This is a genomic window from Salipiger bermudensis (genome assembly GCF_020171625.1).
Classification (GTDB): Bacteria; Pseudomonadota; Alphaproteobacteria; order Rhodobacterales; family Rhodobacteraceae; genus Salipiger; species Salipiger bermudensis_B.
Genome location: NZ_JAIUZY010000016.1, coordinates 1 through 56,143 on the forward strand (window position 1 = coordinate 1; position 56,143 = coordinate 56,143).

General features: G+C 67.6%; 50 protein-coding genes (1 of these 50 cut by a window edge). 22 read left to right on the forward strand and 28 right to left on the reverse strand.

All coding sequences use genetic code 11. The features are described 5' to 3' along the window. Positions 1–237 precede the first annotated feature (237 nt). From LCM15_RS20295 to LCM15_RS20335, 9 genes are all read right to left on the reverse strand, one after another. Entirely contained in the window at positions 238–1,458 is a 1,221-nt protein-coding gene (locus tag LCM15_RS20295; protein WP_224859651.1) for a phenylacetate--CoA ligase family protein, read from the reverse strand. 13 nt (positions 1,459–1,471) lie between these two features. Then, positions 1,472–2,032 carry an RNA 2',3'-cyclic phosphodiesterase gene (gene thpR, locus LCM15_RS20300; protein ID WP_224859652.1) on the reverse strand — a complete coding sequence of 187 codons (561 nt, stop codon included), beginning with the start codon at positions 2,030–2,032 and terminating at the stop codon, positions 1,472–1,474. A 41-nt stretch (positions 2,033–2,073) separates the two neighbouring features. Continuing rightward, complete coding sequence (locus LCM15_RS20305) at positions 2,074–2,898, reverse strand: ABC transporter ATP-binding protein (RefSeq protein WP_224859653.1); 825 nt, start codon at positions 2,896–2,898, stop codon at positions 2,074–2,076. Positions 2,899–3,006: 108 nt separating this feature from the next. Continuing rightward, the gene (locus LCM15_RS20310; protein WP_224859654.1) at positions 3,007–4,299 is read right to left on the reverse strand and encodes an ABC transporter substrate-binding protein; all 1,293 of its coding nucleotides are present in this window, start codon (positions 4,297–4,299) and stop codon (positions 3,007–3,009) included. 50 nt (positions 4,300–4,349) lie between these two features. Beyond that, positions 4,350–5,426, reverse strand: a complete 1,077-nt coding sequence (locus LCM15_RS20315) for a branched-chain amino acid ABC transporter permease (protein WP_224859655.1) — start codon at positions 5,424–5,426, stop codon at positions 4,350–4,352. 95 nt (positions 5,427–5,521) lie between these two features. After that, the gene (locus LCM15_RS20320) at positions 5,522–5,776 is read right to left on the reverse strand and encodes a hypothetical protein (RefSeq protein ID WP_224859656.1); all 255 of its coding nucleotides are present in this window, start codon (positions 5,774–5,776) and stop codon (positions 5,522–5,524) included. A gap of 233 nt (positions 5,777–6,009) precedes the next feature. Next, positions 6,010–6,963 (reverse strand): branched-chain amino acid ABC transporter permease, encoded by a 954-nt coding sequence (locus tag LCM15_RS20325; RefSeq protein ID WP_224859657.1) that lies wholly within the window; start codon positions 6,961–6,963, stop codon positions 6,010–6,012. Positions 6,964–6,976: 13 nt separating this feature from the next. Next, on the reverse strand, positions 6,977–7,840 hold the full coding sequence (locus tag LCM15_RS20330) for an ABC transporter ATP-binding protein (RefSeq protein WP_224859715.1): 864 nt from the start codon (positions 7,838–7,840) through the stop codon (positions 6,977–6,979). A gap of 88 nt (positions 7,841–7,928) precedes the next feature. Then, complete coding sequence (locus LCM15_RS20335; protein ID WP_224859716.1) at positions 7,929–9,893, reverse strand: AMP-binding protein; 1,965 nt, start codon at positions 9,891–9,893, stop codon at positions 7,929–7,931. Between the two features lie 391 nt (positions 9,894–10,284). Between LCM15_RS20335 and LCM15_RS20340 the strand changes: the two genes are divergently transcribed. Together LCM15_RS20340 and LCM15_RS20345 are read left to right on the forward strand one after the other, a co-directional pair. Beyond that, positions 10,285–12,165: a PAS-domain containing protein gene (locus tag LCM15_RS20340; protein ID WP_224859658.1), complete on the forward strand. Its 1,881-nt coding sequence runs from the start codon at positions 10,285–10,287 to the stop codon at positions 12,163–12,165. After that, the gene (locus LCM15_RS20345) at positions 12,162–12,863 is read left to right on the forward strand and encodes a response regulator transcription factor (RefSeq protein ID WP_224859659.1); all 702 of its coding nucleotides are present in this window, start codon (positions 12,162–12,164) and stop codon (positions 12,861–12,863) included. Before LCM15_RS20340 ends, LCM15_RS20345 begins: the two co-directional genes overlap by 4 nt. Positions 12,864–13,232: 369 nt before the next feature. On the opposite strand, the gene LCM15_RS20350 is transcribed toward LCM15_RS20345, so the two are convergent. From LCM15_RS20350 to LCM15_RS20375, 6 genes are all read right to left on the reverse strand, one after another. Continuing rightward, complete coding sequence (locus tag LCM15_RS20350) at positions 13,233–13,679, reverse strand: DUF2383 domain-containing protein (RefSeq protein WP_224859660.1); 447 nt, start codon at positions 13,677–13,679, stop codon at positions 13,233–13,235. Positions 13,680–13,738: 59 nt separating this feature from the next. Then, positions 13,739–14,938: a hydantoinase/carbamoylase family amidase gene (locus LCM15_RS20355; RefSeq protein ID WP_224859661.1), complete on the reverse strand. Its 1,200-nt coding sequence runs from the start codon at positions 14,936–14,938 to the stop codon at positions 13,739–13,741. Between the two features lie 75 nt (positions 14,939–15,013). Continuing rightward, complete coding sequence (locus tag LCM15_RS20360) at positions 15,014–15,445, reverse strand: acyl-CoA thioesterase (RefSeq protein ID WP_224859662.1); 432 nt, start codon at positions 15,443–15,445, stop codon at positions 15,014–15,016. After that, complete coding sequence (locus LCM15_RS20365) at positions 15,442–16,203, reverse strand: TIGR02186 family protein (protein WP_224859663.1); 762 nt, start codon at positions 16,201–16,203, stop codon at positions 15,442–15,444. The genes LCM15_RS20360 and LCM15_RS20365 overlap by 4 nt, the downstream gene beginning before the upstream one ends. Next, positions 16,200–17,105, reverse strand: coding sequence for a sulfite exporter TauE/SafE family protein (locus LCM15_RS20370; RefSeq protein ID WP_224859664.1), 906 nt, complete (start codon positions 17,103–17,105; stop codon positions 16,200–16,202). The genes LCM15_RS20365 and LCM15_RS20370 overlap by 4 nt, the downstream gene beginning before the upstream one ends. Before the next feature lie 236 nt (positions 17,106–17,341). Then, positions 17,342–18,019 carry a TetR/AcrR family transcriptional regulator gene (locus LCM15_RS20375; protein ID WP_224859665.1) on the reverse strand — a complete coding sequence of 226 codons (678 nt, stop codon included), beginning with the start codon at positions 18,017–18,019 and terminating at the stop codon, positions 17,342–17,344. Positions 18,020–18,159: 140 nt separating this feature from the next. On the opposite strand from LCM15_RS20375, the gene LCM15_RS20380 reads away from it, so the two are divergent. From LCM15_RS20380 to pheT, 3 genes are all read left to right on the forward strand, one after another. Continuing rightward, positions 18,160–19,530 carry an efflux RND transporter periplasmic adaptor subunit gene (locus LCM15_RS20380; protein WP_224859666.1) on the forward strand — a complete coding sequence of 457 codons (1,371 nt, stop codon included), beginning with the start codon at positions 18,160–18,162 and terminating at the stop codon, positions 19,528–19,530. Between the two features lie 28 nt (positions 19,531–19,558). Then, positions 19,559–22,693 carry an efflux RND transporter permease subunit gene (locus LCM15_RS20385; RefSeq protein WP_224859667.1) on the forward strand — a complete coding sequence of 1,045 codons (3,135 nt, stop codon included), beginning with the start codon at positions 19,559–19,561 and terminating at the stop codon, positions 22,691–22,693. 466 nt (positions 22,694–23,159) lie between these two features. Continuing rightward, a complete protein-coding gene (gene pheT / locus LCM15_RS20390; protein WP_224859668.1) occupies positions 23,160–25,556 on the forward strand; it encodes a phenylalanine--tRNA ligase subunit beta in 2,397 nt (798 codons plus the stop codon). Positions 25,557–25,780: 224 nt separating this feature from the next. Here pheT and LCM15_RS20395 read toward each other — a convergent pair whose 3' ends face one another. Continuing rightward, entirely contained in the window at positions 25,781–26,551 is a 771-nt protein-coding gene (locus tag LCM15_RS20395) for a sulfite exporter TauE/SafE family protein (RefSeq protein WP_224859669.1), read from the reverse strand. A 147-nt stretch (positions 26,552–26,698) separates the two neighbouring features. Between LCM15_RS20395 and LCM15_RS20400 the strand changes: the two genes are divergently transcribed. Next, complete coding sequence (locus LCM15_RS20400) at positions 26,699–28,387, forward strand: acyl-CoA dehydrogenase family protein (protein WP_224859670.1); 1,689 nt, start codon at positions 26,699–26,701, stop codon at positions 28,385–28,387. Between the two features lie 197 nt (positions 28,388–28,584). Here LCM15_RS20400 and glpK read toward each other — a convergent pair whose 3' ends face one another. Both glpK and glpD read right to left on the reverse strand, forming a co-directional pair. Beyond that, the gene (gene glpK / locus LCM15_RS20405) at positions 28,585–30,069 is read right to left on the reverse strand and encodes a glycerol kinase GlpK (RefSeq protein ID WP_224859671.1); all 1,485 of its coding nucleotides are present in this window, start codon (positions 30,067–30,069) and stop codon (positions 28,585–28,587) included. 72 nt (positions 30,070–30,141) lie between these two features. Beyond that, entirely contained in the window at positions 30,142–31,740 is a 1,599-nt protein-coding gene (gene glpD / locus LCM15_RS20410; protein ID WP_224859672.1) for a glycerol-3-phosphate dehydrogenase, read from the reverse strand. A gap of 277 nt (positions 31,741–32,017) precedes the next feature. Here glpD and LCM15_RS20415 point away from each other — a divergent pair, with 277 nt between their 5' ends. From LCM15_RS20415 to LCM15_RS20430, 4 genes are all read left to right on the forward strand, one after another. Continuing rightward, positions 32,018–32,785: a DeoR/GlpR family DNA-binding transcription regulator gene (locus LCM15_RS20415; protein ID WP_224859673.1), complete on the forward strand. Its 768-nt coding sequence runs from the start codon at positions 32,018–32,020 to the stop codon at positions 32,783–32,785. 117 nt (positions 32,786–32,902) lie between these two features. Beyond that, complete coding sequence (lepB, locus tag LCM15_RS20420) at positions 32,903–33,736, forward strand: signal peptidase I (RefSeq protein ID WP_224859674.1); 834 nt, start codon at positions 32,903–32,905, stop codon at positions 33,734–33,736. Next, positions 33,733–34,416, forward strand: coding sequence for a ribonuclease III (gene rnc / locus LCM15_RS20425; RefSeq protein ID WP_224859675.1), 684 nt, complete (start codon positions 33,733–33,735; stop codon positions 34,414–34,416). Before lepB ends, rnc begins: the two co-directional genes overlap by 4 nt. A gap of 19 nt (positions 34,417–34,435) precedes the next feature. Beyond that, entirely contained in the window at positions 34,436–35,305 is an 870-nt protein-coding gene (locus LCM15_RS20430; protein WP_224859717.1) for a DMT family transporter, read from the forward strand. A 3-nt stretch (positions 35,306–35,308) separates the two neighbouring features. Here the strand turns inward: LCM15_RS20430 and LCM15_RS20435 are convergent, their stop codons facing one another. Next, positions 35,309–35,593: a hypothetical protein gene (locus tag LCM15_RS20435; RefSeq protein ID WP_224859676.1), complete on the reverse strand. Its 285-nt coding sequence runs from the start codon at positions 35,591–35,593 to the stop codon at positions 35,309–35,311. Between the two features lie 140 nt (positions 35,594–35,733). Here LCM15_RS20435 and era point away from each other — a divergent pair, with 140 nt between their 5' ends. Both era and LCM15_RS20445 read left to right on the forward strand, forming a co-directional pair. Continuing rightward, positions 35,734–36,639: a GTPase Era gene (gene era / locus LCM15_RS20440; RefSeq protein WP_224859677.1), complete on the forward strand. Its 906-nt coding sequence runs from the start codon at positions 35,734–35,736 to the stop codon at positions 36,637–36,639. A gap of 4 nt (positions 36,640–36,643) precedes the next feature. Further along, positions 36,644–36,976 (forward strand): DUF1491 family protein, encoded by a 333-nt coding sequence (locus LCM15_RS20445; RefSeq protein ID WP_224859678.1) that lies wholly within the window; start codon positions 36,644–36,646, stop codon positions 36,974–36,976. 7 nt (positions 36,977–36,983) lie between these two features. On the opposite strand, the gene LCM15_RS20450 is transcribed toward LCM15_RS20445, so the two are convergent. Next, positions 36,984–37,421: a PACE efflux transporter gene (locus tag LCM15_RS20450; protein WP_224859679.1), complete on the reverse strand. Its 438-nt coding sequence runs from the start codon at positions 37,419–37,421 to the stop codon at positions 36,984–36,986. A 216-nt stretch (positions 37,422–37,637) separates the two neighbouring features. Between LCM15_RS20450 and LCM15_RS20455 the strand changes: the two genes are divergently transcribed. Continuing rightward, positions 37,638–38,015 carry a GFA family protein gene (locus tag LCM15_RS20455; protein ID WP_224859680.1) on the forward strand — a complete coding sequence of 126 codons (378 nt, stop codon included), beginning with the start codon at positions 37,638–37,640 and terminating at the stop codon, positions 38,013–38,015. 8 nt (positions 38,016–38,023) lie between these two features. On the opposite strand, the gene LCM15_RS20460 is transcribed toward LCM15_RS20455, so the two are convergent. The 5 genes from LCM15_RS20460 to recO all read right to left on the reverse strand — a co-directional run bounded on the left by LCM15_RS20460 (position 38,024) and on the right by recO (position 41,042). Beyond that, complete coding sequence (locus LCM15_RS20460) at positions 38,024–38,794, reverse strand: FadR/GntR family transcriptional regulator (protein ID WP_224859681.1); 771 nt, start codon at positions 38,792–38,794, stop codon at positions 38,024–38,026. A gap of 81 nt (positions 38,795–38,875) precedes the next feature. Continuing rightward, positions 38,876–39,334 carry a molybdenum cofactor biosynthesis protein MoaE gene (locus tag LCM15_RS20465; protein ID WP_224859682.1) on the reverse strand — a complete coding sequence of 153 codons (459 nt, stop codon included), beginning with the start codon at positions 39,332–39,334 and terminating at the stop codon, positions 38,876–38,878. A gap of 14 nt (positions 39,335–39,348) precedes the next feature. Beyond that, entirely contained in the window at positions 39,349–39,597 is a 249-nt protein-coding gene (gene moaD / locus LCM15_RS20470; RefSeq protein ID WP_224859683.1) for a molybdopterin converting factor subunit 1, read from the reverse strand. Then, the gene (pgsA, locus tag LCM15_RS20475; protein WP_224859684.1) at positions 39,594–40,259 is read right to left on the reverse strand and encodes a CDP-diacylglycerol--glycerol-3-phosphate 3-phosphatidyltransferase; all 666 of its coding nucleotides are present in this window, start codon (positions 40,257–40,259) and stop codon (positions 39,594–39,596) included. Before pgsA ends, moaD begins: the two co-directional genes overlap by 4 nt. A gap of 54 nt (positions 40,260–40,313) precedes the next feature. Beyond that, positions 40,314–41,042, reverse strand: a complete 729-nt coding sequence (recO, locus tag LCM15_RS20480; RefSeq protein WP_224859685.1) for a DNA repair protein RecO — start codon at positions 41,040–41,042, stop codon at positions 40,314–40,316. 57 nt (positions 41,043–41,099) lie between these two features. On the opposite strand from recO, the gene LCM15_RS20485 reads away from it, so the two are divergent. Continuing rightward, entirely contained in the window at positions 41,100–41,696 is a 597-nt protein-coding gene (locus LCM15_RS20485; protein WP_224859686.1) for a Pr6Pr family membrane protein, read from the forward strand. 327 nt (positions 41,697–42,023) lie between these two features. Here LCM15_RS20485 and LCM15_RS20490 read toward each other — a convergent pair whose 3' ends face one another. After that, positions 42,024–43,361, reverse strand: coding sequence for an ammonium transporter (locus tag LCM15_RS20490; RefSeq protein WP_224859687.1), 1,338 nt, complete (start codon positions 43,359–43,361; stop codon positions 42,024–42,026). Positions 43,362–43,400: 39 nt separating this feature from the next. Continuing rightward, positions 43,401–43,739, reverse strand: a complete 339-nt coding sequence (locus LCM15_RS20495; protein ID WP_224859688.1) for a P-II family nitrogen regulator — start codon at positions 43,737–43,739, stop codon at positions 43,401–43,403. A gap of 257 nt (positions 43,740–43,996) precedes the next feature. On the opposite strand from LCM15_RS20495, the gene LCM15_RS20500 reads away from it, so the two are divergent. The 4 genes from LCM15_RS20500 (at position 43,997) to rlmH (ending at position 49,669) form a co-directional block, all read left to right on the forward strand. Continuing rightward, positions 43,997–46,189 (forward strand): transglycosylase domain-containing protein, encoded by a 2,193-nt coding sequence (locus tag LCM15_RS20500; RefSeq protein WP_224859689.1) that lies wholly within the window; start codon positions 43,997–43,999, stop codon positions 46,187–46,189. A gap of 103 nt (positions 46,190–46,292) precedes the next feature. Beyond that, entirely contained in the window at positions 46,293–48,626 is a 2,334-nt protein-coding gene (locus LCM15_RS20505) for an aldehyde dehydrogenase family protein (protein WP_224859690.1), read from the forward strand. Positions 48,627–48,816: 190 nt separating this feature from the next. Beyond that, the gene (gene rsfS, locus LCM15_RS20510; protein WP_224859691.1) at positions 48,817–49,188 is read left to right on the forward strand and encodes a ribosome silencing factor; all 372 of its coding nucleotides are present in this window, start codon (positions 48,817–48,819) and stop codon (positions 49,186–49,188) included. Positions 49,189–49,198: 10 nt separating this feature from the next. Continuing rightward, positions 49,199–49,669, forward strand: coding sequence for a 23S rRNA (pseudouridine(1915)-N(3))-methyltransferase RlmH (gene rlmH, locus LCM15_RS20515; RefSeq protein WP_224859692.1), 471 nt, complete (start codon positions 49,199–49,201; stop codon positions 49,667–49,669). Positions 49,670–49,930: 261 nt separating this feature from the next. Here the strand turns inward: rlmH and LCM15_RS20520 are convergent, their stop codons facing one another. After that, positions 49,931–50,734 carry an undecaprenyl-diphosphate phosphatase gene (locus LCM15_RS20520; protein ID WP_224859693.1) on the reverse strand — a complete coding sequence of 268 codons (804 nt, stop codon included), beginning with the start codon at positions 50,732–50,734 and terminating at the stop codon, positions 49,931–49,933. 226 nt (positions 50,735–50,960) lie between these two features. Between LCM15_RS20520 and LCM15_RS20525 the strand changes: the two genes are divergently transcribed. The 4 genes from LCM15_RS20525 to gltB form a co-directional block, all read left to right on the forward strand. Beyond that, positions 50,961–52,397, forward strand: coding sequence for an NAD(P)-dependent oxidoreductase (locus tag LCM15_RS20525; protein ID WP_224859694.1), 1,437 nt, complete (start codon positions 50,961–50,963; stop codon positions 52,395–52,397). Between the two features lie 82 nt (positions 52,398–52,479). Further along, on the forward strand, positions 52,480–52,917 hold the full coding sequence (locus LCM15_RS20530) for a GFA family protein (protein WP_318246069.1): 438 nt from the start codon (positions 52,480–52,482) through the stop codon (positions 52,915–52,917). Continuing rightward, on the forward strand, positions 52,914–53,060 hold the full coding sequence (locus LCM15_RS20535; RefSeq protein WP_224859695.1) for a hypothetical protein: 147 nt from the start codon (positions 52,914–52,916) through the stop codon (positions 53,058–53,060). Before LCM15_RS20530 ends, LCM15_RS20535 begins: the two co-directional genes overlap by 4 nt. A 16-nt stretch (positions 53,061–53,076) precedes the next feature. After that, on the forward strand, positions 53,077–56,143 hold the 5' portion of the coding sequence (gltB, locus tag LCM15_RS20540) for a glutamate synthase large subunit (RefSeq protein WP_224859696.1). The gene runs 1,475 nt beyond the window's last position; the window shows 3,067 of its 4,542 coding nt (coding positions 1–3,067); the start codon lies at positions 53,077–53,079; its stop codon lies off the right edge, out of view.

Consider the following 56,143-nt stretch of genomic DNA (forward strand, 5'->3'; position numbering starts at 1 on the left):
CCCCCCCCCCCCCCCCCCCCCCCCCCCCCCCCCCCCCCCCCCCCCCCCCCCCCCCCCCCCCCCCCCCCCCCCCCCCCCCCCCCCCCCCCCCCCCCCCCCCCCCCCCCCCCCCCCCCTTTTTCTCGATTGCGCGCCTGCGGCGCGACAGGGGGCAGCGCCCCCTCCCCCCTCCCCCCTGCCTCCCAGGCGCCCCGCCGGGACAGCAGCACACGGCTCACGTCACTCGCCCGGCAAGGCTCAGTCGTAGACCCGCGCGTCCTCGATCACCACGCCGTCGCGCGGCAGCCCGCCCGGGGGCACCAGCTCCACCGTGCCCCTGAGCTTGAGCACCTCGGCCACCGTGCCGGCATAGGCCGCGGGGTCGCTGGCGGTGGTCTCGATGCGCACCGTCAGCACGTCCATCTCGCCCTCGCGGCTCGCGACCACGCGCGCGCGGTCGATCTCGGCGTGGCGCGCCACCAGCGCCGCCACCTGCTCGGGGCGCACGAACATGCCCTTGATCTTGGTGGTCTGGTCGGCCCGGCCCATCCAGCCCTTGATGCGCAGGTTGCTGCGCCCGCAGGGGCTCTCGCCCTCGAGCACCGCCGACAGGTCGCCAGTGGCGAAGCGGATCAGCGGGTAATCGGGGTTGAGCGTGGTCACCACCACCTCGCCGACCTCGCCCGGCGCCACCGGATCGCCGGTGCCCGGCGTAACGATCTCGACGACCACCCGCTCGTCGCAGATCATCCCCTCCATCGCCTCGCTCTCGTAGGCCACCATGCCGAGATCGGCGGTGGCATAGCATTGCCGGCAGGCGATGCCGCGCTCGGCGTACCAGGCGCGCAGCGACGGGAACAGCGCCCCGCCCGAGACCGCCGCCCGGGTGATGCCCAGCTCCAGCCCCATCGTGTCGGCCTTCTCGATGATCAGCTTGAGGTAATCCGGCGTGCCGGCATAGGCGGTGACGCCCAGATCATGCGCGGCGCGCACCTGCAGCTCGGTCTGGCCGGTGCCGGCGGGCAGCACCGCCGCCCCCACCGCCCGGGCGCCGTTCTCGAAAATCATGCCGGCGGGCGTCAGGTGATAGCCGAAGCAATTCTGCACGATGTCGCCCGGCCCGATGCCGCAGGCATGTAGAAAGCGCCCCAGACGCCACCAGTCATGCGCATTGCCGCCCGGCTCGTAGATCGGCCCCGGCGACTGGAAGACATGGGCAAAGCCGTGCACCGGCCTCGCGGCATAGCCGCCCAGAGGCGCCCCCGGCCCCTGCGCCGACACCAGGTCCGACTTGCGCAGCACCGGCAGGCGCGCCAGCGCCGCGCGGTCGGTCACCATCGCGGGGTCGACCCCGGCCAGCGCCTCGGCATAGCCCGGCAGGCCCTTGGCACGGGCGATCTGCTCCGGCAGCGTCTCGGCCAGCGCCGCGGCGCGCGCCTCGGCGCTGCGCGTTTCGAGTTCGTCGTAGTAGCTGCTCATCCGAGCCTCCCTCTCATCCCGTCCCGGATTCCGCCTCGAGCGGATACTCCGCCAAGGTGTCGTAAACCGCCCCCTCGGGGGTCAGTGTCGAGCCCACCAGCCGCATCTCCGCGACCGGCGCAGCCGCCGTGCTCAGCCCGGCCAGCGGCGCCAGTGCCGCATCGAGCCGCAGCCGGTCCGCCTCGCGCAACCCGGTGCCGAAGCGCAGCAGCGTCACGTGCGGGCGAAACCGCTCCCGCGGAAGCGCCATCCCCGCCGCCGTCACCGCCCGCAGCCCCTCGCGCTGCAACGCGGCGAGCGCGGGCGTCTTTGTCACCTCGGCGGCCAGCAGCTTGATCCGCCGCCCGCCGAATGTCGCCAGCCCCGAGAGCGCCAGCGTCACCGCCGGCAGCGCCCGCTGGCCGAGCGCCAGATGCAGCTCGCGCAGCTCTGCCTCGGGCCGGTCGCCGAGGAAGGCCAGCGTCAGGTGCAGGTTGTCCTCCGGCACCGCGCGGCCGACCGGCACCGCCTCCTGTACCGCGAGCAGCGGCGGCAGGAGCGGCTCCGGGATCGGCAGGGCAAGAAAGCACCGCATCTCCCTCCCTCTTGAAGTATCTCAGCCGCGCCGGGCGCGGATCACGCCAGCCACCGCTTGCGGCGGCGATAGGAGCGCACGTCGCGGAACGACTTGCGGCCCTCGTCCGAGACGCCGAGATAGAATTCCTTCACGTCCGGGTTCTCGCGCAGGTCGGCGGCGGGGCCGTCCATCACCACGCGCCCGTTCTCGAGAATGTAGCCGTAATGGGCGAAGCGCAGCGCCACGTTGGTGTTCTGCTCGGCCAGCAAGAACGACACGCCCTCGCCCTCGTTGACCGCCTTCACGATGCCGAAGATCTGTTCCACCAGCTGCGGCGCGAGGCCCATCGAGGGCTCGTCGAGCAGGATGGTCTCGGGGCGCGACATCAGAGCCCGCCCGATGGCGCACATCTGCTGCTCGCCGCCCGAGGTGTAGCCTGCCTGCGACTTGCGCCGCTCCTTGAGGCGCGGGAAGTAGTCGTAGACCATCTCGAGATCGGCCTCGACCGCGCCCTTGCCATCCTTGCGGGTGAAGGCGCCGGTCATCAGGTTTTCCTCGACGGTGAGGTGCTCGAAGCAGTGCCGGCCCTCCATCACTTGGATCACGCCCTTCTTCACCAGCGCCGCCGGATCGAGATCCTGCACCCGCTCGCCGCGATAGCTGATCGTGCCCTTGGTGACCTCACCGCGCTCGGAATGCAGCAGGTTCGAGATCGCCTTGAGCGTCGTGGTCTTGCCCGCCCCGTTGCCGCCGAGCAGCGCCGTGATGCCGCCCTTGGGCACCGAAAGCGACACCCCCTTCAGCACGAGGATCACGTGGTTGTAGATCACCTCGATGTTGTTGACCTCGAGCAGGGTCTCGCGCGTCTGAGCGGCGTCCAGCATGTCATGTCTCTCCAGTGTCGGTGTGTCGGGCGGCGAGCGGGCCGCCGCCTGACGGGCCCATGTCGGGGCGTCCGGCGGCGAACGAGGCCGCCGCCGGACGGGTGCGGATCACATCTCGCAGTCTTCGTTGACCGGCCAGGGCGCGTTGGCGTCGGCATATTCCTGCGCCGAGGCCGTCTCGAGCTCCGAGATCACCTCGCTGTCGGGCATGATGAGGTCGGACGCCTTGACGAATTTCGACCCGTCCCACTCGAGGATCCAGCCGCCGGAGTGGCCGGTGTGGTTCGAGCACGAGGTCGAGAACGGCGGCACCATGCCGGTCATCCCGAGCTCTTCGAGGCGCTCTTCGGTGAAGTTGAGGTTCTCGAGACCCCAGCGCAGGTCGGCGGGCGAGATCTCGGCCTTGCCGGCATGTTCCTGCGCCACCGCGATGCCCTCGGCGAGGATCGCCGAGATCACCAGCCCGCGCGAGTAGAAGACGCCCTGCATCTCTTCCTCGTTGGTCTGGCTTTTGCCGGCATCGATGACGTGCTGCTTCACGTCCGCCATGACCGGGGCGTCGGGGTTCGGGAACGACCAGCTGACCGACTTGTAGCCCTTGCCGTCCTCGCCGACGATCTTGAGGTCGGCGTCATGACCGGCCCACCAGACGCCAAGCATGTTCTCCATCGGGAACTTGGTCTTCACGGCCTCGGTGATGGCGCCGGCGTTCATCGCGCCCCAGCCCCACATGATGACGTAGTCGGGACGCTCGCGGCGGATCTGCAGCCACTGAGCCGACTGGTTCTGCATCTCCTTCAGACCGACCGGGATCGGCACCAGTTCGAAGCCCTGCGCCTCGGCCTTCTTCTCGAGATAGGGCAGCGGCTCCTTGCCGAACGGGTGGTCGAGATGCAGGAAGGCGATCTTCTTGCCGCTCAGGTCTCCCTGCTCCTCCAGGTACTTGAGGATGATCGAGGCGCCGTCCCAGTAGCTCAGCGGCGTGTTGAACGCCCACTGGAACACCTTGCCGTCGGCCATCGGCGAAAAGCCGTAGCCCGGGGCGAGGATCGGGATCTCGTCGACGTTGGACTTGGGCAGCACCTGCAGGGTGATGCCGGTGGACCAGGGCTGCGTCACGATGGCCTTGCCCTTGGTCTTCTCGTAGCACTCCACGCCCTTCTCGGTGGAATAGCCGGTCTCGCATTCGTCGAAGTCGATCATCACGCCGCCGATGCCGCCGTCACGGGCGTTCAGCATGCTCATGTAATCGGCCTGGCCGTTCATCAGCGGGATGCCGGTGGCCGCGAACGGGCCGGTCCGGTAGGCGAGGTTCGGGGTGTAGAGCCCCTCGGCCATGGCGGTGGTGCCCATGACAGCGCCGAGCGTCGCGGCAACGGCGATCCTTGTGAAAGTCTTCATCGTCAAAGTCTCCTCCCTTTTATTCGATGATCTTGCGCCGGCCCGGCCCGTCAGTGCGGGAAGGGCCAGATGATGAGCTTCTCCCGGATCAGCGCCCAGAGCCGGGCAAGCCCGTGCGGTTCGATGATCAGGAAGAAGATGATGAGCGAGCCCACGATCATGATGTTGAGGTGCTCGACGGTGGCCGAGCTGATCGGGATGCCAAGCGCCTCGGGCAGCGTGTTGAGCACCACCGGCAGGCCGACGATCAGGATCGCACCAAGGTAGTTGCCGAGGATCGACCCCAGCCCGCCGATGATGGCGATGAACAGGATGCGGAAGCTGAGCGGGATGTCGAACAGGTTGGGCTCTGCCGCGCCGCGCCACATGAAGACGAACAGCGCCCCCGCCACCCCCACCACGTAGGACGAGACGGCAAAGGCGGTGAGCTTGGAGCGCATCAGGTTGATGCCGATGAGCTCGGCGGCGATGTCCATGTCGCGGGTCGCCTTCCAGGTCCGGCCGAGGTTGCCGCGGGTGAGGTTGATGCACAGCAGCGTGAGCAGCGTCACGATGACCAGCACCACGTAGTACTGCACCGTCGAGGACGCCTGCGGGCCGGCGACGTAGACGCCGAACATCTCGAGGTTCGGCACCTGGATCGCGCCCGAAGCGTTGTAGTTGTAAAGCCAGCCCCATTTCTCGAACAGCCAGACCAGGAAGAACTGCGCCGCCAGCGTCGCGATGGCGAGGTAGAAGCCCTTGATGCGCAGGCTGGGGATGCCGAAGGCCACGCCCACCCCGGCGCTGAACACGCCCGAGAACAGGATCGCCACCACCGGGTTCAGCCACGGCATCAGCGTGACCATCTTGTAGCAGGCATAGGCGCCCACCCCCATGAAGGCCGCGGTGCCGAGCGAGAGCTGGCCGGCGTAGCCCGTCAGGATGTTCAGCCCGAGGGCGGCGAGGGCGTAGATCAGGATCGGGATCAGCAGGGTCTGGAAGGCGAACTCGCTCGCCATCAGCGGGAAGATCACCCAGGCGAAGGCGAGGATGACGGCCAGCAGGAACGCGTCCTGCCGCACCGGAAACAGCGCCTGATCGGCCTTGTAGCTGGTCTTGAATTGTCCGGCCGTGCGATAGAGCATCCCGGGTCCTCTCCCTTGTTGTCAGGCCGCAATGGCCCGGTGCGGTCGGAAGATCCGCCGCGAAATCGTCGTTTCCAGAGCCGCGTGTCGCGGTGTCAGAGACTGCCTTCGTGCAGCCGCAGATCCTCGTCCGGGTAGGCCCGCTTCGGTGCCGGGGCATAGCCCGTCGCCTCGCTGTGCCGCACCAGCCAGAGCCACGCCCAGAGCCCGAGCCCGCCGCCGAGGGCGGCAAGGATCAGCGCTGTGACCGTCTGCCCGCCGGCACCGCTGTCGGCGGTCAGGGCCAGGTAGCCGAAGGCCCAGAAGCCGGCCCATGCGGTGACGTTGAGGATCGCGATCAGCTTCGCCATCTCTTTCTTCTCCCTTGCAGCGGCGCCGCCTGTTCTCCTCCGGGCGGCACCCACCAGTCTCCTCGAAGCCTTGAAGGGGGCTCCACCCTCTCCGGTGATCGGGCGCGGTTTGCGCCGCTCTCACCTCGTCCGTTGCCCGAAGGCCGGCCGGGTCCCGGCTTGCCGGGGCTCCGCCCTTTCGCGCCTCAGCCCCTCCCCCGGAGGGTCTGCCGCGCGAGAGGCGCGGACCGGCGCTAAACCCTTTCGATGATGCGTTCCCCGAACAGCCCCTGCGGGCGGAACAGCAGCACGATCAGCGCGAGCACGAAGGCGAACCAGGTCTCGGTATTGCCCCCGAGCAGCGGCTGGCCCCAGTAGATCTCGAACAGCTTCTCGAGCATCCCGATCATCAGGCCACCCACGATGGCCCCGGTGATCGATTCGAGTCCACCCAGCATCAGCACCGGCAGCGCCTTGTAGGCGATCACCTCGAGGGCAAAGCTGACCCCGGCCCGCGCCCCCCATGCGATGCCCGTGACCAGCGCGATGATGCCGGCGATGAACCACACCAAAACCCAGATCTGCTGCAGCGAGATGCCCACCGACAGCGCCGCCTGGTGGTCGTCGCCCAGCGCCCGGATCGCCCGGCCCATGCGGGTCTTGTTGAGGAAGGCCAGCAGCGCCACCACCAGAAGGGCCGCCACGACCACCGCGGTGATGTCCTTCTGCTCGAGGATCAGCAGACCGCCCCACGGCTCGAACACGACGCTGTCGGTCGGGATGCCCAGCTCCTCGGTGATCATCACCTTGTTCTCGCCGCCGAAGATGATCTCGCCGAGGCCGATCAGGAACAGCGTGATGCCGATCGTTGCCATGAACAGGATGATGTCGGGCTGGCCCACCAGCGGGCGCAGCACCACGCGCTCGATCGTCACCGCAAGGCCGAACATCACCGCCAGCGTCAGCAAAACGCAGATCCACGCCGGTACGCCCATGGCGTGCAGCCCGACGAGGGTCAGCGCCGCGAACACCACCATGATGCCCTGTGCGAAGTTGAAGATCCGGCTCGAGCGGAAGATCAGCACGAAGCCCAGCGCGATCAGCGCGTAGAGGATGCCCGAGACCAGCCCCTCCCACAGCACCTGCAGCAGGAAGTCGGGCGCGGAGAACATGTCCACGAAAGGCTTGATGAAGATGTCGTTCAGCATGTCTTTCCGTCCCTCAATGCGCCACGCCGAGATAGGCGTCGATCACGTCCTGGTTCGCGCGCACCTCGTCGGGCGGGCCGTCGCCGATCTTCTTGCCGTAATCCATCACCACCACCCGGTCGCTCAGGTCCATGACCACGCCCATGTCGTGCTCGATCAGGCAGATCGTGGTGCCGAACTCGTCGTTCACGTCGAGGATGAAGCGCGACATGTCTTCCTTCTCCTCGACATTCATCCCCGCCATCGGCTCGTCGAGCAGCAGGATGCTGGGCTCGGCGGCCAGCGCGCGGGCCAGCTCGACCCGCTTCTTCAGGCCGTAGGGCAGCCGCCCCACCGGCGTCTTGCGGATCGACTGGATCTCGAGGAAGTCGATGACCTTCTCGACCACCTCGCGGTTGGCGATCTCCTCGTCGCGGGCCTTGCCCCACCACAGCGCCTGCGCGGCGAGGCCCGCCTTCATGTGGGTGAGCCGCCCGGTCATCACGTTGTCGAGCACCGACATGCCCTCGAACAGCGCGATGTTCTGGAAGGTGCGGGCCACGCCCATGCGCGCCACCTCGTAGGGCTTCATCGGAGGCCGCTTGGACCCCTTGTACCAGAGCTCGCCCTCGGAGGGCGTGTAGAAGCCCGAGATGATGTTGAGCATCGACGACTTGCCGGCGCCGTTGGGGCCGATGATGGCCCGGATCTCGCCCTCGCGGATGTCGAAGGAGATGTCCTTGATCGCCACCACGCCGCCGAAGCGCAGGGTGATGTTGCGAAGCTCCATCAGCACCCCGCCGATCTGCCGCCCGTCCGCGGTCACGTAGCCTTCGCTGTCCTTCACGGCCGCCTGCCTTTCGTCCTTCGTCCAGTGTGTCTGTTCGGTCCCGTCCATCATGCCCGGCCCTCCCCCGGCGCGCGGCGCCCCGTGGGATGGCGGGCGGGGCGATTTGCGCAGCAAGAGCGTCGTCTGCTCATCCCCGTCACTCCGCCGCCATCGCGGGCGGTGCCGCCGGCACCGTCTTCGCGTCCATGATGGCGAGCGTGGCGCGGATCTTGCCCTTACGCCCGTCCTCGTAGGTCACTTCCGTCTCGGTGTAGATGCTGTCCGAGCCGTCATAGAGCGCCGTCACCAGGTCGTTGAACTTCTCGGCAATGATCTTGCGCCGCACCTTGCGGGTGCGGGTCAGCTCGCCATCGTCGGCGTCGAGCTCCTTGTGCAGCACGAGGAAGCGGTGGATCTGGCAGCCCGAGAGCATCTCGTCCTCGGCGACGCTGGCATTGACCTCCTCCACGTGGCCCCGGATCGTCTCGAGCACCTTCGGATGCCCGGCCAGCTCCTGGTAGGAGGCATAGGCGATGTTGTTGCGCTCGGCCCAGTTGCCCACCGCCGTCAGGTCGATGTTGATGAACGCGGTACACCGGTCGCGGTCGGCCCCGAAGACCACCGCCTCGAGGATGTTGGGGAAGAACTTGAGCTTGTTTTCGACATACTTGGGCGCGAACAGCGCGCCGTCGGCCATCTTGCCCACGTCCTTGGCGCGGTCGATGATGCGCAGGTGGCCGGTGTCCTCCTCGAAGAAGCCCGCGTCGCCGGTCGCGACCCAGCCCTCGGGATCCTTGGTGTCGGCGGTGCTGTCGGCGTTCTTGTAGTACTCCACGAACACGCCCGGCGAGCGGTAGAACACCTCGCCGTTCTCGGCGATGCGGATCTCGACCCCCGGCGAGGGCACGCCCACCGTGTCGGGCCGGACCTCGTTGTCGGGCTGCTGGGTGATGAAGACCGAGGCCTCGGTCTGGCCGTAGAGCTGCTTGAGGTTGATGCCGAGCGCCCGGTAGAAATCGAAGATCTCCGGCCCGATCGCCTCGCCCGCGGTATAGCCCACGCGGACATTGGAAAAGCCCAGCGTGTTCTTCAGCGGCCCGTAGACCAGCCCCGAGCCCAGCGCGTATTTCAGCCGGTCCATCAGGCCCACCGGCTTGCCGTCGAGGATCTTCGGCCCGACCTCGCGGGCATGGGCCATGAAATGGTGGAACATCCTGCGCTTCAGCGCGCCCGCGTCCTCCATGCGGATCATGATCTGGGTGAGCTGGGTTTCGAACACCCGGGGCGGCGCGAAATAGTAGGACGGTGCGATCTCGCGCAGGTCCGTCATCATGGTCTCGGCGCTCTCGGGGCAGTTGACGCAGAAGCCGGTCCAGTAGGCCTGCCCGATCGAGAAAATGAAATCGCCGACCCAGGCCATCGGCAGGTAGGCGAGCACTTCCTCGCCCGGCCCCAGCTTGTCGAACGCCGCCGAGTTCTTCGCGGTCTCGATGATGTTGCGGTTGGACAGCACCACGCCCTTGGGCTTGCCGGTGGTGCCCGAGGTGTAGAGCATCACGCAGGTGTCGTCGTAGCCCAAGGACTCGCGGCGCGCGGTCAGCTCACCGATGAACTCGTCATAGGCCGCGCGGCCCTGATCCTGAATGTGCGAATACTCGTGCAGCCGGCGGTGGTCGTATTTCCGCATCCCGCGCGGATCGACATAGATCATGTGTTCGAACTGGTGCAGCGCGTCTTGGATATCGATCACCTTGTCGACCTGCTCCTGGTCGGCGGCGATGACGAAGCGGGCGCCGCAATGCTGCAGCGCGTATTCCATCTCTTCCGCCGCCGCGTCCTGGTAGAGCGGCACCGGCACCGCGCCGCACATCTGCGCCGCCACCATCGACCAGTAGAGCGTCGGCCGGTTGCGGCCGATCACCGCGACGTAGTCGCCCCGCTCGACGCCGAGGTTCAGCAGACCCAGCGCGAAGGCCTCGATCTCGGCCTCGGCCTCGGCCCAGCTCCAGCTTTGCCAGATGCCGAATTCCTTTTCGCGATAGGCCGGACGGGTGCCGAACCGGGTGGCGTTGCGCTGCAACAGAGCCGGAATCGAGCGCAGACCTTCCGCGCCCTCGGACATGTAAGCCAAGTTGTCTCCTCCCACTGCGCCCGGCTCCTCTTCCGGGCGGCGACCCCGTCTTGCCGAGGTCCGACGCGTCTCCCGCGCGTCTGATCTCATTAAGGGTCAGGCCGAGGCTGATGGTCAATCTTTTCGTGATGATTTCCGGATTCTTACGAATTGTAACAGGCGAGGACGGGGGCGAGACATCGGCGCGGCGCGACCTGCGCGGCGAGGCACCTGGGGATACGGGCGGGAGGGGGCTCTGCCCCCTCTTGGCCTGCGGCCAATTCACCCCCGAGGTATTTTTGAACCAAAGAAGATATGGGGGGCGTGGCGGAGGTGGCGTTGGTTCGGCTTCCGCGCGCCGGTGGGGAGTGCTAGCCATGTCGGCGGGGAGGCTGGAGGCGCCATGAGCAAGGATGCACTGACACAGGCCGGGCTGAACCTGATCCAGCAGGCCCTGTCGATCTATGACAGCGATCTGCGGCTGGCGGTGAGCAACCGGCGGTTCGCCGAGATGTTCGATCTGCCGCGGCGTCTTACCGACGAGGGCGCGCGGTTCGAGGACACCATCCGGCATCTGGTGGAGCGGGGCGAGTACGGCCATGTCGACGATCCCGAGAGCTTCATCGCGGTCCGGGTGCAGCAGGCCCGGGCCTTCGAGCCGCATTACATGGAGCGCACCCGCGCCAACGGGCGCACCATCAGCGTGGAAGGCTCGCCGCTGCCGCAGGGCGGCTGGGTCACGGTCTATACCGACATCACCGGCATGAAGCGGCAGGAGCAACTGCTGCGCACCCGCTCGGAACTGCTCTCGGAGGAGGTGCTGCGGCGCTCGGAGGACGTTGCGGCCAGCAACCGCGAGCTCGAGGCCACCAATGCCGCCCTGCAGGAGGCGCGGCGCGAGCTGACCGAGATCGAGGCGCGCACCCGCCTGACCACCGAGATGATGCCGGCGCACCTTGCGCGGGTCGATGCGTCCGGGCGCTACACCTTCTCCAACCGGCGGCTGTCCTCGGTGATGCCGGGGCGGCCCTCGGAGATCCTCGGGCTGCATGTCTCGGAGGCGCTCGGCCCGGCCTACGAGAAGGTGCGGCCGCATCTCGAGCGCGCGCTCGGCGGGGCGCAGAGCATCTTCGAGTTCAGCGACGAGGCCTCGTCGCGGCGCATCCGGGCGGTGTTCACCCCAGACCCGGCCGAGGCCGGGGTCTACATCCTGAGCCACGACGTCACCGAGGAGACGCAGGCGCGGGCGGCGCTGCAGCAGACCAAGCGGCGGGAGCTGGCGGCGCAGCTGACCTCGGGGCTGGCGCATGACTTCTCGAACCTGCTGACGATCATCCTCGGGATGCAGGCGAAGCTCGCGCGCATGGTCGAGGGCGACGAGGCCGAGGCGCTGATCACCGCCACGCTGCAGGCGGCGCGGCGCGGCGGCGACCTGCTCAACCGCATCGCAGACATCACCAGCCACCGCGCGTGGCGGCCCGAGCCGGTGGCGCTGGCGCGCTTCCTGCGCGATCTCGAAACGCTGGCGCGGCCCTCGCTGCCCGAGGCGCTGACGCTGCGCGTGGTGCAGGAGGCCGAGGGCGCCGTTCTGATCGATCCGGGCATGTTGCAGGACGCGGCGCTGAACCTCGTCCTGAACGCCGCCGATGCCTGCGGCGAAGCGGGCCGGATCACCGTCACGGCGCGCACGGTGCAGGACACCTGGCTCGAGCTTGCGGTGGCCGACGACGGGCCGGGCTTCAGCGCCGAGGCGCTGGCGCACGGGCTCGACCCGTTCTTCACCACCAAGGGCGGCGAAGGCTCGGGGCTGGGGCTGGCCATGGTCTATGACATGGTCAAGCTGGCGGGCGGCGAGGTGAAGCTGGGCAACGGCGCGCCCGGCGCCTGTGTCACCCTGCGCCTGCCGCTGCGTCGGCCCGAGACCCAGCCCGGCGGCGGGCTGGCACTGCTCGTCGAGGACAACCCCGAGCTGCGCACGCAGGTGCGCGAGATGCTCACCGGGATCGGCCACAGCGTGGTCGAGGCCAGCTCGGTCGAGGAGGCCTGCGCGCTGGCCGAGGGGCTGGAGATCGATCTGGTGCTGTCGGACATCTCGCTCGAGGGCGCGCTGCCGGGCAGCGCCCTGCCCGGGTTGCTGCCGGATCTGCCAGTGCGGCTGATGACCTCGCTGCCGCCCGATCACCCGTGGCATGTGGCGGCGCGGCAGGCGGCGCCGGTGCTGGCCAAGCCGTTCACCGCGGACGAGCTGCGGGCCTTTCTCGGCCATGGGAGGGATGCGGCATGAGCGCGCCTCTGGTCTTCATCCTCGACGACGAGCCGGCGATCCGCACCATCCTGTCCGAGGCGCTGACCGAGGCCGGCTTCCGCACCCTGAGCTTTGCGCGCGCCACCGAATTCGAGGCGGCGCTGAAGCGCGCGACCCCGGATGTCTGCCTCGTCGATCTCGGCCTGCCGGACCGCGACGGACTGACACTCGTGCACCGGCTGGCGCTGGAACAGGGGGCGAGCGTGATCATCATCTCGGGCCGCGCGCAGGTGCAGGACCGGGTGACCGGGCTCGAGCTCGGGGCCGACGACTACATCATCAAACCCTTCGATCCGGCCGAGGTGGTCGCCCGCATCCGCGCCCGCCTGCGCGGGCCGCGCGCGGCGCCCCGGCAGAGCGACAGCGCCCGGTTCAACGGCTGGACCGCGCATTTCGACCGCTACACGCTGGAAGATGCCGGCGGGGCGGAGACGCCGTTCTCCCACGCCGAGGGCGAGGTGCTGCGGCTGTTTCTCGACAGCCCCAAGCGGCTGATCACCCGGATGCAGATGCAGGAGAGCCTCGGCGGCGCGGCGGGCGAGAGCTTTGATCGGGCGATGGACGTGCGGATCTCGCGGCTGCGCACCAAGCTGCGGGAGGATCCGAAGAACCCGCGGCTGATCAAGACGATCTACGGCGCGGGCTATATCTTCCTGGGGGATGTGGAGTGGCTGTGAGGCGGGGCTAGCCTGCCGCTCGGCGTTTGGGCCTGTGCCGTTGACTCCGGTCGAAAGACGCTGACGCCGATCGCCTCCGTTGCGGAGAGGGCGCGGTCTGCCGCGCCGGAACCGGTCGTTGCCTCGCGGGAGACGTACCCAGCCACGAGATGCACCCTCGGGACATTCACCCGCCTGGCATCTCCTTCCGCTCCGGCAAAACGCCCGCCGCAGGCACGCCGACGATCATCCCTGCGATCCCCTCGGCACCGGGCCGACCGGCCCGGCACAGCCCCACACGGCTAAGCGCGTCACAGGCGAAACGCACCGGCGCCACGCGACCCCGCCGATGACGCGTAGGGTCGCGCGGTTTCAGCACCCGTGAGGGGATCAGGCGTCGCCCGGCTCCTCCGAGAGCAGCGTCACCAGCTCCCCCTTCATCTGCTCCAGCTCGTCGCGGTAGCGCGAGGGGGACAGGCTGCTGAGGGCGGCGTCGAAATCCGCCAGGAGCTGCGCCTCGGCGTCCTCGACGGCGCTCATCATGTCGCCGTCAATCTCCTCGAAGAGCGCGCGCAGCGAGACTGAGGTGCGATTGACCGCCGCGCGCACCCCGCCCGAGCGGTCTGGCGTGCCGCCGAGCGCCGTCATGATCGCGGTAATGCGATCGCATTGCTCCACGTGAAGGCCGCGGAACTTCAGCGCCACATGCCGGAACTCCGGCTCGGCCTTGTCGGCCATCTCCTCGAACCAGGCGTGGTTTTCGGCGCTGCGCGACAGCAGGTCCTGCAAGGTGGAAAGCTGGTCATCGGTTGCGCTGACGGGCTGGGGATCGGTCATAACGGTTTCTCCGGGAACAGTTTTCTTGAAACGCCCTTCATGGCGGGAGGTTCCGCGCCCTAGCCGAGCGCCGCCACCGCGCGGGCCAGCGTGTTGAGGCCGCTCACCAGATCGGCCTCGCTGGTGTCCTCGGCGAAATCGTGGCTGATGCCGCCGATCGAGGGCACGAACAGCATCGAGACCGGCATCAGCCTGGCCACGTTGGTGGCGTCGTGCAGCGCGCCCGAGGGCATCACCCGCCAGTTGCCCGGCGCCTCGGCCTCGGCTGCTGCCTCGAGCGCTGCGCGCAGGCCGCCGTCCATCTCCACCGGGTCGAGCCCCAGCATCGGGCCGAACTCGAGCGCCATGCCGTGAGCCTCGGCGATCTCGGCGGCGGTGTCGCGGATGATCGTCTCCATCCGCGCCAGCCGGTCGGCATCGCCGTCGCGCCACTGCATCGAAAAACGCACCCGGCCGGGCACGATGGAAGCGGCGTTGGGATGCAGGGCGACATGGCCGATGGTCCAGACGGTCTGCGGCGTCACCACGTTGGCAAAGCGCGCGTTGAGTGCGGCGTTGAAGCTTGCCAGCGCCTGAAAGGCATCGCGGCGCAGGTGCATCGGCGTGGTGCCGGCGTGGTTCTGCTGTCCGGTGAAGCTCACGTGCATGTCGCGGATGCCGACGATGGAATCGACCACGCCAAGCGTCTCGCCGCTGGTGTCGAGCACCGGCCCCTGCTCGATATGCATCTCGATATAGCCCGAGAACCGCGCCGGATCGACGAACCCGCTACGCCGGTCGCCGAAGCGGGCGCGCGCCTCGGCAAAGCTCACGCCTTTCGCGTCGCGCAGGGCATCGGCGCCCTCGAGCGTCTGGTTGCCGCCCCAGACCGAGCTGCCCGTGGTGACGCCGAAGCGGCCCTCCTCGTCGGAGAACGACACCACCGAAACCGGCGGACCGCCAGCCTCCTGCGCGGCGCGGGCCACCTCGAGCGCCGCGACCACGCCCAGCGCGCCGTCGAGCCAGCCGCCCTCGGGCTGGCTGTCGGAATGCGACCCCAGCAGCAGCGAGCGCCCTTCGGCGAGACCGAAGAGCGAGCCGGTGGGGTCGAACTGCGGGGTGAGGCCCGCCTCGGACATGCGGCCCGCGAGCCAGTCGCGCGCGGCGATGTCCTCGTCCGAAAAGCCGGGGCGCGCGACCCCCTTGCCGACGCCGGAGGCACCAAAGCGGCGCAGGGCGTGCAGGTCCTCGAGGAAACGCTTGGGGTCGACGGGCAGCATGGCGGCACTCCTTTCGAGGCGGACCCTGCGGACGGCGTCACCGGTTGTCAAACGCCCTCGCGGGTTTGCCGCCCCTCAAGCGAGGATCGTCTCGAGCGCCGCGCGCAGACCGGCGGGAACCGGCACGGGGCGGGTGTTGCGATCCACGGCAACCTGAATGAAGAAGCCTTCGACGCAGGCGATCTCGTCATCCTCACGGAAGATGCCGACCTCGTAGCGCACCGAGCTGCTGCCCAGCCGCCCGACGCGCAGCCCGGCGTGCAAGGTCTCGGGGAAGCGCGCCTCGGAACGGTAGGTCGCGCCGCTCTCGACCACGAGGTAGCGCACATCCGCCGCCGACCCGAGATCGACCCCCTGCCCGCCCTGCCAGCGCGCCACGATGGTGTCGATGTACTTGAGGTAGGTGACGTTGTTGATGTGGCCGTAAAGGTCGTTGTCGTCCCAGCGGGTCTGCACCGGGAACAGGATACGATAGGCGGAGCGGGGCTGCGGTGGTTGGCGGGTCATCCGGATCTCAGGGCTCTGAAGGCCGCCGAGGCGCCCCAGCCGGCGGCGATGGCGATCACCAGCGAGAGCAGGCCGTAAAGCGGCGGCTGGTTGCGCGAGAGGTTGTAGAGCCAGCGCTCGAGCCCGACCTTGCCGACCTCGAGCTCGGAGCTGTACTGCGAGACCACCTGGCCGCCGCGGGTCAGCAGGACGCGCACGGTGTAGGTGCCCTCGACGATGTTGGCGGGCATCGAGATGCGGGTATCGAACAGGGTGGATTCGTTGAACGTCACGGTAACGGGGCGCTGCTGGTAGAGGCTGCGGGTCTCACGCAGGCGGATCAGCGCCTCGGTGAAACTGGGCGAGTCGACGATGTTCATCGGCGCGCCGACCGAGCGGATCGCGCGGTTGACCGACACCTTGTGGCGCAGGTCCTCGACCTCGGTGATCACATCAGGCCACGGCGCCGAGGTGGCCACCGCGTAGAACGACGGCGCCGCGTCGATCTCGACCGCATCAGTGTTGACCCAGATCCCGAAGCGCCGCGCCTTGCGCCAGACCGTGACCGGCGACACCGGCCCCGAAACGGTGACGATGACTTCAAGCGGCGGATCGGTGCGGATCTCGGCCTCGCGCTTCACCGCGCCGAAGATCAGGATCTCGGAGCCGTCGAAATCGGCGGTGATCGACACGCGGTCCTTGCTGAGGCCCATCACGACCTCCTCGGCCCGGGCCGGAAGGGCGAAGACCGCCAGAAGCAGAAGCAGCAGCCGCATCATTGCCCCCCCAGCTCGTAGAGGTCGGACGGCGTGAGGAACAGGTCGAGCGCCAGCTTGCCGCAGACCAGCAGCACCAGCGAGGCCAGTAGGATCCGCAGCTGCTCGGCCTTGAGCCGGGTGCCGAAGGCGGTCCCGAACTGCGCCCCGATCACCCCGCCGATCAGCAGCACCAGCGCCAGCAGGATGTCGACGGTGTAGTTGGTCACCGCGTGCAGCATGGTGGTGAAGGCGGTGACGAAGATGATCTGGAACAGCGAGGTCCCGACCACCACCTTGGTGGGCATTCCCAGCAGGTAGATCATCGCAGGCACCATGATGAAACCGCCGCCCACGCCCATGATCGCCGACAGCACGCCGACCGATAGCCCGACCAGCAGCGGCGGGATCGCCGAGATGTAGAGCCCCGAGGTCCGGAACCGCATCTTGAACGGCAGACCGTGCACCCAGCCGTGGTGGCGCCGCTTGGGCGGGCCGCCCTTCTTGGACCGGCTGAGCGCGCGCAGGCTCTCGACGAACATCAGCGAGCCGATGATGCCAAGAAAGACCACGTAGCAGACCCGCACCAGCAGATCGACCTGACCGACCTGCTTGAGCAGGTTGAAGACGTAGACGCCGAGCGCCGCCCCGACGAGGCCGCCGCACAGAAGGACCGTGCCCATGCGCAGATCGACGGTCCTGCGCTTGAGATGCGCCAGCACCGCCGAGACCGAGCTCGCAACGATCTGGTTGGCGCCGGTGGCCACCGCCACGGCGGGCGGAATGCCCATGAAGAACAGCAGCGGCGTGATCAGAAAGCCCCCTCCGACGCCGAACATGCCCGAAAGCACCCCGACCAGCCCGCCAAGGCCGAAGAGCAGGAAGACGTTGACCGAAACCTCGGCGATGGGGAGGTAGATCTGCATGATCCATCTTTGAAACCGGCGTTTCGATTTGGCAAGCGCCCGCGCGGCGCCGCGCGTGGATCGGGGCGCGTCTGTGATGGTGCTGCCGATATTGCCGAAGGCGCGCCGGTGTTATTGTACGAGTGTCATCCCCCTACTGTCTTCAAAAGGCAGCGCGGCCACGAGCGGCCCGGCTCAGGGCGTCTCCCGGCGCAGCGTCCTATCGCCGCCGTACCCACGCGCTATCGGCGCAAGTCTCAGCGCACGCGAATGCCTTCAAGAAACACCCGGATCGCGCGCTGGCGCCTCAGCTGCTTTTCCTCGCGCGCGTCGCATCCCGCGCGGCGCGCCTCGCCCGGCGTCAGAAGCTCGTGCAGGGTCTCTCCCATCACCATGTCGACCAGAAACTCGGCGGCCTCGGTCGCGGTCAGGTCGTGCAGCGTTACCTCGCCGTTCCCCGTCGCAGCGGCCAGCTCGGCGGAAATATAGCTGATCAGGGCGCCGCGCCCCTCGGCATCCCACTGGCGCGCGATGCCCGGATGGATCGGCGCCTCGGCGATCACCGCGCGCAAAACCTCGACCGCACCCTGCTCGAACTGCGGAATCTCGTTCAGGGTCATCAGCTTGTTGAGCCGCTCAACAAGCGGAAGGTCACGTTCGTGCGCCGCGAGCGGGCGAAAGATCCGCTGTCCGATTCGGGCGAAGGTCGCCCCGAGAAGCTCTTCGCGGCTGGCGAAGATGGTGTAGAGTGTGCGCTTGGACATCCCCGCCTTGCGGGCGATGCCGGACATGCTGATGTCCTCGAGCCGGCAGTGCAGCAACAGCTCTCCCACCGCGTCGAGCACCATCGCCTCGCGGGTCTCTTGATCGATCTGTACCGGGCGCCCCCGGCGTCGCGGCGGGACCGTCGCGGACTGCGATGAATGATCTGGCACTGCACATCTCCTGTGCCGCAACGCAGAGGAAAAAGCTCTGTTCCCAACGCGGCGCGCTTTACAAAACTACACAGTTTCCTTATCGGCATTCAAGACCGTTCCGCTTTTCAGCGGCCTTTTGCCTGCTTTGGAGTGCCCCCATGCTCAGAGGACTTACCCGCAACCTGCGCCTTGCCACCGTCGCGCTGGTCACGGCCGCTGCCACCCTGCCCGCCCACGCGCAGGAGCAGGGCGGCGAACGCCCGCCACAGCCGGTCACGGTGGTGACGCTCGAGGCGTCCGACGTGACGCTCACCTCCACCCTGCCGGGGCGCGTCGCCGCGTCCGGGGTTGCCGAGGTGCGTCCGCAGGTCAACGGCATCATCACCGAACGCCTGTTCAAGGAAGGCGCCGAAGTCGAGCAGGGCGAGCCGCTCTATCGCATCGACCCGGCGGTCTACGAGGCCACGAAGGCCGCCGCCGAGGCGTCGCTGGCGCAGGCCCAGGCCACTCTCAGCTCGGCCCAGCGCGATGCCGACCGTCAGGAAGAGCTTCGCCAGCGCAACGTCGCCAGCCAGCAGAACCTCGACGACGCGCTGGCCGCCCGCGACGTGGCCGAGGCCGCGGTGAAGGTGGCGCAGGCCAACCTGCTCTCCGCCGAGATCGATCTCGAGCGCACCACCATCCGCGCGCCGCTCAGCGGCTCCGCGGGCCTCAGCGAGGTGACGCGTGGCGCGCTGGTGACCTCGGGCCAGTCGACCGCATTGACCACGATCCGCCAGCTCGACCCGATCTATGTCGACGTGACCCAATCCGCCGCCGAGATGCTGCGCTGGCGCCGGTCGGGGCAGGCTGTCGAGGACGAAGGCAACGGCCTCGTGTCCCTGACCCTTGCCGATGGGGAGACCTATGAACACACCGGCCGCCTGGCCGCGGCGGAACCCTACGTGAACGAGCAGACCGGCGTCATCGTCATGCGGCTCGAGTTCCCCAACCCCGACCAGTTCCTGCTGCCGGGCATGTATGTGCAGGTCGAGATGCCACAGGGCACCATCGAGAACGCCATCCTCGCGCCGCAAGAAGGCGTCACCCGCGACCGCCGCGGTCGTCCGATGGCGATGGTGGTGAACGCCGAGAACGCCGTCGAGAGCCGGCAGCTCACCGTGCAGCGCGATCAGGGCAACGCCTGGGTCGTCACCGACGGGCTTGCCGCCGGGGACCGCGTCATCGTGGCCGGGCTGCAGAAGGTTTCGGAAGGCATGACCGTGTCGCCGCAGGAACGCAGCGACGCCGAGGCCGGAGAGGCTGCCGCAGAAGCGCCTGCCGCGGAAGGAGCCGCCGATGCGCCCGCTGCCGATGCGCCTGCTGCGGAAGGGACTGCTAAGGCACCCGCCGCGGAGGGGGCCTCCGACGCGCCCGCCGCTGAAGGCGCCGCCGACGCGCCCGCTGCGGAAGGCTCCGCCGAAGAGGCGCCCGCGCAAGGTGCCGCCGAAGCGGCGCCCGCAGACACCGCCGAGACCGCCAACGAATAAGCCGCGCCGCAAGCGCCAGGAGTCCCTTATGGCCCGTTTCTTCATCGACCGTCCGGTCTTTGCCTGGGTGATCTCGATCCTCATCATGGGCGTCGGCGTGCTGTCGCTGCTGACCCTTCCGATCGCGCAGTATCCGCAGATCGCACCGCCCTCGGTGCGGGTCAGCGCGCAATATCCCGGCGCCTCGGCGCAGACCGTGGCCAACACCGTCACCCAGATCATCGAACAGCAGATGACCGGGCTCGACGGGATGCGCTACATGTCGTCCTCGTCGACCTCGGCCGGCACCGCCTCGATCACCCTGACCTTCGAATCCGGCACCGATCCGGACGTGGCGCAGGTGCAGGTGCAGAACAAGCTCAGCCAGGCCACCGCGCTGCTGCCCGAGACCGTGCAGCGGCAGGGCGTCACGGTCGAAAAGGCGTCCTCGTCCTTCTTCATGGTGATCGGCCTGATCTCCGAGGATGGCAGGCTCGAACAGGCCGACCTGTCGGACTACCTGAACTCCAACCTCGTCGACGAGTTCGCCCGCATCGAGGGCGTCGGCGGGGCGCAGGTCTTCGGCGCGCAATATGCCATGCGGATCTGGCTCGACCCGTCCAAGCTCGCCGCCTTCGAGATGACCCCGTCCGACGTGGTCAACGCGGTGTCGGCTCAGAACGCGCAGATTTCGGCCGGCTCGTTCGGCACCCTGCCCGCCCCCGAGGGCCAGCAGCTCAACGCGACCATCACCGCGCAGTCGCTGCTCTCCACGCCGGAAGACTTCCGCAACATCGTGCTGCGCACCGAGACGAATGGCGGTCTGGTGCTGCTGCAGGACGTGGCCGAGGTCGAGATCGGGGCCGAGAACTACTCGACCATCGCGCGCTACAACGGCCAGCCTGCCTCGGGCATGGCGCTGAACCTCGCCTCCGGGGCCAACGCGCTCGACACCGCGGAGCGGGTCAAGGAGCGTATCGAGGAATACTCGGAGTTCTTTCCCGAGGGGGTCGACTACGTCATTCCCTACGACACCACCCCCTTCATCGAGATCTCGATCCACGAGGTGCAGAAGACCCTGATCGAAGCCATTGTCCTCGTGTTCTTCGTGATGCTGCTGTTCCTGCAGAACCTGCGCGCCACGCTGATCCCGACGCTTGCCGTCCCGGTCGTGATCCTCGGCACGTTCGGCATCCTCGCGGTGGCGGGCTTCACCATCAACACGCTGACCATGCTTGCCATGGTGCTGGCGATCGGCCTGCTGGTCGACGACGCCATCGTGGTGGTCGAGAACGTCGAGCGCATCATGGAGGAAGAGGGCCTCTCCCCGCGGGAGGCGACGCGCAAGTCGATGGGCCAGATCACCGGCGCCCTGATCGGCATCGCGCTGGTGCTGTCGGCGGTGTTCGTGCCGATGGCGTTCTTCCCGGGCTCGACCGGGGTGATCTACCGGCAGTTCTCGATCACCATCGTCTCGGCCATGGCCCTGTCGGTGCTGGTCGCCCTGACGCTGACGCCGGCGCTTTGCGCCACGCTGCTCAAGTCGAAGGACGCACATCACACCAAGCGCGGCCCGTTCGGCTGGTTCAACAAGGGCTTCGACAAGACAGCCGACGGCTACCGCGGCACCGTGGCCTACCTGATCAAGCGCCCGCTGCGCATCATGCTGGTCTATCTCGCCCTCGCCGGCGGCATGGTCTACCTGTTCAACAACACTCCCACCGGCTTCCTGCCGGACGAGGACCAGGGCATCCTGATGGTGCTCGTGCAGGGCCCAACCGGCGCCACCGCCGAGCGCACGCTCGACGTGGTCGAGCAGGTCGAGTCGCATTTTCTCGAGAACGAGACCGAGACGGTCGAGTCGGTGTTCGGCGTGGTCGGCTTCTCCTTCGCCGGCCAGGGCCAGAACATGGGCCTCGCCTTCGTGCGGCTCAAGGACTGGGAGGAACGCCCCGATCCGGGCCAGAGCGTGCAGGCCGTCGCCGGACGCGCCTTCCCGACCTTCATGGGCATCCAGGACGCGCAGGTCTTTCCGATCGTGCCGCCCTCGGTGATCGAGCTCGGCAACGTCTCGGGCTTCGACTTCTACCTGCAGGCGCAGGCCGGCCAGACCCACGAGCAGCTGCTGGAAGCCCGCAACCAGCTGATCGGCATGGCCTCGCAGAGCCCGCTGATCGGCTCCGTCCGGCCCTCCGGGCTCGAGGACGCGGCTCAGTTCAACCTCGACATCGACTGGCGGGCCGCCGGCGCGGTCGGGGTCTCGCCCACCGATGTCGGCAATCTCCTGTCGGTGGCCTGGGCCGGGCAATACGTGAACGACTTCAACGACAACGGCCGCATCAAGCGGGTATATGTGCAGGGCGATGCCGACAGCCGCGCCACGCCGTCGGACCTGCAGAAATGGCGCGTGCGCAATGCCAACGGCGATCTTGTGCCGTTCGCCAACTTCACCTCCGAGGACTGGGCCTACGGCCCGCAGGGCCTGAACCGCTACAACGGCATTCCCTCGATGCAGATCCAGGGCGAGCCGGCGGCCGGGGTGACCTCGGGCGAGGCCATGGCCGAGATGGAACGTCTCGTCTCCCAGCTGCCGCCCGGCTACGCCCTCGCCTGGACCGGCCTGTCGCTCGAAGAGCGGACCTCGGGCGGTCAGGCGCCGCTGCTCTACGCCCTGTCGCTGGCGGCGATCTTCCTCTGCCTCGCGGCGCTCTACGAAAGCTGGACGATCCCGTTCTCGGTGATGCTGGCGATGCCGATCGGTGTGCTCGGCACCATGGGTGCGGCCTACTGGTTCGGCTTCGAGAACGGCGTGTTCTTCCAGGTCGGTCTGCTTACGGTGATCGGCCTGACCGGCAAGAACGCCATCCTCATCGTCGAGTTCGCCCGCGAACGCTACGAGGCGGGCGAGGAGCTTCTGGCGGCGGTGGCCGAGGCGGCGAAGCAGCGCTTCCGCCCGATCATCATGACCTCGCTGGCGTTCTCGCTGGGCGTGGTGCCGCTGGTCCTGTCCTCCGGCGCCGGCGCCGGCGGCCGCACCGCGGTGGGCTCGGCGGTGCTTGGCGGCACCATCACCGGCACCGTGCTCGGGGTGATCTTCGTGCCGCTGTTCTTCGTGGTGGTGCAGCGCATCTTCGGACGCAAGAAGGCCAAGGAGCTCGCGAAGAAGCAGGCGGAGACCGCCTGATCCGCCGCCAAAGCAAGCCAAAGACCGCGCCGTCCGGGCCTCCCGGACGGCGCGGTCGCGTTTCGGGACGCCTTCGGGGCGGCATTTCGGCCCCTGTCGTCTGTTTTCGCTGTGGTGCAGTTGCGGCTCTGGCGCACGGCCCCGAGGCCGGGGCGCCCCACGCATGGTACATCGCTCCATGGCTTCGAGCTTCGCTGACGAGACAGCGGCCTGGCCCTGCCCTGCAGCGGTTGGGGCGGGATGCCTCCGGCGGGAGTATTTTTGACGAAGAGAAGCTGGGGGCTGCGCACGGGTCCCGAGGGTCGGGCGGCGGCAGAGGGCGGACCCGGAGAGGCGGTGCCCCGGCCTTGCCCTGCAGCGGGCGGGAGCGCGGCGCGGGGGCGCATTGGCCGGCCGCCCCTTTCCCCCTGCGCGGCGATCCGCTAAGAGCGGCGCGATACGTGACACCAACACGGGCGGCCTCGCGATGAAATTCACCCTTTCCTGGCTGAAAGAACACCTCGACACCACAGCCTCGGTCGACGAGATCACCGAGGCCCTGACCGACCTCGGGCTCGAGGTCGAAGGGGTCGAGAACCCCGCCGAGCGACTGGCGGCCTTTACCATCGGCAAGGTCCTCAGGGCCGAGAAGCACCCCGACGCGGACAAGCTTCGGGTCTGCACCGTGATGACCGACGAAGGCGAAAGCCAGATCATCTGCGGCGCGCCGAATGCCCGCGAGGGCATCACCGTCGTGGTCGCCAAGCCCGGCACCTATGTGCCCGGCATCGACACCACCATCCAGGTCGGCAAGATCCGCGGCATCGAGAGCTTCGGCATGATGTGCTCGGAGCGCGAGATGGAGCTGTCGGAAGAGCATGACGGCATCATCGAGCTGGACTCGGGCGAGGTCGGGCAGAGCTTCACCGACTGGCTGGCCGAGCACGATCCGGCCAAGGTTGACCCGGTGATCGAGATCGCCATCACCCCCAACCGGCCCGACGCGCTTGGCGTCGAGGGCATTGCCCGCGACCTCGCGGCGCGCGGCCTCGGCACCCTGAAGCCGCTTGCACCGGTGACGGTCGAGGGCAGCTTCCCCTGCCCGATCTCGGTGAGCATCGACGACAGCGCCAGGGACGGCTGCCCGGTGTTCTACGGGCGCGTCATCAAGGGCGTGAAGAACGGCCCCTCGCCGCAGTGGCTGAAGGACCGGCTCAAGGCCATCGGCCTGCGCCCGATCTCGTTCCTCGTCGACGTGACCAACTTCTTCACCTTCGATCGCAACCGCCCGCTGCACGTGTTCGACGCGGACAAGGTGCAAGGCAACCTGCGGGTGCACGCGGCCCAAGGCGGCGAGACGCTCGAGGCACTGGACGAGCGGACCTACACCATGGAGCCGGGGATGCTCCTGATCTCCGCCGACAGCGGGCCGGAGAGCCTCGGCGGCGTGATGGGCGGCGAATCCACGGGCGTCAGCGACGAGACCGTCAACGTCTTCCTCGAGGCGGCCTATTTCGACCCGATCCGCACCGCCTATACGGGCCGCGGCCTGAAAATCAATTCCGACGCCCGCTACCGCTTCGAGCGCGGCCTCGATCCGGCCTCGGCCCTGCCCGGCATCGAGGCGGCGACGCGGATGATCCTCGACATCGCCGGTGGCGAGGCCTCCGAAATCGTGGTCGCGGGCGAGACCCCCGACGTCAGCCGCGCCTACAAGCTCGACACCGACCGCGTGGTGAGCCTCGTCGGCATGGAGATCCCGGCAGACGAGCAGCGCGCCACGCTGGAGGCGCTCGGCTTCACGCTCGAGGGCGACATGGCCCACGTGCCAAGCTGGCGCCCCGACGTAATGGGCGAGGCGGATCTGGTCGAGGAAGTGGCCCGCGTGGCCTCGCTCACCAAGCTCAAGGGCCAGCCGATGCCGCGCCCGCAGGCCGGCGTGCCGGCCCCGATCCTGTCGCCGATGCAGAAGCGCGAGCAGATCGCGCGGCGCACCGTGGCCGAGCTTGGCTACAACGAATGCGTCACCTACAGCTTCATCGACAAGGCGGCGGCGGAGCTCTTCGGCGGCGGCGACGATGCCACCATGCTGGCCAACCCGATCAGCTCGGAGATGAGCCACATGCGCCCGCAGCTGCTGCCGGGCCTGCTGCAGGCGGCGGCGCGCAACCAGGCGCGCGGCTTTGCCGATCTGGCGCTGTTCGAAGTGGGCGCAGCTTTCCACGGCGGCGAGCCGGGCGACCAGCACACCCAGATCACCGGTCTTCTGGTCGGCCGCAGCGGTCCCAAGGACGTGCACGGCGCCTCGCGCCCGGTCGACATCTTCGACGCCAAGGCCGATGCCGAGGCGGTGCTGTCTGCCATCGGCGCGCCGGCCAAGATGCAGATCCTGCGCGGCGCCGAAGAGTGGTGGCACCCGGGCCGTCACGGCAAGCTCTGCCTCGGCCCCAAGAAGGTGCTGGGCGTGTTCGGCGAGATCCACCCCAAGGTGCTGGCCGAGCTGGGCGTGAAGGGTCCGGCGGTGGGCTTCACGCTCTACCCCGCCGAGATCCCGCTGCCGCGCTCCAAGGGTGCGGGCCGTCCGGCGCTGAAGCTCAACGACCTGCAGGCGGTCGAGAGGGACTTTGCCTTCGTGGTCGATGCCGACGTGGCGGCGCTCGATCTGGTCAATGCCGCGGCGGGCGCCGACAAGGCGCTGATCGAGGACGTCCGGGTGTTCGACGAGTTCATCGGCGGCAGCCTCGGCGAGGGCAAGAAGTCGCTGGCGATCACCGTGCGCCTGCAGCCCTCCGACGCGACGCTGAAGGAGAAGGACATCGAGGCGGTCGGCGCCAAGATCGTCGAGAAGGTCGCCAAGGCCACCGGCGGCACGCTGCGCGGCTGAGGGCGCGCCGGCCCGCAAGGTCGGGACCGGCCCAAAGAGTCATAGGGACGCCCGAGGCGCCCCGACACGTGTCACGAGATCCGCAGCCCGGCCACGGGCTGCGGATGGGCACTGCAAGGCGTCCCCGCCCATTGCCCGTCGCCTTGCCTCTCCCTCTCCTCCCCCTCCGCACGGGTCCTGCCGACCTGCACGACAACAGGCAGCCGAGCGCCCGGACAAAACCCTTAGCCGAGGAACGCGCGGCGCAGCAGGTTCAGCGCCGCGATCAGCAGCACCCAGAGGGTGATCTTGCGGAACGCCGCCTGATCGATGCGGTCATGCACCTTCATGCCGAACCACATGCCCAGCATCGACGGCACCACGAGCAGGGCCGAGAACCACACCGTCTGCGCGTTGAGCACGCCCGACACCGTATGCGCCCCGGTCAGCGACAGCGCGCCAAGCCCGTAGGCCACGCCCTGCACGCGGATCTGCTCACGCTTCTCGGTGTCGATGGCGGTGAGATAGGCCACCATCGGCGGCCCCCAGACCCCCGACATGCCGCCGATGAACCCCGCGACGCTGCCGATCCCCAGCTCGGCAAGGCGGTTCTGCCCGTTCTTCAGATGCGGCCGCCAGCCGGCCAGCTGCATGATGCAGAACAGCGCCACCGGCCCGCCGATCATCGCCAGCAGAACCGGGACGGGCAGCACCCGGACAAGCTGCGACGAGAGCAGGAGGCAGAGCAGGCCGGCGCCAAGGAACACCCGGAAGCGCTTGAGCGAGGCCAGCGCCGGCCCGAGGCCATGCTGCAGCGCCTGCACCGTGTTGCTGATCAGCGCCGGCAGGATCAGCCCCGCGAGCGCCAGCTCGGGCGACAGGAAGCTGCCGAGGCCCGAGATGAGGATCATCGGCAGGGCAAATCCGACCATGCCCTTGATCAGCCCCGCCACGGCGGCGACGGCGAAGGAGACCATGAGCAGGGAGGGCGGGATCAGGCTGAAAATCGTGTCCATGCAACGCTCATACCATGCGCGCGCAGCATGTGTTTTCCAAAATTTACGCGCAACAATAGAACCCTAAAGCAATCCTTTTGGCATTTTTGTTGCGCTGCACCTGCAAAGCCGGTATCCCCTGCATGACCCAGGAGAAGGAAGTGATTCATGGCACATGACGGACAGGACATCGCCCTCGGCCAGAGCATCCTGCTCGACGATCTCATCGGCCTCACGAAGGCCGCCATCGCCCCTGCCGAAGCGGTGTTCGAAGCCGCGCGCGCCTCGGTGCGCGCCATGGTCGAAGAGGACGGTCGCGTCTCCGGCAGGCTGATCGAAGAGAACCAGTTCGCCGCGCACGGGCTTGCCTGGCTCGCCACCTATGTCGAGAGCCTGCGCCAGATGCAGTATTGGGCCGACAAGCTGACCGCCGAAGGCGGCTTCGGCGAGGTCGAACAGCTGATCCACCAGATCGCGTTCGGCGAGTACCTGAACCAGATCGCCGGCGGCATCCAGATGAACCAGGGTGAAATGGTGCGCCTTCCGGATCTGGGCGTCAGCACCGAGGCCGCCGCCGCGCTGCGCACCGACGCCACCGAGACGCTGATGGCGCGTGGCAACAGCCAGGCCGCCCGCGCGCGCCTCGTGGAACTGATGCAGGAACGCGCGGCCGAGATCACCGTGGGGAAAACCGCGCTCGACGAAGAGCTCGAGATGATCCGCGAGCAGTTCCGCCGCTATGCCGTCGACAAGGTCGAACCCTTCGCCCACGAGTGGCACCTGAAGGACGAGCTGATCCCGATGGAAGTCATCGAAGAGCTGGCCGAGATGGGCGTGTTCGGCCTGACCATTCCCGAGGAATACGGCGGGTTCGGCCTGTCCAAGGCGTCGATGTGCGTGGTCTCGGAAGAGCTGTCGCGCGGCTATATCGGGGTGGGGTCGCTGGGTACCCGCTCCGAGATCGCCGCCGAGCTGATCCTCGCCGGCGGCACCGAGGCGCAGAAGCAGAAATGGCTGCCGGCGCTGGCCTCCGGTGAAACGCTTCCCACCGCCGTGTTCACCGAGCCCAACACCGGCTCCGACCTCGGCAGCTTGCGCACCCGCGCGGTCAGGGACGACAACGGCGATTACTCCGTTACCGGCAACAAGACCTGGATCACCCACGCCGCGCGCACCCACGTGATGACGCTGCTGGCCCGCACCGATCCCTCGACCGACGATTACAAGGGGCTGTCGATGTTCCTAGCCGAGAAGACCCCCGGCACCGACACCGACCCGTTCCCGACCGAGGGCATGACCGGCGGCGAGATCGAGGTGCTGGGCTATCGCGGCATGAAGGAATACGAGCTCGGCTTCGACGGCTTCAAGGTCAAGGGCGAGAACCTCCTCGGCGGCGAGGAAGGCAAGGGCTTCAAGCAGCTCATGGCCACCTTCGAGAGCGCCCGCATCCAGACCGCGGCCCGCGCCATCGGCGTGGCGCAGGCGGCGCTCGATGTCGGGATGCGCTACGCGGAAGAGCGCAAGCAGTTCGGCAAACCGCTGATCGCCTTCCCGCGGGTGTCGGGCAAGCTCGCGATGATGGCGGTTGAGATCATGATCGCCCGACAGCTCACCTATTTCTCGGCGCGCGAGAAGGACGAGGGCATCCGCTGCGACCTCGAGGCCGGCATGGCCAAGCTGCTCGGCGCGCGCGTGGCCTGGGCGAATGCCGACAATGCGCTGCAGATCCACGGCGGCAACGGTTTCGCGCTGGAATACACCGTGAGCCGCATCCTGTGCGATGCCCGCATCCTTAATATCTTCGAGGGTGCCGCCGAGATCCAGGCGCAGGTCATTGCGCGGCGCCTTCTGGGCTGAAGTTCCAGCCTTGGCGGCGCCGTGTCAGAGGCAGCCCGCGGGATGGCGATCCGAAATTTGACCCTCTCGATTTATCCCGGCCAAGTCCGAAGAACGTCGACACGCGTCCCCCGACCTAACCAGATCGCCAGCCCGGTGGGGCGGACTGCCGATGGCGCGGCGGCGCGTTCCGCGCCTTGTTCCGCGCCGGCCCGACCTCAGAACTTCTGCGCCGCGTCCACCGCGCGCTTCCACGCGGCATACTTCTCCTTGCGCAGATCGTCCTCCATCTCCGGCTCGAACTGCCGCTCGAGCGCCCAGCCCTCGGCGAATTGCTCCATCCCCGGATAGATCCCGGCGCGCTGACCGGCGAGCCACGCCGCGCCCATCGCCGTGGTCTCGAGCACCTCCGGTCGGTCCACCGGCGCGCCGGTGATGTCGGCGAGGAACTGCATGGCGAAGTCGTTGGCGCTCATGCCGCCATCGACCCGCAGCGCCGCCTCTTCGCCCCCCTTCCAGTCGGCGCGCATCGCGTCGAGCAGGTCGCGGGTCTGGTAGCCCACGCTTTCGAGCGCCGCGCGGGCGAACTCCGCCGGGCCGCTGTTGCGCGTCATGCCGAAGATCGCGCCGCGGCACTCGGCGTTCCAGTACGGCGCCCCGAGCCCGGTGAACGCCGGCACCAGCACCAGATCCTGCGCGGAATCGGCGGCCTCAGCCAGCGGCTGGGTCTCCTTGGCGTGGCGAATGACTTTGATGCCGTCGCGCAGCCATTGCACCACCGCGCCGGCAATGAAGATCGAGCCCTCGAGCGCATAGGTGCGCTTGCCGTCGAGCTGGTAGGCGATGGTCGAGAGCAGCCGGTTCTGCGAGCGCACCAGCTCTTCGCCGGTGTTGAGCAGCGCGAAACAGCCGGTGCCATAGGTCGATTTCAGCATCCCCGGCCGGAAGCAGGCCTGACCAATGGTCGCCGCCTGCTGGTCGCCGGCGACGCCGAGGATCGGGATCTCGGCACCGAAGAGATCGGCCCGCGCCATGCCGAAATCGGCGGCGCAATCCTTCACCTCGGGCAGCATCGACATCGGGATGCCCAGCATCTCGCACATGGTCGAGGACCAGCGCCCCTTGCTGATGTCGTAGAGCATGGTGCGGGCGGCATTGGTGGCGTCGGTCACGTGCACATGGCCCGCGGTCATGTTCCAGATCAGCCAGCTGTCGACGGTGCCGAAGGCCAGCTCCCCGGCCTCGGCCCGGGCGCGCGCGCCGTCGACATTGTCGAGGATCCACGCCACCTTGGTGGCCGAGAAATACGGATCCAGCAGCAGGCCGGTCTTTTCCGTCACCACCGCCTCGTGGCCCTCGGCCTTGAGGCGCTTGCAGAACTCCGAGGTGCGCCGGTCCTGCCAGACGATGGCATTGTGGATCGGGCGGCCGCTCTTGCGATCCCAGACCAGCGTGGTCTCGCGCTGGTTGGTGATGCCGATGCCGGCGATGTCCGCGGCGCGCACACCGGCCTTCTCCATCACGCCGCGGCAGGTCGCCGCCGTGGTGGTCCAAAGGTCCGAACAGTCATGTTCGACCCAGCCCGAGGCGGGGTAGTGCTGCTCGAACTCCTCCTGCGCCGAGGCGGCGATGCTCAGGTCCTTGTCGAACAGGATCGCGCGGCTCGAGGTCGTGCCCTGATCGATTGCGAGAATATAGCCCATGTCTCCCCCTCCGGTCTTAACCCTGCGGCAGGCCATGCCGCTCAATCTGGTGCAGTCGCAGCCCCCGGCCAGTTAGCCGACACGCGTGTCGACGCGACGGTGGGGCGCCTGCATGTAATCCTCCAGCGCCGCCACCTGCGCCTCGCTCTGGCGCAGGCCGAGCTTGCTGCGGCGCCACAGCACGTCCTCCGCGGTGCGAGCGTATTCGCGATTCATCAGCCAGTCGACCTCGGCGCCGGTGAGATCGCCGCCGAACATCGGGCCGAGCGCCTCGATGTCCTTGGCCTCGCCCAGAATCTCGCGTGCCTCGGTGCCGTAATGCCTGACCAGCCGACGCGCCCAGCGCTCGCTCAGGAACGGGTAGGAGCGCTGCAGCCCCGATATCTGCGCCGGCACGCCGTCGACCGGGAAATCCCCGCCCGGCAGGGTGACCCCGGCGGTCCACGGCCCGCTCACGCCCGGCAGGTTCTCGGCGATCCTCTCGAGCGCGCTCTCGGCGAGGCGGCGATAGGTGGTGATCTTTCCGCCGAACACGTTCAGCAAGGGCGCCCCGCCCGCGCTCTCGACCTTGATGGTGTAGTCGCGGGTGGCCGCCGTGGCGCTGCTGGCGCCATCGTCATAAAGCGGGCGCACGCCGGAATAGGTCCAGACCACGTCCTCGGACGTGATCTCCTGCTTGAAGTAGCGGTTGGCGAAGTCGATCAGGTATTGCTGCTCTTCGGGGGTGCACTCGGGCCGCTTGTCGGGGTCGAGATGCTCGGCATCGGTGGTGCCGATCAGGGTGAAATCCTCTTCGTAGGGAATGGCGAAGATGATCCGTCCGTCGGTGCCCTGAAAGAAGTAGCACTTGTCATGATCGTAGAGGCGACGCGTCACGATATGCGAGCCGCGCACCAGCCGGACGCCCTCCTTGACGTTGAGATGCACCTTCTCGTGGATGATGTCGCCAACCCACGGCCCGCCCGCGTTGACCAGCATCCGCGCGAAATGCGTGGCGGTTTCGCCGGTCCGGGTGTTCTGCACCTCGACCCGCCACAGCTCTCCCTCGCGCGCTGCCGACAGAACCTTGGTGCGGGTCATGATTTCAGCGCCGCGCGCCTCGGCATCGCGGGCGTTGAGCACCACGAGCCGCGAATCCTGCACCCAGCAGTCGGAATACTCGTAAGCCGTCTCGAACCGGTCTTCGAGCGGCACACCCTCGGGCGTGCCCTCGAGCGAGACGGTGGAGGTGCCCGGCAGGATCTTCCGCCCGCCGAGGTGGTCGTACATGAACAGCCCCAGCCGGATCAGCCAGGCCGGGCGGCGGCCCTTCATCCACGGCATGACGGTGGTGAGCAGCTTCGAGGTCGGCGTGTCGCTCTCGAAGCGCATGTCCTTGTGGTAGGGCAGCACGAAGCGCATCGGCCAGCTGATATGGGGCATGGCGCGCAGCAGCACTTCGCGTTCGATCAGCGCCTCGCGCACCAGCCGGAACTCGAAATACTCGAGATAGCGCAGCCCGCCATGGAACAACTTGGTCGAGGCCGAGGAGGTTGCCGAGGCGAGGTCGTTCATCTCGGCCAGCCGAACCGACAGGCCGCGACCGGCGGCGTCGCGGGCGATGCCGCAGCCGTTGATGCCGCCGCCGATGATGAAGAGATCCGTCGCGTCTCGCGTGTGCTGGTCTGCCATGGCTCTGTCCTTGCTGCGATATGCGTGCTGTCGGTATGCCGAAAGCACAGCCGTCTCGCAAGTCAAACGCTTTCGCTTTCTTTCGCTTCCGAAAAACTGGCAGAAAACCGCGCTCAAAACCGAAAATCCTCGGCGATGCAGGGCGCCGCACCACCATGGGCAGGTCAGGGCGGTAACAAGACACCGCACCCAGACCGATTTATCGGCAAATTCGCGCGTCGCCCTTGCGGGATGCGCCCGGCAACGGCACAGTTGCGAACAAAAACGAAAGCCCCGCATGTCCAGCTCTTTTCGCCACCCGGAAATCCTCGAGATCGCGCGCCGCGACGGCAAGGTCAGCGTCGAGCGTCTGGCGCAGCATTTCGGCGTCACCCTGCAGACCATCCGCCGAGACCTCGCCGACCTTGCCGAGGCGGGCCAGCTCGACCGGGTGCATGGCGGGGCGGTGCTGCCCTCCGGAACGGTCAATATCGGCTACGAGGAACGGCGCGAGCTCAACCCCGCCGCCAAGAGCGCCATCGCGCGGGCCTGCGCCGAGCAGATCCCCGACGACATTTCGCTGTTCCTCAACATCGGCACCAGCACCGAGGCGGTGGCGCGCCAGCTTCTCACCCACCGCAACCTGCTGGTGGTCACCAACAACATGAACGTCGCCAACATCCTCGCCGGCAACCCCGATTGCGAGGTCATCGTGACCGGCGGGCACCTGCGGCGCTCGGATGGCGGGCTGGTCGGCAATCTTGCCGCCGGCACCATCGGGCAGTTCAAGTTCGACCTCGCGGTGATCGGCTGTTCGGCGCTCGATGGCGAGGGCGACCTGCTCGATTTCGACATCCAGGAGGTCGGCGTGAGTCAGGCCATCCTGCGCCAGTCCCGGCGCACCTTCCTCGTGGCCGACGCCTCCAAGCGCACCCGAAGCGCCCCGGCGCGCATCGGCTCGTTGAGCCAGATCGACACGCTGTTCACCGACGCCCCCCTGCCCGGCCCGCTGGCTGAGCGCTGCGCCGACTGGGGCACCGAGATCGTCGTCGTGCCCTCGGCCTGATCCCGCGCGGCCCGCGCGATTGCGGGACGCAACGCCGCGGTCGCCGGTCGGCTGTCTTGACACCGCATCGCCTGCCGACCATGAAGCCGGTGTCAGACGGCGCGAAAGGCATGTTTCATGGCAAAAAAGAAAGAAACCGGCGGCTTCCTCGAGACCGTCAAGACGATCGTCTACGCGCTTCTGATCGCGGGCGTGTTCCGGACCCTGTTCTTTCAGCCCTTCTGGATCCCCTCCGGCTCGATGAAGGACACGCTGCTGATCGGCGACTTTCTCTTCGTCAACAAGATGAGCTACGGCTACTCCTACGCCTCCTGCCCGTCGATCCGCCTGCCGGTGGTCGGCCTCGACATCGACGCCAAGGACATCTGCGGATGGCTCGGCGATGACAACGGCCGCATCTTCGGCTCCGAACCCGAGCGCGGCGACATCGCGGTGTTCCGCCACCCGGTCAGCGGGCGCGACTTCATCAAGCGCGTCATCGGCATGCCGGGCGATCGCATCCAGATGATCAACGGCGTGCTCTCGATCAACGGCGAACCGGTGCAGGTCGAGCGCAACGGCACCTTCTCCGAGACCGCCGAGCCGCAGGGCCCGCAACAGCTGCGCCCGCGCTGCGAGAACGGCCCCGTGGGCACCGGCGGCGTCTGCGAGAAATCGCGCTGGACCGAGACCCTGCCCAACGGAAAGACGCATGACATCCTCAACATCGCCATGCAGGGCTCGGACAACACCCGCGTCTACACCGTGCCCGAAGGCCATTACTTCATGATGGGCGACAACCGCGACAACTCGTCCGACAGCCGCGTGCCCAGCGCCGCCGGCGGCGTCGGCTTCGTGCCCTTCGAGAACCTGATCGGCAAGGCCAACCGCGTGGTCTTCTCGTCCTCCGGCCGCTCGATGCTGTTCTTCTGGACATGGCGCGGCGACCGCTTCTTCCACAAGCTGCAATGAAACGCTCTGCCGAGATCATCGCGCTCGAAGAGCGTCTCGGCCACCGCTTCGACCGGCCCGAGCTGCTGCGCCGAGCGCTGACGCATTCCTCGATGTCGGCCCCGGGCCGCGAGGACAACCAGCGCCTCGAGTTCCTTGGCGACCGGGTGCTCGGCCTCGTCATGGCCGAGGCGCTGCTCGCCGACGACCGCAACGCCTCGGAAGGCCAGCTTGCGCCGCGCTTCAATGCGCTGGTGCGCAAGGAAGCCTGTGCCGACGTGGCGCGCGAAATCGATCTCGGGGCCGCGCTGAAGCTCGGCCGCTCCGAGATGATGTCTGGCGGGCGGCGCAAGCTGGCCCTGCTGGGCGACGCCATGGAGGCGGTGATCGCGGCGGTCTATCTCGACGCCGGGTTCGACGCCGCCAAGGAACTGGTGCGCCGGCTCTGGGGCGACCGGGTCACGCGGGTCGACGAGGACGCCCGCGATGCCAAGACCTCACTGCAGGAATGGGCACAGGCGCGCGGGATGCCGCCGCCGGCCTATGTCGAGACCGCACGCTCCGGCCCCGATCACGCCCCGGTCTTCACCATCGAGGCGCGGCTCACCTCCGGCGAGACGGCGCAGGCCACCGCGGGGGCCAAGCGCAAGGCCGAGCAGGAGGCCGCCGCGGCGCTGCTTGCCAAGGTGACGGGTGGCTGAGCGCGACGCCTCGGGCAATATGCTGGGCGCGCTGTTCATGTGCGCCGCCATGACGCTGTTCGCCATTGAGGACGCGCTCTTCAAATCGGTGACCCCGGCCCTGCCGCCCGGCGAGGCGACGCTGATCTTCGGCATCACCGGCACCGCGATCTACGTGCTGCTCACAATGCGCGCACACGAGCCGCTGTTGCACCCCGCGATCCTGCGCCCGAGCCTGATGATCCGGACCTTTTTTGAAATCATCGGCCGGCTGTTCTTTGCCCTGTCGCTGGCCTACACGCCGCTCGCCGTCACCTCGTCGATCCTGCAGGCGGCCCCGCTGGTGGTGACCGCGGGGGCCGCGCTGCTGCTGGGCGAGCGGGTCGGCCCGCGGCGCTGGATCGCGATGGCGGTGGGATTTATCGGCGTGCTGATGATCCTGCGCCCGACGCCAGACGCCTTCCGCCCCGACGCGCTTCTGGCGGTCGCGGGCATGATCGGCTTTGCGATGCGCGATCTGTTCACCCGCGCCAGCCCGCCGGCGGTCTCGACCAACCAGCTCGGCGTGCTGGGCTTCGCGGTGCTGATCGTCGCCGGGCTGATACTGCTGCCCTTCGATCCCGCCCCGCCGCGGCTGCCCACCGGCACCGAGCTTGTCCGGCTGTTGCTGATCGGGGTCGTGGGCGTTGCTGCCTACACCGCTCTCACCCGCGCGATGCGGGTGGGCGAGGTCTCGGTGGTGGCCCCGTTCCGCTACTCGCGGCTCCTGGTGGCGCTGACCTTCGCCTTCCTGTTCTTCGGCGAGCGCCCGGATGTGTGGACGCTGGCGGGCGGGCTGCTGATCGTGGTCAGCGGGGTCTACACCCTCCTGCGCAGCGGCAAGCCCCGGCCTGCCGCAGGTCCGGCCTGATCGTCAGCGCGTCTCGCAGCTTACCTCGATGGCGGGATCGCGCCGCGCGCCGCCAAGCGATTCCTGCGCCAGCGCGATGGCCTGCGCGTTCTTCGACTTCCAACGTTTCGCCTGGCTCTGGCACTCGGCAAGGGGAACGCCCTGCTCGCTTCCCTTGAGCGGCGAGTCGCGGTAGCTGCCGTCGCCCTGCAGGGCGTGGATGGTCGGGACATAGAGGGTCTCGGCACCGGCCACCGTGGCCAGCCCCATGGTCATCAACGCCAAAGCCGCCGCATGAACCTGTCGCATCAAAGTCTCCTTCCGCGCCGCTCCGAGTCGGAACGCTCGTTATATAAGGCAGAGTCTGCGCCCTGCCATCACCGCATCCTATGGCTCTTTGTGCAAAAAACGACTATGTGATGCGGATCATTCCCCCAACGGACCAGCCCATGACCACACGCGCCGGATTTGTCGCCCTGATCGGAGAGCCCAACGCGGGCAAATCCACCCTCACCAACCGCATGGTGGGGGCCAAGGTGAGCATCGTCACCCACAAGGTGCAGACCACCCGCGCCCGCATCCGCGGCGTGGCGATGGAGGGCGACAGCCAGCTTGTCTTCGTCGACACGCCGGGCCTGTTCAAACCGCGCCGCCGGCTCGACCGCGCCATGGTTGCCGCGGCCTGGGGCGGGGCAGCGGATGCCGACATCATCGTGCTGCTGGTCGAGGCCCATCGCGGCATCACCGAGGGCGTCGAGCGCATCCTCGAGGGGCTGGCCGATCTGCCCAAGGGCCGCACCGTGGCGCTGGCAATCAACAAGATCGACCGCGTCGAGTCCAAGGTGCTGCTGAAGCTGACCGAGGATCTCAACGAGCGCTACGCCTTCGCCAAGACCTTCATGATCTCAGCCGAGAAGGGCCACGGCGTGAAGGACCTGCGCGCCTGGCTGGCGGGCGAGGTGCCCGAGAGCCCGTGGCTCTACCCCGAGGACCAGATCGCCGACCTGCCGATGCGCATGATCGCCGCCGAGATGACGCGCGAGAAGCTGACCCTGCGCCTGCATCAGGAGCTGCCCTATCAGCTCACCGTCGAGACCGAGAACTGGGAAGAGCGCGAAGACGGCTCGGCCCGCATCGATCAAATGATCTACGTCATGCGCGACGGCCACAAGGGCATCGTGCTGGGCCGCAAGGGCGAGACGGTCAAGGCGATCGGTCAGGCCGCGCGCGCCGAGCTCGAGGAGTTTCTCGGCCGCAAGGTGCACCTGTTCCTGCAGGTGAAGGTGCGTGAGAACTGGCTCGAGGAAGCAGAGCGCTATTCCGAGATGGGGCTCGACTTCAAGGACGGCAACTGAGCCCGTGGCCCGTCTGACGACGCGGTTCTGGGTCGACGCCTATCTTGCGCGGCTGTCGCTGCAGACCATCCCCGCCTACGTGACCGCCCATGGCGACGACCATGCCGGTGCGGTTCTGGTCAAGCTCGCCACGCTCGACGGCAAGGCGCGCGCCTTTACCCGCGGCTTCGACCTGATGACCGGCGCCCGGCAATGGACCGAGCTGGCCGCCGGCGACGAGCGCGAGGTCGATGCCAGCATCGCGAAACAGCGCAGCTTCGACCCCGATCTCTGGGTGATCGAGGTCGAGGACCGGCAGGGCCGTCACCTGCTCGACGAGGACGGGCTGTCGGACTGAGCCCGTCCTACTCGGCGGCCCGCGCCGCCTGCCATTCGGGCAGCGGAAACAGCCGGTCGTAGCCCCAATTGAAGCACAGCGCGTAGAGCATGTAGAACGCCGCAAAGGCCGCATCCATGACCAGCGCCTGCCAGATCGAGATGCCGAGATACCATGCGATGAACGGCATTAGCACCACCAGCAGGCCACCCTCGAACAGCACCGCGTGCAGGATGCGGACGCGGTTGCTCTTCTCGGTGCTGCCGGTCCGGCGCTGCAGGCCCAGATCGAACAGATAGTTGTAGATCAGGTTCCACAGGGTCGCGAGCGTGGCACTGACGATGCCGACCACGCCGATGTCGTGCACCGGCATGTGAAACGCGATGGCGCCGAGCGGGACGACCAGAAGCAGGCCGAGGATTTCGAAGCTGAGGGCGTGACGAAGACGATCAAGAGGAGAGCGCATGGCAACCTTTTCCTTGGTAGCCGGGCCGTCCCGGATGATATCCCGATCTGGGGGAGGTCGTCCTCTCCCCTCAGAGATGCCAATGTCCGGGCGAATTATCAAGGTCGGGAGGCGCGGCTTCGGCGGAACTGTGCCTGAGAGGGCCAGAACAGTTGCCTCTGGCGGACCGCGCCCGCCTCCGCAAGGATGGCAACCTAATCAGAGGGAAGCGAGCACATGAGCGAAACCAGTGGAGGCTGCCTCTGCGGCGCGGTGCGCTTCGTCGCAAGCGGCGCGCCGGATCGGGTCGGGATCTGCCATTGCATGGACTGCCGCAAGCACCACGGCGCGGCGTTCTATGCGTCCGCTGTCTTCCCTGCGACGGCCGTGCGTGTCACCGGGGAAACGCGTAGCTACGAGGGGCGGCATTTCTGCGAGACCTGCGGCTCTTCGGTCTTTGCGCGCAGCGGCGACGAGGTGGAGCTTCATCTCGGGGCGCTCGACACCCCCGGCGCGTTCGAACCGAGCTACGAGCTCTGGACCTGCCGGCGCGAACCGTGGCTACCACCCTTCCCCGGCATGGCCTCGTTCGAGCGCGAGCGCGAGGACATCTGAAAGCCGTTTCAGCCTTTCGTCCGGACCCGCTCAAAGCGCTGGCGGGCGATGTCCTCGTCGCGTTCGGCCTGCCGGTCGGCGGCCAGCGCCGTCTCGACATAGCTCAGATGCGCCTCGACAGCGGCACGGGCGGCTTTCGGGTCGCGCGCCTGCAGTGCGGTGTTGATGGCGCGGTGCTGGTCGAGCAGCGCTTCGCGGGTGGTGCGCTGCTTGAACATGACGGAGCGGTTGTAGAACACCCCCTCGCGCAGCAGCTGATACATCGACCGCATCATGTGCAGCATGATGACGTTGTGGCCGGCCTCGATGATCGCGAGATGAAAGTCGGCATCGAGCCGCGCCTCGTCGGCCGGGTTGCGCTTGCTGTGTGCCGTTTCCATCTGCACGAACAGCTCGTCGATGACCTTGAGGTCGGTTTCGGTGCCGTGGATCGCGGCGCGCTCGGCGGCCAGCCCCTCCATGTCGCGGCGAAAGCTCAGGTAGTCGAACACCGCCTCGTCATGGCGGGCAAAGAGCTGCACCAGCGTGTCGGAAAACGCCGAGCCCAGCGCCTCGGTGACAAAGATCCCCGCCCCCGCGCGCGAGGCCAGCAGGCCGCGCGATTGCAGATCCGAGACCGCCTCGCGCAGCGACGGGCGCGACACGCCCAGCCGCTCCGAAAGCTCGCGCTCCGCCGGGAGCCGTTCGCCCGGGCGCAGGATGCCGCGCAGGATCAGTTCCTCGATCTGGCGCACCACCGCGGCGGCGAGCTTTTCCGAATGCACGGGGCGGAAGGGCATGGGGTGATCCGATCTTGCGAGAATTGGTCAGATCATATGACCGCGCCCCCACCGGGCGCAAGGCACGTCACCGGTCAGCGCTCACCAGCGATCCAGCGCGGCCTCGTCCTCGTCCTTGGCCGCGACCCAGGACTGGTCGCCGCCGGCGCTTTCCTTCTTCCAGAAGGGGGCGCGGGATTTCAGGTAGTCCATCAGGTATTCCGCCGCCTCGAAGGCGTGCTGGCGGTGCGCCGAGGCGGTGGCGACCATCATGATGCGCTCGCCCGCCGCCATCTTGCCGTAACGGTGGATCACCAGCACCTCGCCCAGCGACCAGCGCGTCCGCGCCTCGGTGGCGATCTTGGTCAGCGCCTTCTCGGTCATGCCGGGATAGTGTTCGATCTCCATGCCGTCGAGGCCGCCGGCCACGTCGCGCACCACGCCGGTAAAGGTCACAACGGCCCCCAGATCGGTGCGGCCCGCGGCAAAGCGCTCGGCCTCGGCGCCGAAATCGAACGGCGCCTCCTGAACCACGATCCGAATTCCGTCCTGCGCTGACATCGCCCGCCCCTTCCTCAGCCGCCGGTCATCGGCGGAAAGAACGCGACCTCGCGTGCGCCGTCGAGCGAGGCGTCGAAATCGGTCAGTTCCTGATCCACGGCCACGCGCAGCGCCGAAAGGTCGGCAAAGGCCGCCTCGTAGCGCTCTTCGCGCGCCTTCAGCTCCTCGACCAAGGCCGCCACGGTGGCGGCAGAGGTCTCGAGCCGTTCTTTAGGCAGCCCGATGCGCTCGCGCACCCAGGCGAAATACAGCACGTCGATCATCTGTCGTCCCTCAGGTGGGGCCACGCCTTCACGAAATAGTCCCAGCCGGTGATCAGCGTCAGCGCGGCGGCCATCCACAGCAGCGTGAGGCCGAGATAGCCGGTCCAGAGCATCCCCTGCTCCTTCCAGATCAGCCCGTGCGCGTCCGCAGCCTCACGGCTGAGAATCGCACTGACCTGCTCGGGTGACAGCCCCTCGACGCTGACGGCGAGGTAATGCTCGAACACACCCTGCGCGAACAGCACCGCGATGGCGACCATCTGGAAGGTGGTCTTCCACTTCGCCAGCTTGGTGACCTTCAGCGTCCCGGCGGTGTCGCCGAGGTATTCGCGCAGGCCGCTGACAAAGACCTCGCGGAAGAGGATGAAGGTCGCGGGCAGCACCAGCCACGGCGACATTGAGGAATAGCCCACGATCACCATCAGGGCGATCACCACCATCGCCTTGTCGGCGATCGGGTCGAGCATTGCGCCGAGCTTTGATTCGAGGCTCCAGGCGCGGGCGATATACCCGTCGAACCAGTCGGTTACGGCGGCGCTGATGAACAGCAGCAGTGCGAACCAGTCCGCCAGCGGGCGGGAAAAATACAGGAACATCACCGCAACGCCGGGGGCGGCGAGCAGGCGAAGGGCGGTGAGGGTGTTTGGCAGGGTCCAGCGCATGGAGGATACGTAGCGCCCTTTGGGGGCCGAGGAAAGGGAGCCGCGCGCGACAGTTCAATTCGACTGTCGAGCCAGCCGGTCGAGGAACAGTCCGCGCGCCGCCGGAAGCGGCCTGTCGCCGAGCGCCGGGGCCAGCCGGTTCTCGAGGAAATGCCCCGTCGTGCGCAGCGCGTCGAGGATCTCGGCGTCGGGCGCGGTGCCCCGGCCGAGCATCACCGGCGGCAGCGGCAGCAGCCGTGCCACCCAATCCCCCGCCCCGAAGGCCGAAACCGCCCGCCCCGTGCGCGGCGAGACGTAATCGAGTGGCTCGTTGGTGCCGGTCACGGCGCAGGCCGAGAGATCGAGGCCAAAGCCCATCTCGTCGAGCAGTGCCATTTCCCAGCGCATGTAGGCCAGCGGCCAGAGGTCGCGCTCGGCCAGCAGATCGAGCAGGCTCTCGGTGCGGGCATAGAGCGCCGGGTGGGCTTCGCGCTCGGGCAGGCAGAACGACAACAGCGCCACCACCGCGTTGAGCCCGGCCAGCGACAGGCGGTCGGACATGGCGCTGGCGGCACGCGAGCGCTGCGGCTCGACGGTCCATGCGCCCATGTGATCCTCGAGCCGGGCGCGCCATGTCAGGTCGAGCTGCGCGCCAGGCTGCAGCGAGGGCGCGATCTTGCGCGAGGTACCGCCGCGCAGCACCCCCATGTGGCGGCCATGCGTGGCGGTGAAGACCTCGAGAATCGCCGAGGTCTCGCCATGCCTGCGGGCCGAGAGAAGAATGCCGGTGTCGCGCCAATCCATGCCTGCGACTATCCTTTGCCTTGCCGGGATCGGCAAGTTGCGTCACATCGTGCCGCCATGACCCTGCCCGCCCGCCTTTTCGCAACACTCATCGCCCTTGTCGCCGTGGCCGGGCTGGTGTTGCAGTTCGTGACCTATCGGATCGGCCATCCCGGCGCGGATGCGCTCGAGACGGTCTGGAGCCTTGCGCGCTATTTCACCATCCTGACCAACACTCTGGTGGCGGCGACCTTCACGCTCATGACGGTCCGCGGCCGGATGCCCGGCCCGCTCTGGATCGGCGGGCTGACGCTGTGGATCGCCATCGTGGGCGTGGTCTACTACGCGCTGCTGGCCAACTCGGTCAGCGGGCTCGACGCCGTCGCCGACCGGCTGGTGCACTTGGCGACGCCGCTGCTGACGGCGGTGTTCTGGCTCTTCTACGCCCCGAAGCACGCGCTCAGGCTGGCCAGTGCGGCAATCTGGCTGCTCTGGCCGCTGCTCTATGTGGCCTACGCGCTTCTGCGAGGTGAGCTCGACGGCTTCTACCCGTATTTCTTCGTCGACCCGACCCGCATCGGCTGGGACGGGGTGCTGCGCTGGTCGGCGCTGCTCGGTGTCAGTTTCGCCGCCGCCGGGGGCCTTCAGGTGGGCATCGCCCGGCTGCTGCGCTGAGCGACGCCGGGGCGACCCCGGCTCAGGCCGCTACCCCTGTGACAAGAGACTAGCCGGGAGGCGCGTCCGCCCGCCGTTAGACACGAAGGTCTCTCCCGGAGCCACGCCCTTGCCCGGTCTTCGTGGGCCGGCACACAAAGGCTCGGGGCACGCACACCACGCAACACTCCTCTGACGGCCCCGCCCCTGATTCCGAGACCTCACACCCAGCGCCCCCACCGAGGCTCGCCAACCTTTGGCCGGGCGGCACCGGACCTCTGAACAACAAAAAACCCGGGCGCGAACGCCCGGGCAGTTGGTCACAAAAGGCTGAAAGGAAGGAGGAAATCAGCCTTTGGAGAATTCCGGGTAGGCCTCCATACCCAGCTCGCCCATGTCGAGGCCCGCGATCTCTTCCTCTTCCGAGACACGGATGCCCATGACCAGCTTGAGGACGAACCACACGATGGCGGAGGTGACGACGGTGAAGATGCCGACCACGACGATGCCGTAGAGCTGGGTGCCGAGGGATGCTTCGGGGTTGGTGAAGACCACGGCGATGGTGCCCCAGATGCCGCAGATCAGGTGCACCGGGATCGCGCCGACGACGTCGTCGATCTTCATCTTGTCGATCGCCGGGATGGCGAAGACCACGATGATACCGCCGATGGCGCCGATGATGGTGGCAGCGCCCAGCGAGGGGGTCAGCGGCTCGGCGGTGATCGAGACGAGGCCTGCAAGGGCGCCGTTCAGGACCATGGTGAGGTCGGGCTTCTTGAACATCACCTGGCTGGTGATCAGCGCCGCGATGGCGCCACCGGCAGCGGCGGTGTTGGTGTTGGCGAAGATGCGCGACACGTCCGCCACGTCACCCACGGTGCCCATGGCCAGCTGCGATGCGCCGTTGAAGCCGAACCAGCCGAGCCACAGGATGAACGTGCCGAGCGTGGCGAGGGTCAGGTTGGAGCCCGGGATCGGGATCACGGTGCCATCGCGGAACTTGCCGATACGCGGGCCGAGGATGAGCGCACCGGTCAGAGCGGCCCAGCCACCCACGGAGTGCACGACGGTCGAGCCTGCGAAGTCGAGGAAGCCTGCGGCGTCGAGGAAACCGCCGCCCCACTTCCAGGAGGCCTGCAGCGGGTAGATGATCGAGGTCAGGACGATCACGAAGATCAGGAACGGCCACAGCTTGATGCGCTCGGCCAGGGTGCCCGAGACGATCGATGCGGTGGTGGCGCAGAACATCAGCTGGAAGAAGAAGTCCGAGCCGGTCGAGGCGTAGCCGTAATCGTCGGCGCCCTCGGCGGTCACGCCCACGACCTCAAGAACCGCAGGACCCCAGACGCCGGAAATGATGCCATCGGTGGCCCAGGTGCCCAGCGGGTACATCAGGTTGTAGCCGATCAGGTAGTAGAAGATCGCCGCGAGCGAGAACAGCGCGACGTTCTTCATGCACTGCATGGCCACGTTCTTGGAGCGGACCAGGCCGGCCTCGAGCATTGCGAAACCCGCGGCCATCCAGAACACCAGGAAGCCACCGATGAGGAAGAGCAGCGAGTTGAAGATGAAGACGGTGTCGGTCGACGCATTGACGCCCGGAGCGGGGCCCTCGTCCTGCGCCAGGCCCAGCGAGGGCAGCGCGATCAGCGCGGCAGCCGGGGCGAGAGTCTTGAGAAGTTTCATGTTCCGTTGTCCCTTGTAATCTTTGCGAACGAACCGCGATCAGATCGCGTCTGCGTCGGTCTCGCCGGTACGGACCCGCACCGCCTGGGCCACGTCGAGCACGAAGATCTTGCCGTCGCCGATCTTGCCGGTCTGCGCCGTCTTGGTGATCGTTTCGACGACCTGGTCTGCCATGGAGGACGCCACCACGATCTCGAGCTTGATCTTCGGCACGAAGTTCACTGCATATTCCGCGCCACGGTAGATTTCGGTGTGACCGGACTGAGAGCCGAAGCCTTTGATTTCCGTCACCATCATGCCGCGGACGCCGATACCGGTGAGCGCCTCGCGCACCTCCTCGAGCTTGAACGGCTTGATCGTCGCAATGATCAGTTTCACCTTGGTCCCTTTCAGTTTGGCAGACGGCTGCCTGCGGTATGCATGGGCAGAAAGCCGCTCAATCCCGCGCATTGGAAGAAAAGGCCCAGTCTGCGCCCGAATGTGCCGTCGATTCCGCACAAGAAATGCGCGCAATATGTGCGGCTGCTCAGTTTCAGTGCAGATCAAAAAGTCATCAATTGGGCGGTTTCGCGGTCTACATCATCCGGCAAAGCCGCTATCCTGCCGCGAAAGAGCAGTATGCCAGGCAAGACGACATGAGTGATTCAGGCCGGGGCAAGGGCCGGCTGGTGGCGGAGCAACGCTATCAGAAAAAGGCCGGCCAGACGCCCAGGAAACCCAACCCGAAAAAGACCAACCGCAAACCGTCGCGGCGCAAACCCGTGCGCAAGCGCAATCCCATCGTGGCCTTCTTCCTCGGCATCTTCCGCTGGGTCTTTGGCCTGATCTGGAAGATCACGTGGCGCATCACCGCCGTGGTGGCGCTGCTGCTTGCGGTCGGCGTGGGCTATTTCTACGCCCAGCTTCCCCCGGTCGAAGAGCTGCTCGACGGTCGCGCCCGCGGCTCGGTCACGCTGATGGACCGCAACGGCCAGATCTTTGCGTGGCGCGGCGACCAGTTCGGCGGCGCGGTGACCGCGGACAGCGTCAGCCCGCATCTGCGCAACGCCGTCATTGCCACCGAGGACAAGCGCTTCTACCGCCATTTCGGCATCTCGCCGCGCGGCATTGCCAGCGCCGTGCGTATCAACATGTCCGAAGGCCGCGGCCCGCTCTCGGGCCATGGCGGCTCGACCATCACCCAGCAGACGGCAAAGCTGCTCTGCCTCGGCGTCCCGTATGACGACACCAAGTGGGAGAGCGAGGCTGCCTATATCTCGGACTGCCGCCGCACCACGCTGGTCCGCAAGGGCCGCGAGGCGCTCTACGCGATGGCGATGGAGGCCAAGTACACCAAGGACGAGATCCTCTCGATCTACCTCAACCGCGCCTACATGGGCGGCGGGGCCTACGGTGCCGAGGCCGCCGCTCAGCGTTACTTCAGCAAGCACGCGGGCGAACTGAACCCGCAGGAATCGGCGATGCTCGCCGGGCTGCTGACCGCGCCTTCGTCGCTGTCGCCGACCAACGATCTCGAGCGTTCGCAGGCCCGCGCCGCTACGGTGCTGCGGCTGATGAAAGATCAGGGCTTCCTCACCGCCGAGCAATCCCAGCGCGCCCAGGACAACCCGGCGCAGCTTTCGGAAGAGGCCCAGCGTCGCCTCGGCGGCTATTTCGCCGACTGGGTGATGTCGACCGGGCCGGAGTTCTTCACCCGTGACACCACCGAGGACGTGGTGATCTCGACCACGCTCGACCCCAAGCTGCAACGCGCCGCAGAAGAGGCGATGAACGCCGTCTACAGCGAGAAGGTCACCAAGCCCGGCTCGGTGGTGCAGGCGGCGATCGTGGTGATGTCGGCGGACGGCGCCGTGCGCGCCATGGTCGGCGGCAAGAAAACCGGCGTCTCGGGCGTGTTCAACCGCGCCACGCAGGCGAAGCGCCAGACCGGCTCCTCGTTCAAGCCGTTCATCTACGCCACGGCGCTGGAGCTGGGCTATTCGCCCTATGACACCGTGGTGGACGAGCCGTTCTGCATGAACATCCCCGGCTCGGGCCGGTGGTGCCCCGAGAACTACAGCCGCAGCTACAAGGGCACGGTCACGCTGACCGATGCGCTGAAGCAGTCGCTCAACATCCCGGCGATCAAGATCTCCGAGAGCGTCGGGCGTGATCTGGTGCACAAGGTGGCCAGCGAGTTCGGCATCAAGTCCGACCTCAACGACACCCCTGCCATGGCGCTCGGCACCTCCGAGGCCACGCTTCTCGAGATGACCGGCGCCTATTCCGGCTTTCTCAACGGCGGCTCGGCGGTGGTGCCCTATGGCCTCAAGGAACTGCGCCTCAAGGGCGATGACGAGGTGCTCATGGGCACCGGCGGCGGCATCCGCGAACGGGTAATTCAGAGCCAGGCGGCGGGCCAGCTGACCTGGATGATGGAGAAGGTCATCAGCGAGGGCACCGGACGCCGCGCCCTCCTGCCCGACGGCCGCCCGGCTGCCGGCAAGACCGGCACCTCGAACGATGCCCGCGACGCGTGGTTCATCGGCTTCACCGCCGACTACGTGGTCGGCGTGTGGATGGGCAACGACGACAACTCCCCGCTCAGCGGTGTCACCGGCGGCGGCCTTCCGGCCGACATCTGGCGCGAGACCATGATCCGGGTGAACGAGGGCCTGCCGGTCAAGCCGCTGCCCGCCATCGCCCCTGCCGGCCCCTCGCCGCAGATGGTCGAGCAGCAACAGCGCCAACAGCAGCAACAGCAACAGCAGCAGGCGCCCCGGCAGGAACGCCGCCAGCGCGACAACTTCATCCAGCAGGTTCTGCGCGACCTTCTGGGCGGCGGCTGACTGACGCCACGGCGCACCGCGCGAGGGAGGGGATTTTTCTTTCCCTCGCGCCGCCGACACGGTCTAACACTGGCCACGTCCCCTCGACGGAAGGAGCCCCGGCATGAGCGTGAAAGAGATCTTCGAGAGCATGGAATACGGCCCCGCCCCCGAAAGCGCTGCCGAGGCGCTCAGCTGGCTCGCCGACCGGGGCAACCGGTTCGGCCAGTTCATCGACGGCGCCTTCACCGCGCCAGGCGCCCCCTTCGAGAGCCGCAACCCGGCCTCCGGCGACGTCCTGGCGACCCTCACGCAGGCGACGCAGGCCGATGTCGACGCCGCCGTCTCTGCGGCCCGCGCCGCACAGGGAAAGTGGGAAAAGATCGGCGGCCCGGCCCGCGCCCGCCACCTCTATGCCATCGCCCGGCTGGTGCAGAAACACGCCCGGCTTTTCGCAGTGCTCGAGACGCTCGACAACGGCAAGCCGATCCGCGAGAGCCGCGATATCGACATCCCTCTCGTCGCCCGCCACTTCTACCATCACGCCGGCCACGCCCAGCTGATGGAGAGCGAGATGCCGGGGCGCGAGGCGCTCGGGGTCTGCGGCCAGATCATCCCGTGGAACTTCCCGCTGCTGATGCTGGCGTGGAAGGTCGCGCCGGCACTGGCGATGGGCAACACCGTGGTGCTCAAGCCGGCCGAGTGGACCTCGCTCACGGCACTGCTCTTTGCCGATATCTGCCGTCAGGCGGGCCTTCCGAAGGGCGTGGTCAACATCGTCACCGGCGACGGCGCGGTGGGCGAGATGATCACCGCGGCGGAGGTCGACAAGATCGCCTTCACCGGCTCCACCGAGGTCGGCCGCAAGATCCGTGAGGCCACCGCAGGCAGCGGCAAGGCGCTGACCCTCGAGCTGGGTGGCAAGTCGCCCTACATCGTCTTCGAGGATGCCGACCTCGACAGTGCCGTCGAGGGGCTGGTGGATGCAATCTGGTTCAACGGCGGTCAGGTCTGCTGCGCCGGCTCGCGCCTGCTGGTCCAAGAGGGCATCGCCGAGCGCTTCCATGCCAAGCTCAAGGCGCGGATGGAGAAGCTGCGCATCGGCGATCCGCTCGACAAGTGCATCGACGTGGGCGCCATCGTCGATCCGGTGCAGCGCGAGCGCATCGCGGCGATGGTTGAAGGCAGCGACGGCGAGGTCTTCCAGCCGGGCCCCTGCCCCGAGGGCTGCTTCTACCCGCCCACGCTGATCTCCGGCCTGTCGCCGGCCTCGAAGCTGATGCAGGACGAGATCTTCGGCCCGGTGCTGGTCTCGACCACCTTCCGCACCCCCTCCGAGGCGGTGCAGCTGGCCGACAACACGCGCTACGGCCTCGCCGCCAGCGTCTGGTCCGAGAACATCAACACCGCGCTCGACATCGCCCCCAAGCTGGCCGCCGGCGTGATCTGGGTGAACGGCTCGAACATGTTCGACGCCGCCGCCCCCTTTGGCGGTCTGCGCGAGAGCGGCTTTGGCCGCGAGGGCGGGCCGGAAGGGCTGCAAGCCTACACCCGCGATGCGCGCAAGCCCAAGGCGCTCAAGCCGATCGCGCCGTTCGGCGGCGACGAGGCCGAGCCACAACCGGTGGACCGCACCGCCAAGCTCTATATCGGTGGCAAGCAGGCGCGGCCCGATGGCGGCTATGCCCGCGCGGTCAACGACAGGCGCGGCAAGCTCATCGGTCAGGCGCCGCTGGCCAATCGCAAGGACCTGCGCAACGCCGTGGAGGCCGCGCGCGGCGCGGCGGCGTGGTCCTCGGCCAGCGCCCACACCCGCGCTCAGGTGATCTATTACATCGGCGAGAACCTCTCGGCCCGCGCCGAGGAGTTCGCTGCCACCCTCGACCGGATGACCGGCGCCCGCACCGGCGCCAGCGAGGTCGAGAAGTCGGTCGAGCGGCTGTTCACCTACGCCGCATGGGCCGACAAGTTCGACGGCCGCATCGCCAGCGTGCCGCTGCGCGGCGCGGCGCTGGCCATGCGCGCGCCCTGCGGCGTGATCGGCGGCTTCTGCCCCGATGCCTTCCCCCTGCTCGGGCTGGTGTCGCTGATGGCCCCGGCCATCGCCATGGGCAACCGCGCGATTCTCGTGGCCTCGGAGCCGTTCCCGCTTGCCGCGACGGAATTCTATCAGGTGCTCGAGACCTCGGACGTGCCGGGCGGGGTGGTCAACATCCTCACCGGCAGCCATGCCGAGCTCGCGCCCGCGATGGCCGGCCACATGGATATCGAGGCGGTGTGGAGCTTCTCGGGCGCCGATCTCTCGGCCGAGATCGAGCGCGGCGCGGCAGGCAACCTCAAGCGAAGCTGGGTGAATTACGCCCAGGACCGCGACTGGATGCGGGCCGACGGCGAGGGCCGCGCCTTCCTCGAGGCCGCCACCGAGGTCAAGACGGTGTGGATCCCCTGGGGCGCGTGATGCGGGCTTGATGCTTGGCGGCGGCGGCGTTAAGCGCTGCGCTGCCCTGCGATCATTGAGATTTTGCGTCTCCGATGCTATATTCAAGGCACGCCCGGCGCCGGGGTGGCTTTCGGCGCTTGCAACCAAGGAGGACAACGTCCTGACACTTACTGCGAATGCGGCCGGTGCCGCAGAGCCGGGGGCGCCGATGAACGGTCTGCCCCAATCCGAGGTCACAAGCGAGCAGATCCTCGCGCGCATCCTCGAAAGCCTCGATGACAACAAGGCGGAAGACATCGTGCAGATCGACCTGCGCGGCAAGACCTCCGTGTGCGACCACATGGTCGTCTGCTCGGGCCGGTCTTCGCGTCAGGTTGTCTCGATCGCCGAGAAGCTGGCCGAAAACCTGAAGCACGATCTGGGTGTGCTGCCCAAGATCGAGGGTCAGGACACCGGCGACTGGGTTCTGGTCGATACCGGCGATGTCATCGTCCATGTCTTCCGCCCGGAAGTGCGCGAGTTCTACCAGCTCGAGAAGATGTGGATGCCGCTCGGAAAGACCGAGCAGACCGCGACCTGATCACGGTCCCATGCGTGTGCATCTTTGCGTCGTGGGGCGCCTTCGGGCGGGCCCCGAACGCGATCTAGTCGACGATTACCTGAAGAGATTCGACCGCACCGGTCGCGCGCTCGGGCTGGGCCCGGTGCGCGTGGTGGAGGTCGACGACCGCAAGGGCGGCGGCATGGCCGCCGAGGCGGAGTTGCTGCGCCGCGCCCTGCCCTCCGGCGCCCGGCTCTGCATCCTCGACGAACGCGGCAAGCTGATGAGCTCGCCGTACTTCGCCCAGACCCTCGGACGCTGGCGCGATGACGGCACGCAGGACATGGCCTTCGTCATCGGTGGTGCCGATGGCATCGACCCGTCGCTGCGCGCCGAGGCCGACATGGCGCTCTCCTTCGGGCAGATGGTGTGGCCGCACATGCTGGTGCGCGTGATGATCGCCGAGCAGCTTTACCGGGCCGCCTCGATCCTGTCCGGAAGCCCGTACCACCGCGTCTGAGCGGACGAACCGACTCACCTGAGCGGGAAGTCGCGCGCGCGGCAATTTGCAGCGGCGGGTTTCCGCTAGCGGTATTGAGGCACCATTGCGCTGCCCGACTCGCTTGAATTAGCAGGATTCCAAGCGTGTGCTCGCGTACTGAAATCGCGCGTATGCGTCGGCATCCCTGTCCCCAGCGGTCAATTCCCGTCCGCGAGTCGGCGCATCTCAAGGCCCCGGAGTTCCCCAAACTCCGGGGCCACCCTTTTTCCGGGGGGAAGCTCAGGTGTAGGCGTAGATCAGCAGCGCGACGCCGAGCACGACCCGGTAGATCACGTAGGGCGTGAAGCTCACCGAGCGCAGCAGGCGCATCATCAACGTCAGCGCCGCGAGCGCCGCGCCAAAGGCGAAGACCGCACCGATCAGCCCGTCGATGGCAACGCGTGCATTGGCCTCGGAGGCGACCTCGAGGCCAAGCAGGGCGCCCGAGGCGAGGATCGTCGGGATCGACATCAGCATCGCGATTTTGGCGGCGTCGTGCCGGTTGTAGCCAAGGAAGCGACCGCCGGTGATGCAGATGCCCGAGCGCGAGGTGCCGGGAATCAGCGCCACCGCCTGCCAGAGCCCCATCTTCAGCGCATCCATGGCGCCCCAGTCCTCCTCCTGCTTGTGCACCGGGCCGCGCTGGTCGGCCCAGTAGAGCACGAGACCGAAGCCCAGCATCGTCCAGCCGATCACCTCGACCGAGCGCAGCGCCTCGTCGAGGCCGGTGATCTTGATCGCGAGGCCCGCGATGACGACCGGGATGGTGGCGATGATGAGACCCAGGGCCAACCGCGCCCCCGGCGTCTGGCGCCGCCCCCGGAGGAGGTCGACGGTGCCGAGCGCGGCCACGCGCACGTCGCTCCAGAAGTAGAGCACCACGGCGGCCAGCGTGCCGACATGCACGGCGACATCGATCGCCTGCCCCTGATCGGCCATGCCGGTCAGATTCGGCAGCAGAATCAAATGACCCGAAGAGGAAATTGGCAGAAACTCGGTGATGCCCTGGATCAGGGCCAGCAGGATGAGCTGCAGCAATGGCATGGGCGGGAACCTCCGGCTAGCCTCGTGCCGTGTCTATAACGCCCTTGTTTCAAGGGGAAGAGTGACAAATAGGTCCGGGTCGTTACTCAATTTTCATCAAAGGATGCTGGGCTCCACGTGGCGAGGGTAAAATAAACCGAATATAGGTCAGGCTTTCTGACTTTTCTTTCATTTCGGCTTTCAGTATTGAAGCCAAACCCAAGGACTTGTTCGGAGACCCAGGAACATGGCGAAGCAGCCGATGCTCAAATTCGTGAAGATCGAGCGGGACATGCCCGAGAAACGCGAGGCAGATGTCCGGAACAAGGACTTCGACGAAATCTATGCCGAATTCGCCGACGCGAAAGCGACGGAACAGTCGAGCCGTTGTTCGCAATGCGGCGTTCCGTACTGCCAGTCGCACTGCCCGCTGCACAACAACATCCCCGACTGGCTGCGCCTGACCGCGACCGGCCGCCTCGAGGAGGCCTACGAGGTCAGCCAGGCGACCAACACCTTCCCCGAGATCTGCGGCCGCATCTGCCCGCAGGATCGCCTGTGCGAAGGCAACTGCGTCATCGAGCAGTCGGGCCACGGCACCGTGACCATCGGCTCGGTCGAGAAGTACATCACCGACACCGCGTGGGAGAAGGGCTGGGTCAAGCCCGCCGCCCCGGCGCAGGAACGCTCCGAGAGCGTGGGCATCATCGGCGCCGGCCCGGGTGGCCTTGCCGCTGCCGACATGCTGCGCCGCGCCGGCGTTCAGGTGACGGTCTATGACCGCTACGATCGTGGCGGCGGCCTGCTGACCTATGGCATCCCGGGCTTCAAGCTCGAGAAAGAGATCGTCATGCGCCGGATGCAGCAGCTCGAGGAGGGCGGCGTCCGCTTCGTGATGAACTGCCGCGTCGGCGACGACATGTCGTTCGAGGATCTCCGCGCGCAGCACGACGCGGTGATCATCGCCACCGGCGTCTACAAGTCGCGCGACCTGCGCGGCCCGGGCGCCGGCGCAACCGGCATCGTCAAGGCGATCGACTATCTCACCGCGTCGAACCGCACCGCCAATTTCGGCGATAGCGTGCCGGAATACGAAAGCGGCGAGCTCAACGCCAACGGCAAGAAGGTCGTGGTGATCGGCGGCGGCGACACCGCCATGGACTGCGTCCGTACCGCGATCCGTCAGGGCGCCGAGAGCGTGAAGTGTCTCTACCGCCGCGACCGCGCCAACATGCCCGGCTCGCAGCGCGAGACCCAGAACGCCGAGGAAGAGGGCGTCCAGTTCGAGTGGCTGACCGCGCCCAAGGGCTTTGTCGGCGATCCGGTCACCGGCGTGCTGGTGCAGAAGATGCGCCTTGGCCTGCCCGATGCCACCGGCCGCCAGTCGCCCGAGCTGATCGATGGCTCCGATTACGAAGAGCCCGCCGATCTGGTGATCAAGGCGCTCGGCTTCGAGCCGGAAGATCTGCCGACGCTGTGGGGCGCGCCCGAGCTGGAAGTGACCCGCTGGGGCACCATCAAGGCGGAGTTCACCTCCGGCCGCACCGCCCTGCCCGGCGTCTATGCCGTGGGCGACATCGTGCGTGGCGCCAGCCTCGTGGTCTGGGCGATCCGTGACGGCCGCGACTGCGCCGAGCACGTGCTGCAGGACTTCAACAAGACCGCCGCCGTCGCGGCGGAGTGATCCAAGGGTTGCGCGCCCGCGCGGCGCGCCCCGCAAGCCGGCGCGTCGGAGCCCCCGACACACCATGCCAGAGGATAGAGCGATGACCGAACGGACAGGCGGATGCATGTGCGGTGCCGTGCGCTTCACGGCAAAGTCGATGAACGGCTTCGGCGTGTGCCACTGCGAGCAGTGCCGCCGCTGGGCCGGCTCTGCGCTGTTCGCAGTCACCGTCCCGGTCGCCGATATGGCGATCGAGGACGCGGGCAGCATCCGTGCCTTCCGGTCGTCTGACTGGGCCAGCCGCGAATTCTGCGGCACCTGCGGCTCGGTGCTCTGGTATCGCCACGACAAGGGCGTCGACGGCGCCGGCGATTACGAGATCACCATCGGCCTGCTCGACGATGCCGACGGGCTGGAACTCGAGCGCGAGATCTTCGCCGACCAGAAGCCCGACTGCTGGGCATTGCAGGGCGATCATCCGCGCATGAGCCGCGCCGAGACGCTGACGAAATACGGCGTGCAGGTGGACGGCGCATGAGCCGCATCGCTGCAAATGCCCTGCTCGCGACGCGGCCGGCGCTGCTGAGCGACGACCAGAGAGAGACTTACGCGCGTTTGCGCGGATATGGCGGCGGGACCGGGGGGCACGAAGGTGCCGGCCTCGATCGCCCGCAGCATTGATCAAGGAGGCTTGACCATGACCACTTACGACCAGAACTGGGCCGCCGCCGAGGAAGCCAAGCGCAAATGGATGGAAGAGAACGCCATGTTCCGCGAGGAGCATGAGCATTCTTCCTGCGGCGTGGGCCTCGTGGTGTCCATCGACGGCAAGCCGTCGCGCAAGGTTGTCGAGGCAGGCATCACCGCGCTGAAGGCCATCTGGCACCGCGGGGCCGTCGACGCCGACGGCAAGACCGGCGACGGCGCCGGCATCCACGTGCAGATCCCCGTCTCGTTCTTCTACGACCAGATCGCCCGCACCGGCCACGCTCCCCGCAAGGGCGAGCTGATGGCGGTGGGCCAGGTCTTCCTGCCGCGCACCAACTTCGCCTCGCAGGAGACCTGCCGGACCATCGTCGAGACCGAGGTCCTGCGCATGGGCCACTACATCTACGGCTGGCGCCACGTGCCGGTGAACGTGGACTGCCTCGGCGAGAAGGCCAACGCGACGCGCCCCGAGATCGAGCAGATCCTGATCTCGAACGCCAAGGGCATCGACGAAGAGACCTTCGAGCGCGAGCTCTACGTCATCCGCCGCCGCATCGAGAAGGCCGCCGCCGCGGCCGGCATCAACGAACTCTACATCGCCTCGCTGTCCTGCCGCTCGATCATCTACAAGGGCATGATGCTGGCCGAGCAGGTGGCGGATTTCTATCCCGACCTGCAGGACGAGCGCTTCGAGTCCGCCTTCGCGATCTACCACCAGCGCTATTCCACCAACACCTTCCCGCAGTGGTGGCTGGCCCAGCCCTTCCGGATGCTCGCCCATAACGGCGAGATCAACACCCTGAAGGGCAACACCAACTGGATGAAGAGCCACGAGATCCGCATGGCCTCGTCGACCTTCGGCGACATGGCCGAGGACATCAAGCCGATCATCGCCAGCGGGGCGTCGGACTCCGCCGCCCTCGACGCGGTGTTCGAGGTGCTGGTCCGCGCCGGGCGCAACGCGCCGATGGCCAAGACCATGCTGATCCCGGAATCGTGGTCCAAGCAGGCGGTGGAACTGCCGCAGGCGTGGCGCGACATGTATTCCTACGTCAACTCGGTGATGGAGCCGTGGGACGGCCCCGCCGCGCTCGCCATGACCGATGGCCGCTGGGTCTGCGGCGGTCTCGATCGCAACGGCCTGCGCCCGATGCGCTATGTCGTGACCGGTGACGACCTGCTGATCGCCGGCTCCGAGGCGGGCATGGTCCCCGTCGACGAAGGCTCGATCCGCGAGAAGGGCGCGCTTGGGCCGGGCCAGCTCATCGCCGTCGACATGGAAGAGGGCAAGCTCTACCACGACACCGAGATAAAGGACCGGCTCGCTGCCTCGCAGCCCTTCGGCGAATGGGTCGGCAAGATCACCGATCTCGACGAGCCGCTGTCGAAGGTCACCGAGAAGCCGGTCTTCACCGGCTCCGAGCTGCGCAAGCGCCAGATCGCTGCGGGCTACTCGATCGAGGAGCTCGAGCAGATCCTGTCGCCGATGGCCGAGGACGGCAAGGAGGCGCTCGCCTCGATGGGCGACGACACGCCCTCTGCGGTTCTGTCCAAGAAGTACCGCCCGCTGAGCCACTTCTTCCGCCAGAACTTCAGCCAGGTCACCAACCCGCCGATCGACAGCTTGCGCGAATTCCGCGTGATGAGCCTCAAGACGCGGTTCGGCAACCTTAAGAACGTGCTCGATGAATCCTCGTCGCAGACCGAGATCCTCGTGCTCGAGAGCCCGTTCGTGGGCAACGCCCAGTTCGACGCGCTGAAGGACCACTTCAACGCCGGGCTTGTCGAGATCGACTGCACCTTCCCCGCCGATGGCGGCGAGGGCGCTCTGCGCGAGGCGCTGGCACGGATCCGCAACGAAGCCGAGGACGCGGTGCGCTCGGGCGGCGGGCATCTCGTGCTCACCGACCAGCACCAGACCGAGGACAAGATCGCGATGCCGATGATCCTCGCCACCTCGGCGGTGCACTCGTGGCTGACCAAGAAGGGCCTGCGCACGTTCTGCTCGCTGGGCGTGCGCTCGGCCGAGTGCATCGACCCGCATTACTTCGCGGTGCTGGTGGGCTGCGGGGCGACCATCGTGAACCCCTATCTCGCCGAGGACAGCCTTGCCGACCGCATCGACCGCGGCCTGCTCGACGGCAGCCTGACCGAGAACGTCGCCCGCCTCCGCGAGGCCATCGACCAGGGTCTGCTCAAGATCATGGCCAAGATGGGCATCTCGGTGATCTCGTCCTATCGCGGTGGCCTCAACTTCGAGGCGGTGGGCCTGTCGCGCGCCATGTGCGCCGAGTACTTCCCCGGCATGCTGAGCCGGATCTCGGGCATCGGCGTGCACGGCATCCAGACCAAGGCCGAGGAAATCCACCAGCTGGCCTTCCGCGGCGGGCGCGACGTGCTGCCGATCGGCGGCTTCTACAAGGCGCGCAAGTCGGGCGAGACCCACGCCTGGGGGGCGCAGACCATGCACCTCATGCAGGCGGCCTGCAACAAGGCCTCCTACGAGCTGTGGAAGACCTACTCCAAGGCGATGCGGGCCAACCCGCCGATCCACCTGCGCGACCTGCTCGACGTGAAGCCGATCGGCAAGGCGATCCCGATCGAGGAGGTCGAGAGCATCACCTCGATCCGCAAGCGCTTTGTCACCCCGGGCATGTCGCTGGGCGCGCTGTCGCCCGAGGCGCACAAGACCCTCAACGTCGCGATGAACCGCATCGGCGCCAAGTCCGACAGCGGCGAGGGCGGCGAGGATCCGGCACACTTCGTGCCCGAGCCCAACGGCGACAACCCGTCGGCCAAGATCAAGCAGGTGGCCTCGGGCCGCTTCGGCGTCACCGCCGAGTACCTCAACCACTGCGAGGAGCTCGAGATCAAGGTCGCGCAGGGCGCCAAGCCCGGCGAGGGCGGCCAGCTTCCGGGCATGAAGGTCACCGACCTGATCGCCCGCCTGCGCCACTCGACCAAGGGCGTGACGCTGATCTCGCCGCCGCCGCACCACGACATCTACTCGATCGAGGACCTTGCGCAGCTGATCTACGACCTCAAGCAGATCAACC

What these genes read in the sequence shown, in the direction of transcription:
- LCM15_RS20295 (WP_224859651.1), bottom strand. Translation starts at nt 1,458, where the DNA reads ATGAGCAGCTACTACGACGAACTCGAAACGCGCAGCGCCGAGGCGCGC.
- thpR (WP_224859652.1), bottom strand. Translation starts at nt 2,032, where the DNA reads ATGCGGTGCTTTCTTGCCCTGCCGATCCCGGAGCCGCTCCTGCCGCCG.
- LCM15_RS20305 (WP_224859653.1), bottom strand. Translation starts at nt 2,898, where the DNA reads ATGCTGGACGCCGCTCAGACGCGCGAGACCCTGCTCGAGGTCAACAAC.
- LCM15_RS20310 (WP_224859654.1), bottom strand. Translation starts at nt 4,299, where the DNA reads ATGAAGACTTTCACAAGGATCGCCGTTGCCGCGACGCTCGGCGCTGTC.
- LCM15_RS20315 (WP_224859655.1), bottom strand. Translation starts at nt 5,426, where the DNA reads ATGCTCTATCGCACGGCCGGACAATTCAAGACCAGCTACAAGGCCGAT.
- LCM15_RS20320 (WP_224859656.1), bottom strand. Translation starts at nt 5,776, where the DNA reads ATGGCGAAGCTGATCGCGATCCTCAACGTCACCGCATGGGCCGGCTTC.
- LCM15_RS20325 (WP_224859657.1), bottom strand. Translation starts at nt 6,963, where the DNA reads ATGCTGAACGACATCTTCATCAAGCCTTTCGTGGACATGTTCTCCGCG.
- LCM15_RS20330 (WP_224859715.1), bottom strand. Translation starts at nt 7,840, where the DNA reads ATGGACGGGACCGAACAGACACACTGGACGAAGGACGAAAGGCAGGCG.
- LCM15_RS20335 (WP_224859716.1), bottom strand. Translation starts at nt 9,893, where the DNA reads ATGTCCGAGGGCGCGGAAGGTCTGCGCTCGATTCCGGCTCTGTTGCAG.
- LCM15_RS20340 (WP_224859658.1), top strand. Translation starts at nt 10,285, where the DNA reads ATGAGCAAGGATGCACTGACACAGGCCGGGCTGAACCTGATCCAGCAG.
- LCM15_RS20345 (WP_224859659.1), top strand. Translation starts at nt 12,162, where the DNA reads ATGAGCGCGCCTCTGGTCTTCATCCTCGACGACGAGCCGGCGATCCGC.
- LCM15_RS20350 (WP_224859660.1), bottom strand. Translation starts at nt 13,679, where the DNA reads ATGACCGATCCCCAGCCCGTCAGCGCAACCGATGACCAGCTTTCCACC.
- LCM15_RS20355 (WP_224859661.1), bottom strand. Translation starts at nt 14,938, where the DNA reads ATGCTGCCCGTCGACCCCAAGCGTTTCCTCGAGGACCTGCACGCCCTG.
- LCM15_RS20360 (WP_224859662.1), bottom strand. Translation starts at nt 15,445, where the DNA reads ATGACCCGCCAACCACCGCAGCCCCGCTCCGCCTATCGTATCCTGTTC.
- LCM15_RS20365 (WP_224859663.1), bottom strand. Translation starts at nt 16,203, where the DNA reads ATGATGCGGCTGCTGCTTCTGCTTCTGGCGGTCTTCGCCCTTCCGGCC.
- LCM15_RS20370 (WP_224859664.1), bottom strand. Translation starts at nt 17,105, where the DNA reads ATGCAGATCTACCTCCCCATCGCCGAGGTTTCGGTCAACGTCTTCCTG.
- LCM15_RS20380 (WP_224859666.1), top strand. Translation starts at nt 18,160, where the DNA reads ATGCTCAGAGGACTTACCCGCAACCTGCGCCTTGCCACCGTCGCGCTG.
- LCM15_RS20385 (WP_224859667.1), top strand. Translation starts at nt 19,559, where the DNA reads ATGGCCCGTTTCTTCATCGACCGTCCGGTCTTTGCCTGGGTGATCTCG.
- pheT (WP_224859668.1), top strand. Translation starts at nt 23,160, where the DNA reads ATGAAATTCACCCTTTCCTGGCTGAAAGAACACCTCGACACCACAGCC.
- LCM15_RS20395 (WP_224859669.1), bottom strand. Translation starts at nt 26,551, where the DNA reads ATGGACACGATTTTCAGCCTGATCCCGCCCTCCCTGCTCATGGTCTCC.
- LCM15_RS20400 (WP_224859670.1), top strand. Translation starts at nt 26,699, where the DNA reads ATGGCACATGACGGACAGGACATCGCCCTCGGCCAGAGCATCCTGCTC.
- glpK (WP_224859671.1), bottom strand. Translation starts at nt 30,069, where the DNA reads ATGGGCTATATTCTCGCAATCGATCAGGGCACGACCTCGAGCCGCGCG.
- glpD (WP_224859672.1), bottom strand. Translation starts at nt 31,740, where the DNA reads ATGGCAGACCAGCACACGCGAGACGCGACGGATCTCTTCATCATCGGC.
- LCM15_RS20415 (WP_224859673.1), top strand. Translation starts at nt 32,018, where the DNA reads ATGTCCAGCTCTTTTCGCCACCCGGAAATCCTCGAGATCGCGCGCCGC.
- lepB (WP_224859674.1), top strand. Translation starts at nt 32,903, where the DNA reads ATGGCAAAAAAGAAAGAAACCGGCGGCTTCCTCGAGACCGTCAAGACG.
- rnc (WP_224859675.1), top strand. Translation starts at nt 33,733, where the DNA reads ATGAAACGCTCTGCCGAGATCATCGCGCTCGAAGAGCGTCTCGGCCAC.
- LCM15_RS20430 (WP_224859717.1), top strand. Translation starts at nt 34,436, where the DNA reads ATGCTGGGCGCGCTGTTCATGTGCGCCGCCATGACGCTGTTCGCCATT.
- LCM15_RS20435 (WP_224859676.1), bottom strand. Translation starts at nt 35,593, where the DNA reads ATGCGACAGGTTCATGCGGCGGCTTTGGCGTTGATGACCATGGGGCTG.
- era (WP_224859677.1), top strand. Translation starts at nt 35,734, where the DNA reads ATGACCACACGCGCCGGATTTGTCGCCCTGATCGGAGAGCCCAACGCG.
- LCM15_RS20450 (WP_224859679.1), bottom strand. Translation starts at nt 37,421, where the DNA reads ATGCGCTCTCCTCTTGATCGTCTTCGTCACGCCCTCAGCTTCGAAATC.
- LCM15_RS20455 (WP_224859680.1), top strand. Translation starts at nt 37,638, where the DNA reads ATGAGCGAAACCAGTGGAGGCTGCCTCTGCGGCGCGGTGCGCTTCGTC.
- LCM15_RS20460 (WP_224859681.1), bottom strand. Translation starts at nt 38,794, where the DNA reads ATGCCCTTCCGCCCCGTGCATTCGGAAAAGCTCGCCGCCGCGGTGGTG.
- LCM15_RS20465 (WP_224859682.1), bottom strand. Translation starts at nt 39,334, where the DNA reads ATGTCAGCGCAGGACGGAATTCGGATCGTGGTTCAGGAGGCGCCGTTC.
- moaD (WP_224859683.1), bottom strand. Translation starts at nt 39,597, where the DNA reads ATGATCGACGTGCTGTATTTCGCCTGGGTGCGCGAGCGCATCGGGCTG.
- pgsA (WP_224859684.1), bottom strand. Translation starts at nt 40,259, where the DNA reads ATGCGCTGGACCCTGCCAAACACCCTCACCGCCCTTCGCCTGCTCGCC.
- recO (WP_224859685.1), bottom strand. Translation starts at nt 41,042, where the DNA reads ATGGATTGGCGCGACACCGGCATTCTTCTCTCGGCCCGCAGGCATGGC.
- LCM15_RS20485 (WP_224859686.1), top strand. Translation starts at nt 41,100, where the DNA reads ATGACCCTGCCCGCCCGCCTTTTCGCAACACTCATCGCCCTTGTCGCC.
- LCM15_RS20490 (WP_224859687.1), bottom strand. Translation starts at nt 43,361, where the DNA reads ATGAAACTTCTCAAGACTCTCGCCCCGGCTGCCGCGCTGATCGCGCTG.
- LCM15_RS20500 (WP_224859689.1), top strand. Translation starts at nt 43,997, where the DNA reads ATGAGTGATTCAGGCCGGGGCAAGGGCCGGCTGGTGGCGGAGCAACGC.
- LCM15_RS20505 (WP_224859690.1), top strand. Translation starts at nt 46,293, where the DNA reads ATGAGCGTGAAAGAGATCTTCGAGAGCATGGAATACGGCCCCGCCCCC.
- rsfS (WP_224859691.1), top strand. Translation starts at nt 48,817, where the DNA reads ATGAACGGTCTGCCCCAATCCGAGGTCACAAGCGAGCAGATCCTCGCG.
- rlmH (WP_224859692.1), top strand. Translation starts at nt 49,199, where the DNA reads ATGCGTGTGCATCTTTGCGTCGTGGGGCGCCTTCGGGCGGGCCCCGAA.
- LCM15_RS20520 (WP_224859693.1), bottom strand. Translation starts at nt 50,734, where the DNA reads ATGCCATTGCTGCAGCTCATCCTGCTGGCCCTGATCCAGGGCATCACC.
- LCM15_RS20525 (WP_224859694.1), top strand. Translation starts at nt 50,961, where the DNA reads ATGGCGAAGCAGCCGATGCTCAAATTCGTGAAGATCGAGCGGGACATG.
- LCM15_RS20530 (WP_318246069.1), top strand. Translation starts at nt 52,480, where the DNA reads ATGACCGAACGGACAGGCGGATGCATGTGCGGTGCCGTGCGCTTCACG.
- LCM15_RS20535 (WP_224859695.1), top strand. Translation starts at nt 52,914, where the DNA reads ATGAGCCGCATCGCTGCAAATGCCCTGCTCGCGACGCGGCCGGCGCTG.